The following is a 56,260-nucleotide window of genomic DNA, read 5'->3' on the forward strand; positions in this document are numbered from 1 at the left end:
ATCCAGACTTGGACCGATGCTGGGCTTGAAAAGCTTCACTTCCGCTACCACGACAATACAAGGCATTGAGCTCATGCATCGCATTCGCAAAGGGCAGTTCGACCTACGAGGTCTGGGAACTCAGGGGCAAACTTCGTCCGAAATCTGGGCAGCTGTTCTGGCTGCGTGAACTCAGCCGGCGCACCGGCAGGTTGGCGTGCCTTTGTCCATAATTTGCACCAGAGCCCGCGACAACATCATCCAGGTCGTGAAATCCGACCGGGAGAACAAAGCGCTCACGCCCTCGCTCATGACGGTGGCGGCGCCCTGCGCCGAGAAGTGCGCGTTCACGGTCACGCCCGCAACCGAACACGTCCAGCTCAAGGCGGGCAGGATCTCCGCCACCGTGTCCCTGAAAGACGGGCAGGTCCAGTTCTTCGACGCCGCCGGCAAGCGCTTCCTGGCCCAGGCTGCCGAGTCGATGCGGCCGGTCGACGTCGGCGGCAAACCGTTTTTGGCGATCGAGCAGGGCTTCAACCACGGCACCAAAGACGCCTATTACGGCCTGGGCCAGCACCAGAACAACGAGATGAACTACAACGGCGAAGACGTGCTGCTGGCCCAGCACAATATGATCGCCGCCGTGCCCTTCGTGGTGTCGGACAAGGGCTATGGCCTGCTGTGGGACAACAACGGGATCTCGCGCTTCGGCGACCCCACGCCCTACGACCACATGTCGCGCGACCTGGTCTTGCGCAGCCTCGACGGCAAGCAGGCCGGCCTGACGGCGCGCTACTACGTCGACGGCAAGCTGGCGCTGACGCGCCAGGAAAAGGACATCGACTACCAGTACCTGAAGGACGTGGAAGAAAACTGGCCCAGGGGGCTCAAGCCCGCCAAGGACCTCAAGAACGTGCGCGTGGTATGGGAAGGCACGATGACGAGCGACAAGCCGGGCCTGCACAAGATGCAGCTCTATTCGTCGGACTACGCCAGGCTGACGGTGGACGGCAAGGAAGTGATGGACGTGTGGCGGATGGGCTGGAACCCGTGGTACCACAACTTCGAGGTGCGTTTCGAGAAGAACCGGCCGGTGAAGCTGCACCTCGAGTGGAACCCGTCGGGCGGCATGGTGGCGATCACCCACAACAACCCGCTGCCGGATGCGCAGCGCCATTCGCTGACCATGTCGTCCGAGATCGCCGAGGCGATCAACTACCACGTGATCAGCGCCGACAGCATGGACGGCGCGATCGCCGGCTACCGGCACCTGACCGGCCAGGCGCCGATGATGCCGAAATGGGCCTATGGCTTCTGGCAGTCGCGCCAGCGCTACGAAACCCAGCAGCAGCTGCTCGACGCCCTGGGCGAATACCGCAAGCGCGGCTGGCCGCTCGACAATATCGTGCAGGACTGGTTCTACTGGCCCGAGGATGGCTGGGGCTCGCACGACTTCGACAAGACGCGCTTTCCCGATCCGAAGGGCATGGTCGACGCGGTCCACAAGCAGAATGCGCGCATCATGCTGTCGGTGTGGGGCAAGTTCTACGCCAATACCGACAACTACAAGGAGCTCGCGGCCAAGGGCCATATGTGGACCAGGAACGTCGAGAACGGCTCGAAGGACTGGGTCGGCAAGGGTTACCTCAACAGCCACTACGACCCGTACACCCGGGAAGCGCGCGAGATCTATTACCGCCAGCTCAAACCGAAGCTGGTCGACCTGGGCTTCGACGCCTGGTGGATGGACAATACCGAACCCGACGTGCTGTCGAACAGCCGCCTGGAGGACTTCAAGCAGCTGATCGGGCCGACCGTGTATGGCGCCGGGGAGATCACCTTCAATCCCTACAGCCTGGTGAGCACGGGGGCCATGATCGACGGCCTCAGGCGCGACCAGCCCGACAAGCGCCAGTTCATCCTGTCGCGCTCGGGTTTCGCCGGCATCCAGCGGAATGCGGTGGCGGTGTGGAGCGGCGACACTGTCGGGCGCTGGAACAACCTGTACGACCAGATCGCGGCGGGCGCCAATATGTCGATGTCGGGCATTCCAAACTGGACCCACGACATCGGCGGCTATGCCCAGGAAGTGCGGTTCCAGAGCGGCGACGTCGGCTCGGCCCAGGAAAACCGCGCCACCAGCCGCGCCAGGGCCAATCCGGAAGACATGCAAGAGTGGCGCGAGCTGAACCAGCGATGGTTCCAGTTCGGCGCCTTCACGCCGCTGTTCCGTTCGCACGGCGAGGTGGTCAAGCGCGAGATCTATAACATCGCCGCCGGTGACGACGCGATGCGCGACAATATGGTGTGGTGGCTGAAGCTGCGCTACCGCCTGATGCCGTACATTTACACGATCGCGGCCGACACCCACTACCGCTCGGGCACCATGATGCGCGGCCTGGCGATGGACTTCCCGCACGACGCCCAGGCCAGGAACGTCAAGGACCAGTACCTGTTCGGCCCCGCGTTCCTGGTGGCGCCGGTGTATGAATACAAAGCGCGTCAGCGCCGGGTCTACTTGCCAAGCGGCGCCGACTGGTACGACTTCCATACCGGCGAGCGCCACCAGGGCGGCTCCACCCGCACCATCGAGGCGCCGCGCGAGCGCATGCCGCTGTTCGTCAGGGCCGGCTCGGTGATCACGACCGGCCCGGTGACCCAGTACGTCGACGAGAAGCCGGATGCGCCGATCACCGTGCACGTGTACGCCGGGGCGAACGGCGCCGCGACCCTGTACGAGGACGATGGCGTCTCGAACGCCTATCAGCGCGGCGAAGCCAGCCGCATTCCGATCAGCTACGACGACAAGGCCGGTGTGGTGCACATCGGCGCGCGCGCCGGCCGCTACCAGGGCATGGTGGAAAAACGCGAGTTCCGCGTGCGCGTCATCAAGCCAGGCGTGTCGACCGCGGCCGACATGGATGCGTCCGACAAGTCGGTGGTGTATGACGGCAAGCCTGTCAGCATCAAGCTGTAAGTAGTCGCCGGACGCGTGCGCGCGTCCGGCATTTTTGGGGTGGAATCGATGAATATTGTGCTCCATGCGGCGAGCCTGCTTCTTGCCGGGCTGCTTGCTTTTGCGCCGGCCCACGCGGCCGACACGGTGGCGCCGGACCACCAGCACCTGCAGTACACGGGGCGGATCGACTTCAGCGACGGCCGCGCGCCGGTGCTGAGCTGGCCGGGCACGTCCGTGGCCGCCACCTTCACCGGCACGTCGCTCGCGATCGTCCTCGACGACCAGCACGGCAAGAACTACTACAACGTCTTTCTCGACGGCGACTCCGCACGGCCGATCATCCTCCATCTCGACAAGGGCAAGAAGACGTATCTGGTGGCCAACGGGCTCGCGCCCGGCGCGCATCGGGTCCTGCTGACCAAGCGCACCGAGGGCGAGGAGGGCGCCACCGTCTTCCTCGGCCTGGAACTGGACGACCGGGCCGCGTTGCAGGCGCCGCCGCCCAGGCTTGAACGGCGGATCGAGTTCTTCGGCGACTCGATCACCAGCGGCATGGGCAATGAAGCGCCGGTCGAGGGCGACGATCATCACGGCAAGGACAAGAACAACTACCGCTCCTACGCCGCGATCGCCGCCCGCCAGCTCGGCGCCGAAGCGCATTTCACCTCGCAGGGCGGCATCGGCGTCATGATCAGCTGGTTCCCGTTCACGATGCCTGACTTCTACGACCAGCTGAATGCGGTCGGCGACAATGACAGCCGCTGGGACTTCGCGCGCTGGACGCCGGACGTGGTGGTGGTGAACCTGATGCAGAACGACAGCTGGCTGATCGGGCGCGACCACAAGCTGCAGCCCGAGCCCGACGATGCGCAGCGGATCGCTCGCGCGCATCCGGTCGTTGTACCCGAAGGCCTATATCGTGTGCGCGCTGGGCAGCATGGATGCGACCAGGGCTGGCTCGCCCTGGCCGGGGTATGTCGCGGCCGCCGTGCACAACCTGCGCACCGCAGGCGACGCGCGCATCGACACGCTGTTCTTTCCGTTCACGGGCTTCGGCAAGCACCCGCGCGTGGCGCAGCACCAGGCGAATGCGGACATCCTGACCGCGTTCGTGCGCAAGCGAATGGGTTGGTAGTGCGGCGGCAGGGGGGGTGATATCATCCCGCCCTTAATGAAGAAAGCCGCACATGCTCATCATCACCATCAAGCAGGGCAAGGAATCATCGATTCTTGCCGGCGACCCCTGGATCTACCAGTCCGCCATCGAGAAAGTCGACGGCAAGCCGTACGAGCGCAACAAGATCGGCGTCACCGCGCTCGTGCAGTCGTCGGCGCGCGTTTTCCTGGCGCGCGCCGCCTACAACGGCAAGTCGCAGATCGCGGCCCGCGTCTGGACCTTGCGCGAGGATGAAGCGGTCGACCATGCGCTCGTCAAGCGCCGCGTGCGCGCCGCCATCGAGCGCCGTTTCGATACCTGGCGCGCGGTTGGACCGGAAGCGCTGGTGCAATTGATCGATGGGGAAAAGGACGGCTTGCCCGGCCTGGTCGTAGAGGGCTACGGCGGCCCGGGCGGCTACCTGGTCTGCCAGTTCAACGCCGGGGGCGTCGACCTGTGGAAGGTGCCGGTGGTGCAGGCGCTGCTGGCCGCCACCGGTTGCCCAAACGTCTACGAGCGCTGCGATGCGCTGGTGCGCAAGGCCGAGGGATTGCCGTTCACGCCGGGCGCCCTGGCCGGCGAGGCGCCGCCGCAGCGCCTGATGGTGCGCACGCGCGAGAGGCTGGCGCCGATGGATATCCGCACCGGCTTCACCTATCCGCGCTGAGCGGGATCAGGCCAGCGCTTCCTTCGCCACTGCTTCTGGCGTGAGTCCATCGTAGAACTGGTCGGTGAACCAGTCGATCTCTTCCTCGATATGGTCCTGGGCTTGCCGGACGGTGGCGCCGCCGGCGACCAGGAAACCTTCCACTTCGATGCACCACGCGATGAACGCTAATGTTTCTTCGTCCAGTTCTTCTTCCTTCTTTGCCATGACTATTCCCAAATTGTTGCGTGACCAATAAAACGCTGGATCGTTGCGATCAGCGTTGCACGATTCTAACGTAGCCGCATGTCGAGGCGAATGCTCACCGCGACGACAGGCCGACCGGCGCGCGGCTTGTTATAGATATAAAAAGCCGCCCGTGGTGGGCGTCATCATACTCCCTCTATCGACACAGATTCAGGGAGGTCGCGATGAAATTGCTCTTGGCGCGTGCAGCGATCGCCGGCTCGATTCTCGGGCTGACAGGTTGCGCAGCATTCGATTGGTGGCCGCAGTCAACGGCCAATGCGGGCGGGAAGCCGCTACAGCAGTCCTCGGACACGACTGCCGGCGGTCCGGGGGCATCCCCGCGCACGACCGATGGCGGGGCTGGCCCGACAGGCTTCCCGGAGCAAGCTCCTGGTGGCAGCGCCGCAGAGGGCTCGTCCACGGCGAGCGCCGGGCCGACCGACACTTCCGCTTCCGCCCCCGCCATGGCTGCGACTGCGGCCGCAGCGCCGGCCGGCGCCGCCGGGCTCGACAGCGCGACCATCGTCGAGTTGCTCGGCATGGCCTGGCAAGGCCTCCAGCGGCCGCAGCCGATCGACCCGGCCATCGGAAAATACCTCGGCGGATTCGGCGTCGTGGTCGACATGCTGCAGCGAGGCTTCGATGTCCGGGCCGCGCGCGAGGCGCATGCCGGCGTCGTGCGGCTGCGCGACGCGATGGGGCCGGGCGAGACCAAGATCATCCATATCCGGCAAGGGACGGACGGCCGGGTCCAGGTCTACGAAGTGCCGGGCCGCTTCGCGCCGATCGCGAAAAAGCCGGGCGAAAAGGTCATCGAGTCAGAGATCGTCACGCCCGAGGTCGTCATCCAGCGTGACGGCAGTGTGCTGCAGATATTCACCTCCCGAAGCGCGCTCACGCAAAAGGCGAGGGCGAGCTATGACCAGGAATGGCCGGCGTTCTATAAACGCTCAGACGCGGCGATTGCCGCCATCCTGGCGCGAGGCTGACGCATCATTGGCCGCCGGCGAAGGCGGGACGAGCGCCGCAGCCAGCCAGGCCCGCCAGGAGCGCCAGAGCGGCCCCGGCGAGCGGCGGTTGCGGCGTCTCCGTACGCGTCGGGTCCGGCTCGTCAGCGCGCTCCGGCCGCGAACTCGCGCTCCGGCAGGCGCACGGTCACGGTCTGGACCGGGGCGTCGGCCGCCGTCGCGAGCATCACGCGGTAGTCGCCGGCGGCGATCTTCCAGCGGTTCGACCCGGCGTCGAACACCGCCAGCGTGCGCGGGTCGAGCGTGACCTTGCTGGCGCCGCGCTCGCCGGCGTTCAGGGCCAGCTTGTCCCAGCCGCCCAGCCGCTTCGGCGCTTCCCAGCCGGCGCCGACCTTCGACACGTAGACTTGCGGCACCGCCTTGCCGGCGCGCGCGCCGCTGTTGAGGGTGTCGAAGCTGACCTGGATGCCGCCGTCCACCGCCTCGGCCTTGAGATTGGTATAGGTGAAGCTGGTGTACGACAGGCCGTGGCCGAAGGCGAACAGCGGCTTGTGGCCCTTCAGGTCGAACCATTTGTAGCCGACCGCCGCGCCTTCGATGTCGTAGTCGACGTCGAAGCGGCTGTCCTTGGGCAGGTCCAGGCCGTCGAGTTTCGGGCGCGGCAACTGGTTCTCGGACAGCGGGAAGGTCTGCGGCAGGCGTCCCGAGGCGTCGACCTCGCCGCTGAGCACGCGCGCGATCGCTTCGCCGCCATGCGTGCCCGGATACCAGGCCTGGACCACCCCGGCCACGGCGTCCACCCACGGCATCGTCACCGGGGTGCCGGTCTGCAGCACCACCACCGTGCGCGGATTGGCCCTGGCCACGGCGGCGATCAGCGCGTCCTGGGCATTCGGCAGCGACAGGTTCGGCACGTCGTTCGACTCCGAGGTCCACTGGGTCGCGAACACCAGCACCACGTCGGCGCCGGCGGCGACCTTCGCGGCGGCCGCGGCGTCCCTGCCGTCATGCCAGTCGAGCCTGGCCTTGCTGCGGCGGGCCAGGGCCTGCATTGGCGAGCTCGGCAGAAATACCATCGGGCCCGGCCAGGCCTTCGGCCCCTCGTTGGGCACCGCCATGCCGCCGCGCGGATACACCTGGGCCGAACCGCCGCCGGACAGCACGCCCTTGTTGGCGTGGCCGCCGATGATGGCGATGCGCTTCAAGCCCGGCGCCAGCGGCAGCACGTTGCCCGCGTTCTTGAGCAGGACGATGCCTTCCTCGGCGCCCTCCTGCGAGATGCGCGCGTGGGCGGCGTAGTCGATTTCCTTGTCGCGCACCTTGACCGGATGGTCGAGCACGCCATGCGCGCCCATCGCCCACAGGATGCGCGCCACCATGTCGTCCAGGCGTTGCTCCGGCACGTGGCCGTTCTGCACCGCCTCTTTCAGGGCGCCGTCGAAGTAGGGCGATTTGTCGAACGGGTAGCCGGACTGCTGGTCCAGGCCCGCCAGCGCCGCGGGAATCGTCGAATGCACGGCGCCCCAGTCGGACATCACATAGCCTTTGTAGCCCCAGTCGCGCTTGAGCACCTTGTTCAGCAGGTGGTCGTTCTCGCAGCCGTACACGCCGCCGATGCGGTTGTACGCGCACATGACGGCCCCCGGGTTGCCGCGTTCGATGGCGATCTGGAAGGCCAGCAGGTCGGACATGCGGCCGGCCGCGTCCTGGATCTTGACGTTCAGGTGGTTGCGCCCCGTTTCCTGGTCGTTGTAGGCGTAGTGCTTGACGGTCGAGATGACGTGGTTCGACTGCACGCCGCGAATCTGCTCGCCGGCCATGATCCCGGCCAGCAGCGGGTCTTCGCCGGTGTATTCGAAGTTGCGGCCGTTGCGCGGCTCGCGCGCCAGGTTGACGCTTCCGCCGAGCATCACGTTGAAGCCCGACAGGCGGGCCTCCTTGCCGATCATGGCCGCGCCCTTGAAGGCCAGCGCCGGGTTCCAGGTGGCGGCGGTGGCGATCCCCGCCGGCAGCGACGTGCGCTCGCGCGCGTGCTTGCCCGGCTGCGAGGCGACGCCGATGCCGGCGTCGGTCAGCCATTGCGGCGTGATGCCCAGGCGCTCGACGCCCTTGACGTAGCCGGCCGACTGCGCCAGCGATCCGGGCGGCGGCTGCCTGCCCTGGTGTTCGGCGCCGAACTGGCCGAACACCAGGCTGATCTTCTCGTCGATGGTCATCTGGCTCACCAGCTTCGCCGCGCGCTGCTGGGCGGCGTCGGGGGCGGCGTGCGCGCACTGGACCGCGCAGGCGGCGCCGAAGGCAATGGCCCAGCGGGCGCTAGGCAAAACATGCTGCATACTGTTGTCTCCTTTTGCTCTTGTTGGATGACCGCGCCGCCGATGAAGGACGGCGCGGCCGGGTCACGAACCACGCGCGTCCCTGGTAGCCGACGTGGTGGGTCATGGTTTGCTCGACCTTCGCGTCGATCAGGTTCCGGGCCTGGAAGTCGATGCGGTCGTTGTCGTTGAACTTGTCGCTGACGGCGCCATCGGACTGGCCACCGTCCACCAGCGTGGCGATCGTGAAATCGATTACACGACCAGCCGAGCCAATCAGCTGGAAGAAGCCGCTCTGATGGATGATGATGTCGCGCCAGTCGTGATCGCCGTTCTGACAGGGCGCGCGGCCGGCGAAGGGGGCGATGACGGGCGCGGGCAGGCCGGTGGTGGCGCCGGGGGGAAGGTCGAAGGTTGCGTCGTAGACCGTGCAACCGCAGGACCAGGCATCGGTCTTGACGCAGCGAACGCCGATACGATCGGCGCTCGCCGCCGACGCAGCGCGCTGCGCGAAGGCCGCGGACAGCCCGCACCGCTGTGTGGCGCCCACGGCAATGACCGGCTTGTTCAACTTCCTCATCGTGTGTCTCCGTCTGTGTTTGCAGAACCCGTCTGTGGGGTCCTTTTTCTGGCGCTGCCAGCGCGACGCCGGCAGGCGATGGCGACGGCGCGATCTGCTAATAAATATAACACTTAATGTTGCGCGCAATCATCCGATCGATGAGCTCCTCGCAAATATTCATTGATACCGTTGCGCTTTTGATGAAATCGTTATCATGACGCCCCACCCGCTGGTCAGCGCCGGGCCGGGCGTGGAACTGTGCGCCGCACCAACTGCCTAAAAGCGACAGGCAGGCGTTTTCCGGTGCCTGACACGTCATCCATGGGCGAATGCCTGCCGCGATTGTCGAACCGGACGAGGGAGAACATCATGCCTATGAAGAACATCGCCATCGCCTGCCAGGGCGGGGGCAGTCACGCGGCCTATGCCGCCGGCGCCTTGCCGGTGCTGCTGCCGCAGTTTCGCAATGTCGAGCTGGCGTCGCGCCAGGGGCGGGCGCCGCGGGCCGATGCGCGGGCCGATGCGCTGGCCGATGCAGGGGCCGACGCGCCGGCCGACGGGGCCGCCGACATCCTGCAGCTGACCGGCATCAGCGGCACCTCGGGCGGCGCCATCAGCGCATTGCTGGCCTGGTACGGTTACCTGGTGGGCGGCCCGGAGGCGGCCAGGGCCGGTCTCGCGCGCTTCTGGGATGCGAACTGCGCCAGCGCGCCCGGTGAGCGCCTGCTCAACGACATCGGCCAATGGGCCGGCAGCCTGGTCCAGGTCGACCTCAAGCTGAGTCCCTACCTGTCGCCGCTGCGCGAGATCGAGTACTTCGCCACCGCGACCTGGCCGATGCTCACCGCCCTGTGGCCGCCGCTGGACGGCTGGATCCGCGGCACTTATTTCCAGCTGCGCGAGTCGATCGCGCCGCACGTCGACTTCGACCTGGTCGGCGCCATCGGCGACTTCTGCAGCATTCCGCAAGAAATCAAGCGCTGGCAGGCGCTCGCCCTCGAGGCGCGCATGGCGGCTGCGCCGCGCGAGCGCGCACGGCTGCAGGCGCGTCAGGCCGCGCTCGAGGTTGATTTGCGGGCCCGGCTGGCGTCCGGCGACTGGATCGCGGCCTGGTCGCGGGCGCACGCCCTGGCGCCGGACTCGCTGCTGCGGACCATCTTCGACGACCTCGAGCTGCCCGCGCTGCGCTTCGAGTCGGACGCCCTGGACCGCCTGGCGCATGCCGTGCGCGGCGCCGCCCGCGCGCTGCCGCAATTGCTGATCGGCGCGGTCGACGTCGACAGCGGCGCCTTCGTCGCCTTCAGCTCGGACCGGTCACCGATCGATGCCGGCATCACGCTCGACGCGGTGGTGGCCTCGGCCTCGCTGCCGTGGGTCTTCATGGCGCAATCGATCCAGGCGCTCGACCCCGAGACCCATGAGCCGCGCCGCATGGCGTGCTGGGACGGCCTGTTCTCGCAAAATCCGCCGATCAAGAATTTCGTGTCGTCCGGCGTCGACCCGGCCAAGAAGCCGGACGGGCTCTGGATCCTGCAGATCAACCAGGACCGCTACGACTTCAGCGGCAAGGTCGCCGCTCCGGGCAACGCCCAGTCGGGCGATGAACTGTGGCATCGCCGCGACACCCTGTCCGGCAACCTGTCCCTGAACCAGGAGGTGGCATTCATCGAAGCCGTCAATGCCCGGCTCGACGATCCCGGCCAGCGCTTCCGTCCCCACGACAAGCCGATCGAGGTGGTGCGCGTCGTGCTCGACGGCGCGGCGGTCGGCGCCGCGGTGCGCAGGGAGCTGGGTCTGTTTTCCAAGTTCGACCGCGACCCGCGACTGGCCCAGGCCTTGCTCGCGCATGGTCGCGAGCAGGCCCGGCGCTATCTGGCGCTGCGCGCGCAATCGGGCGCGTTGTGGCAGGCGCTGGCGCATCAGGTAGGCATGATGGGCGCCCGGCCCAGCGACCGGCTGGCGCGCGCCATGCCTTATCTGCCGGGGCAGGCGCGCATGGCCGGCGGCCTGGTGGCGCCGGACGTGATCACGATCGAGGGCGCCGGCCATGCCAGCCTGCGCTGGCATGCGGCCGAAGCCGAAGTGGAGGGGCGCCTGCTGCGACTGAAAGGCAGCACGCTGCTGCGTGACGGTGACGGTGGCGAGGGCGACGGGGGCTGGCGCCTGGGCGAAACGCGGCTGGTCGACGTCGAGGAAAAGGCGGCGGCGGCGCTGCGCCAGGGCGAGCCGGAGGCGGCCGGGTGGCACCCGGCGCGGCGCGGTGGCGGCGACGTTTCGCTGCATTAGCGGCAAGAGTTCGAGCCTAGCATGACAATCGCGGTTCAATTCTCACCCAATGTCACGCAGAGAATGCATATATTGCGTAAAATACTTATTTGTAGCGTTCATAAATTCATATATATTCCACCCATATCTCACGGTCAACGGATATTGCAATGCAACATACCTCATATAGCACTGAACCACGCAAGAATCGCACCCTGCTGAGCATCGGCATGTTGGCCGCCGTGCTCGCCTTGTCCGCCTGCGACAAGAAGGCGGAGGTCGAAGCTTCGCCGGCCCCGACCGATCCGGCGTCGCCCGCCGCAGTCGCCACCCAGAATCCCGATCCGCACGCCGCCATCGTGCCCGAGCGCGCCACCGCCCCGGGCGTGGTTGCCGGCACCGGTCCGGGCGAAGGCGGCACCGCGATCGGCGGCGTGGTCGCCGGCCAGGATGCAGGCAAGCCCCGCGACAGCGGCGCTTCCGAACCAACCGGTGGCGATGGCGCCACCCAGGCAACGACGCCGCCGGCCAGGTAACCCCACCGGCGACGTAGCAACGCGCGCACGCCGCCTGACGGCGGCATCGTCGCGATTGGCGAAAATGCCGGGGCCGAGACCCCGGCAGCGGCAATTGCGGCGTGCGCAATCCATTACTAGTAGGAGAACCTAGATGGGCATGAATCGTAGGCAGTTCCTCCGCGTAAGCGGGGCGGGACTTGCCGCGTCCACCATCGTCGCGCTCGGCTTTTCGCCGCTGCCGGCAATGGCCGAGACCCGGCACTATAAACTGGCAAAGGCCAAGGAGACGCGCAACACGTGTCCGTACTGCTCGGTGGGCTGCGGCCTGCTGATGTACAGCATCGGCGACGGGGCAAAGAACGTCACTTCGGACATCATTCATATCGAAGGCGACCCGGACCATCCGGTGAACCGCGGCACCCTGTGCCCGAAAGGCGCCGGCCTGCTCGACTTCGTGCATTCGCCGAACCGCCTGAAATACCCGGAAGTACGCGAGCCGGGCAGCAAGGAATGGAAGCGCGTGTCCTGGGACGACGCGATGACCCGCATCGCCAAGTTCATGAAGGAAGATCGCGACGCCAATTTCATCGCGACCAACGCCGAAGGCAAACTCGTCAACCGCTGGACCAGCACCGGTATGCTGTGTGCGTCCGCGGCGAGCAACGAAACGGGCTACATCACGCACAAAGCGATGCGTTCGATGGGCATGCTCGTTTTCGATAACCAGGCTCGCGTTTGACACGGACCTACGGTGGCCGGTCTGGCCCCGACGTTCGGACGTGGCGCGATGACCAACCATTGGGTTGACATCAAGAATGCCGATGTAGTACTGATTATGGGCGGCAATGCCGCCGAGGCGCACCCCTGCGGTTTCAAGTGGGTGATCGAAGCCAAGCATCACAACAAAGCCAAGCTGGTCGTGGTCGACCCGCGCTTCACGCGTTCGGCCGCCATGAGCGACTATTACGCGCCGATCCGCGCTGGCTCCGACATCGCCTTCCTGGGCGGCGTCATCAACTATCTGCTGAGTAACGACAAGATCCAGACCGAATACGTCCGGAGCTACACCAATGCGTCGTTCATCGTCGGTCCGGACTTCACGTTCGAGGACGGCCTGTTCTCGGGCTACGATGAAAGCAAGCGCCGCTACGACAACAAGTCGTGGGGCTACGCCATGGGCGAAGACGGTTACGCCAAGGTCGATCCGACCATGCAAGACCCGAATTGCGTCCTGCAGGTGATGAAGCGCCATTACTCGCGCTACACCCCGGAGCAAGTCAGCAAGATCACCGGCACCCCGGTCAAGCAGTTCCTGAAAGTGTGCGAATACATCGCGTCGACCTCCGTGCCGGGCCGCGCCATGACCATTCTGTACGCGCTGGGCTGGACCCAGCACAGCCAGGGCAGCCAGATCATCCGTACCGGCGCCATCATGCAGCTGCTGCTGGGTAACGTCGGCGTCGCCGGCGGTGGCCTGAACGCGCTGCGCGGCCACTCCAACATCCAGGGTCTGACCGACCTGGGCCTGCTGTCGAACTCGCTGCCGGGCTACCTGTCCCTGGCGACCGACAACGAGCAGGACCTGGAAACCTACTACAAGCCGCGCGCCCTCAAGCCGCTGCGTCCGAACCAGACGAGCTACTGGCAGAACTATCCCAAGTTCTTCGTCAGCCTGCAAAAAGCCTGGTGGGGCGATGCCGCGACCGCCGAGAACAACTGGGCGTTCGACTACCTGCCGAAGATCGACAAGCTGTACGACGTGCTGCAGGCGTTCGAGCTGATGGGTCAGGGCAAGTTGAACGGCTACATCTGCCAGGGCTTCAATCCTGTTGGTTCGTTCCCCAACAAGAAGAAGATCATCGCCGGCCTGTCGAAACTGAAGTTCCTGGTGACGATGGATCCGCTGAACACCGAGACCTCGGAATTCTGGCAGAACTTCGGCGAGTCGAACGACGTCGATCCGACCCAGATCCAGACCACCGTGTTCCGCCTGCCGACCACCTGCTTCGCCGAGGAAGACGGTTCGCTGTCGAACTCGTCGCGCTGGCTGCAGTGGCACTGGAAGGGCGCCGCGGCGCCATACGAAGCCAAGCCGGACATCGAGATCATCGCCGACCTGTTCACGCGCATGAAGAACGCCTACATCCAGGAGGGCGGCGCCTTCCCGGATGCGATGGTGAACCTGTCGTGGCCGTACAAGATCCCGCACAGCCCGTCGGCCGAAGAGCTGGCCAAGGAGTTCAACGGCAAGGCGCTGGCAGACCTGTACGATCCGAAGGACCCGTCCAAGCTGCTGCTCAAGAAGGGCCAGCAGGTGCCGGGCTTCGGCGTGCTGCGCGACGATGGCTCGACCGCCAGCGGCTGCTGGATCTATGCCGGCGCCTGGACCGAGGCCGGCAACCAGATGGCCAACCGCGACAATGCCGATCCGTATGGCATCGGCAATACGCTGGGCTGGGCCTGGGCATGGCCGGCGAACCGCCGCGTCCTGTACAACGCCGCCTCGGCCGATCCGAAGACCGGCAAGCCGTGGAACCCGCATCGCAACCTGATCGCCTGGAACGGCACCAGCTGGACCGGTTCGGACATCCCCGACATCCGTCCGGACGCCAATCCGAGCGACGAGGACCGCGTGCAGCCGTTCATCATGACGGCCGAAGGCGTGTCGCGCCTGTTCGCGCCGACCGGCATGGCCGAAGGCCCGCTGCCTGAGCACTACGAGCCGTTCGAGTCGCCGTTCCCGGTCAACCCGATGCATCCGAAGAACCCGAAAGCCCGTGCCAACCCTGCGGCGCGCGTGTTCAAGGGCGACATGGAAGCGTTCGGCACCGCGAAGGACTTCCCGTACGTGGCGACCAGCTACCGCCTGACCGAGCACTTCCACTACTGGACCAAGAACGTCCAGAGCAACGCGATCATCCAGCCAGAGCAGTTCGTGGAGATCGGCGAAGAGCTGGCCAAGGCCAAGGGCATCGCCAATGGCGACATGGTCAAGGTGTCGTCGATGCGCGGCTACATCAAGGCCAAGTGCGTCGTCACCAAGCGGATTCCGCAGCTCGATTGCGATGGCATGAAGGTGGATACGGTGGGCTTGCCGAACCACTGGGGCTTCGTCGGTTTGACCAAGCCGGGCTTCCTGGTGAACACGCTGACCCCGTTCGTGGGCGATGCGAATACCCAGACGCCTGAGTTCAAGTCGTTCCTGGTCAATATCGAAAGGGCTTAATACCATGTCTTCGCTTCAATCTCTCGATATCGCCCTGCGGTCGGCGACGACCGCGACGACGCCGATGGCGCGTACCCACAAGGCCGAGGTCGCAAAGCTGATCGACGTTTCCAGCTGCATCGGCTGCAAGGCCTGCCAGGTGGCGTGCATGCAGTGGAACGACCTGCGCGACGACATCGGCGACACCAACGGCACGTACGACAACCCGCGCGACCTGACGCCGCAGTCGTGGACGGTCATGAAGTATTCGGAAGTCGTCACCCAGACGCCTGACGAAGGTGACCGCCTCGAGTGGCTGATCCGCAAGGACGGCTGCATGCACTGCGACGAACCGGGCTGCCTGAAGGCCTGCCCGGCGCCGGGCGCGATCGTCAAGTACACCAACGGCATCGTCGACTTCATCAGCGAGAACTGCATCGGCTGCGGCTACTGCGTCGCCGGTTGCCCGTTCGACGTGCCGCGCATCAGCAAGGTGGACTCGAAGGCCTACAAGTGCTCGCTGTGCGCGGACCGCGTGGCAGTGAACATGGAGCCGGCCTGCGTCAAGATCTGTCCTACCGGCGCGATCCGCTTCGGTACCAAAGAGGACATGATCCACTACGCGTCCGACCGTGTGGTCGACCTGAAGGAGCGCGGTTACCAGAACGCGGGTCTGTACAATCCGGCCGGCGTCGGCGGCACGCACGTGATGTACGTGCTGCAGCACGCCGACAAGCCGAACCTGTACTCGGGCCTGCCGGAAAACCCGACCATCAGCCCGACCGTGGCGCTGTGGAAGGGCGTGGCCAAGCCGCTGGGCGTGGCCGCGATGATCGGCGCCGCCGTGGCCGGCTTCTTCCACTACATGAAAGTGGGTCCGATCGAGACCCACGTGGACGAACCGCCGGTGCAGCCGACGCCCGACGCAGACCAGCGCGAAGATACGCGCGTTTAAGGAGAAGAACATGTATATCACTCGCTATCGCGACCGCACGCGGATGAACCACTGGGCCGTGGCCCTGCTGTTCATCTGCGCCGGTCTGACCGGGCTGGCATTGTTCCATCCTTCGATGTACTTCTTCAGCGTCTTCTTCGGCGGCGGCCAGTGGACCCGCATCCTGCACCCGTTCTTCGGGCTGTTCATGGTGCTGGGTTTCGTGTTCCTGTTCTTCGCCGTGGTGCGCGACAACTTCTGGACCAAGCTCGATACCGAGTGGGTCAAGAAGGCGCCGAACATGGTCAAGACCGGCGACGAGCACGGCATGCCGCCGGTGCACAAGTACAACGCCGGCCAGAAGTTCGTGTTCTGGATCTTCGCCATCAGCCTGGTGCTGCTGTTGATCACCGGCTTCATGTTCTGGCAGCCATGGTTCGCGGACTTCTTCCCGATTCCGCTGCGCCGTTTCGCCATGCTGCTGCATGCGGTGGCGGCCCTGGCGCTGGTCATGAGCGTGATCATCCACGTGTACGCCGCCATCTGGGTCAAGGGCTCGTTCCGCGCCATGACCCGCGGCACCGTGCACGAGGACTGGGCGAAGTCGCACCATCCGCTGTGGTATAAGGAAGTCGCGCAATCCACGCAAGACAACGCAACGCGCAAGAAACATTAAGGACTTCACTGCTCTATGAGTGTTACCAAAGCAACACCGCTGCTCAGCCCGGAAGAAATCGCGGTCCGGTCCGGGCAGCAGATGCCCTACCTGCACCTCCCGGTGCGGGCAGAGCTCTTCGCCACCCGTGAAACCCGCCTGCGCCAGCTGGCGGCCGGGCATGCGATGCGCGACTTCATGCTGTTCGCCGCCGAACTGGCGCACGTGCAGCATGAAGTCCTGCAGGACTATCCCGGCGTCGCGCTGCCCAGCAACGACGACTTGCTGTCCGCCGGCCGCGCCGCCCAGGCGCCGCTGCCTGCGGCGCTGTGGCCGCGTGACCCGGCCTGGCGTGCGGCCTTGCGCCGCATGCTGGAGCTCCTGGTCCCGCGTCTCGCGGACAGCCCGGCCCAGGCGGCCGTGCAGGCCTTGCTGGCGCAGGACGACGCCCACCTCGAGGGCCAGGCCGAACTGCTGCTGCAAGGCGCAGCCGGCCTGGACATGAGCGCGGCGCCGCTGGTGGCGGCCGGCCTGCAGGTCTACTGGACCCATATGGTGCTGGCGACCCAGCAGGCCCACGGCGCGGCGCGCCAGGAACCGTTCGGGCGCACGCTCGACGTGACCTTGTGCCCGTGCTGCGGCAGCCTGCCGACCTCGTCGATCACCAGGCTGGACCCCGGTGGCAGCAACTTCCGCTACCTGAACTGCGCGCTGTGCTCGACGCAGTGGCATATGGTGCGCGTCAAGTGCAGCCACTGCCAGTCCACCAAGGGCATCCACTACCATTCGCTGCAGGCGATGGCCACCGATGGCGCGCAGGAAGACACGGCGCAGGCATCGGTCCAGGCCGAAACCTGCGACGAGTGCGGCCACTACCTCAAGATCGTGCGCATGGAGAGAGATCTCCACGTCGATCCGGTGGCCGACGACGTGGCCACCCTGACGCTGGACATCCTGGTGTCGGAAGCGGGCTTCCAGCCGCATGGCGTCAACCTGCTGCTGCTCACGGGCGGCGAAGAAGCGCCGTCGGATGACGACGGCCCATCCAGTCAATCCAGGAGTAATTGATCATGTCGCTCGGCGAGTCCGTGGTCCACGGCTCGAAGGCGACAGTCAAGGATCTGCCTTCGATCGATAAACTGCTGCGCCTGCCATCCGTGCAGGCGCTGGTTTCCAGTCACGGCCATACCCTGGTCGCGCTGGAAGCGCGCGCGCAAGTGGACAGCCTGCGCGCGCAGGCCCTGGCGGGCGTGCTCCCTGCGAGCGCGCTGCTGCCTGAGGCGCTCGGCCAGATGCTGGCCGGGCGCATCGCCGAACGCCTGGCGCCGCGCATGCGTCGGGTGATCAACCTGACCGGCACGGTCATCCATACCAATCTCGGACGCGCCGTCCTGCCGCAAGCGGCGATCGACCACCTGGTGGCGATGATGGCCGGCCCGAACAATCTCGAATACGAACTCGCCAGGGGCAGCCGGGGCGACCGCGACAGCATCGTCGAAGGCCTGCTGTGCGAGATCACGGGCGCCGAAGCCGCGACCGTGGTCAACAACAACGCCGCCGCCGTGCTGCTGTCGCTGGCCGCCCTGGGCGGCGGACGCGAGGCGATCGTCTCGCGCGGCGAACTGGTGGAAATCGGCGGCGCCTTCCGCATGCCCGACGTGATGGCCAGCGCCGGCGCCCACATGGTCGAAGTCGGCACCACCAACCGCACCCACCTGGCCGACTATGAACGCGCCATCAACGAACGCACGGCGCTCTTGATGAAGGTTCACACCAGCAATTATGCGGTGCAGGGCTTCACCAGCGCGGTGTCCGAAGCCGAACTCGCGCCGCTGGCGAAGGCGCGCGGCGTGATCCTGGTCAGCGACCTGGGCAGCGGTTCCCTGATCGACATGGGCAAATACGGCCTGCCGCAGGAACCGACGCCGCAGCAGATGCTCGCCGCCGGCTGCGACGTGGTCACCTTTTCGGGCGACAAGCTGCTGGGCGGGCCGCAGGCCGGCCTGATCGTCGGCTCGAAGGAATCCGTCACCCGCATCCGCAAGTTCCCGATGAAGCGCGCGCTGCGCCTGTCGAAACTGCCGCTGGCGGCGCTGGAGGCGACCCTGCGGTTGTACCTGCAGCCCGAGCTGCTGGTGCGCGAACTGCCGACCCTGCGCTGGCTCACGCGCAGCCAGGAGCAGGTGGGTGCGACCGCGAACGCGCTCCTGGCGCCGCTGCGCGAAGCGCTGGCGCCGCGCTATACGGTGACGCTGGAGACGATGCTGAGCCAGATCGGCTCGGGCTCGCTGCCGGTCGACCGCCTGCCGTCCTGCGGGCTGGCCATCGCGCCGAACCTGTCGGGCAAGCGCGGCATGGGCACGGCGCTCGACGCCCTGGCCGAAGCGCTGCGCGGCTTGCCGCTGCCGGTGATCGGCCGCATTGCCGACGACCGCCTGTTGCTCGACTGCCGCTGCGTCGACGACCCGGCCGAGCTGCTGGGGCAACTGGGCGCGTTGCGCGCGGCGCTCGTCGACGAATAAGACGAAGAATTAGTCCAAGAATCAGAACCTGAAGGATTTCGCATGATCGTCGGCACCGCCGGACACATTGACCACGGCAAGACCGCGCTGGTGCGCGCGCTGACCGGCATCGACGCCGACCGCCTGCCCGAAGAAAAAAAGCGCGGCATTACCATCGAACTGGGCTATGCCTGGATGCCGCTCGATGACGGCGGACGGATCGGCTTCGTCGACGTGCCGGGTCACGAAAAGCTGGTGCGCACCATGGTGGCCGGCGCCAGCGGCATCGACTTCGGCCTGCTCCTGATCGCGGCCGACGACGGTCCCATGCCGCAGACGATCGAGCACGCGACCATCCTGTCGCTGCTGGGCGTGCGGCGCGGCGCCGCCGTGATCACCAAGGTCGACCGGGTCGATGCCGAGCGCCTGCGCGACACCGAGGCGGCGGTCGCCGGCCTCCTGGCCAGCGCCGGCCTCGCGGATTACCCGGTGCTGCAGGTGTCGAGCATCCGCGGCGACGGCATCGACGCCTTGCGCGCGCTGCTGGTGCGGGCCCTGCAGGCGGCGCCGGTCGATGACGCGCCCGGCGCGGGCTTTCGCATGGGCCTGGACCGCGCCTTCACGCTCGACGGCGTGGGCACCGTGGTCGCGGGCAGCGTCTCGCGCGGCGCCGTCGCCATCGGCGATGGTCTCGCGCTGGCCGCCGCGCCGAACAGGGAGTACCGCGTGCGCAGCCTGCAGGTGCACAGCCGCGCCGCGCAAGAGGCCCACGCCGGCCAGCGCTGCGCCGTGGGCCTGGCCGGCCTGGAACGCAGCGACGAGTTGCGCGGCCAGGTGCTGTGCGATCCGGCGATCGCGCTCACCACGCAGCGCATCGACGTCTGGCTGCAGGTGGCGGCCACCGAGGAGCGCGCGCTGCGTTCGGGCACCCTGGTGCACCTGCACGCCGCGACCCAGGATTGCCTGGCCACCGTGGCCGTACTTGGGCAGCCGTCGATCGCGCCGGGCGCCGCGGCCCCGGCGCAACTGGTGCTGCACAAGCCGGCCAACGTCTGGCACGGCGACCGTTTCATCCTGCGTGACGCCTCGGCGATCCGCACCGTGGCCGGCGGCGCGGTGCTCGATCCCCTGGGCCCCGTGCGCTACCGCCAGACGCCGGAGCGCCTGGCCTACCTGGAGACCCAGCGCGCCGCCGACCCCCTGACGCGCCTGCTGGGCGCGCTGGCCCAGGCGCCGTACGGCGTCAACGGCGCGATCTGGTTGAGGAGCGCGGGCCTGGCGCGTTGGCCGTTCGATCTTGCGAACGTACCTGACATCGTGGTCGGCGCCGGCGGCGAATGGCTGATCGCGCGCGCACGGCTGCAGGAGAACGAGGCCGGCCTGCTGCGCGCGCTGGGCGACTTCCATGCCAAATACCCGGACGAGATCGGCCCCGACCTGCTGCGGGCGCGGCGCCTGGCTGCGCCGCGCATGCCCGAGGCGCTGTGGCTGCAGCTGACCGGGCACATGATCGCCGCCGGCAGCGTCAACCGCCGCAACGGCTTCCTGCACCTGCCGGAGCACGGCGTGGCGCTGCGCGCGGCCGAGCAGGTGGTGGCCGAACACGCGCTGCCGAAGCTGCTGGACGGGCGGTTCGATCCGCCCTGGGTGCGCGACATCGCCCAGACCGCGCGCCTGCCCGAAGTCCAGGTGCGCCAGGTGCTGGGCCGCATGGCGCGCGGCGGCGACGTCTACCAGGTGGTCAAGGACCTGTTCTACCACCCGGCCGTGATGCAGGAAGCCGCCGACCTGGTGCGGCGCCTGGCGCGCGAGGACGCCGGGGGCCAGGTCACGGCGGCGCGCTTTCGCGACGAGACTGGCCTGGGCCGCAAGCGCGCGATCCAGATCCTGGAGTTCTTCGACCGCATCGGTTTCTTGCGCCGGGTCGGCGACGCGCACCTGCTACGGCCGGGAACCTTGCTGTTCCCGCCACAGGACTAGCCGGCCGCCGGCGCGCCGCCACCATCAGGGCCGGCGCGCCGGGGCGCCACCCCTGTCGCAAGGCACGCCGCTCCGGTATCATGGCGGGATGAATCAGAACCCTTCGCAACCCTTCGTTCCCTTCGTGATTGGCGTGGCCGGCGGCAGCGGCAGCGGCAAGTCGACGGTGACGCAGCAAGTGCTGTCGTCGTTCGGCGCCGATCTCGTGTCCGTCGTCATGCAGGACGACTACTATCGCGACCAGACCCATCTCACGCTGGAAGAGCGGCGCGAGCAGAACTACGATCACCCGCAAGCCTTCGACTGGCCGCTGCTGGTCGAGCACGTGCGCGCCCTGCGCAACGGCGAAGCGATCGCGATGCCGATCTACGACTTCACGGTATCCAACCGTACCGACCGCACCATTCCGGTCAAGCCGGCCCCGGTGATCGTGATCGAGGGCTTGTTCGCCCTGTACGACGCCGACCTGCGCGACATGATGTCGCTGAAGATCTTCGTCGACACCGCGCCGGACGTGCGCTTCATCCGCCGCCTGCAGCGCGACGTCGCCGAGCGCGGCCGTTCGCTCGACAGCATCATCGGCCAGTACCTCGATACGGTACGTCCGATGCACAAGCAATTCATCGAGCCGACCCGGCGCAAGGCCGACGTGATCCTGCCGCACGGCGCGAACGGCCCGGCGATCGACGTCATCACGACCAAAGTGGCGAGCGTCCTGGGTCAGTTGCAGCTGCTGAACCGTCGTTCCAACCCGGCACTGGATGGAATCGCCCGCACGCGGTAGAATGCGGGCTGATCGGAAGGAAATCGTCCCTGGTGGGGCGGCTGGGCTTCAAACCCAGTTGGTGGCGCCATGCGTCGCCGGGTGGGTTCGACTCCCGCATCCTTCCGCCAGCCGTTCATCGCTTTTCGTTTCCCTCAAATCCCCTTTACACCAAGACCATGCTCATCCTCGGCTTCGACTATCCAGACGACTGCTACTTCGATCTCGATAACGATATGTGGTGCCGCGACCTGGGCGACGGTCGCATGCAGGTCGGCGTCAGCGCCTTCGGCGTCAAGATCAGCGGCAGCTATTTCTACATGTGCCGCCCGAAATCGGTCGGCACCGTGCTCGAGCAGGGCAAGACCATGGGCGTCGTCGAGCTGAGCAAGACGGTGGTGACGATCAAGACGCCGGTCGGAGGCACTGTGGTCGAGATCAACGAGCTGCTCGAAGACAGGCCCGAGCTCATCCACGAGGACCCGTACGGCAAGGGCTGGATCACGGTGGTCCAGGCCAGCGACTGGGAACGGGATCGCGCGCGGCTGGCGCATGGCGCCACGCTGGCCGAACAGGCGGAGCGCCGCATGCGCCTCGAGCCGATCGACGACTGGATCAAGCCGTGAGCCAGGAGCAGCGCGGGCTGGCCATCCTGGTCTGGTCGTGCGACCTGACACGGCCCGAGCTGCTCGCGACGCCTTTCATGACCGCGCAAGCCGCGGCGGCGCTCGACATGCGCGTCAAGATGCTGTTCTCAAACCAGTCGGTGGAGTGGCTGCTGGCTGACAATGCGGCGCGTGTGACCGGCTTCGGCGCAGAGCAGTGGCCGGTTTCACGTCACTTGGAGGCGAGCTTTGATCTGGGCGTGGAGATCCGCGCCTGCACCCAGGCGCTGCACGCCAGCGGCGCCGAGCGCGCCATGCTGGCCCCGCAGTGCGCCGGCGTCGAAGGCATGGTGTCCTTCGTCGAGCAGGGCAGCGCGCCGGGCTGGCGCATGCTTGTTTTCTAGGCGGCGACCATCCTGGATGGGGATCGTTGCCCGGCTCGTTGTGCTTGCCCGTGGTGAAGTTGGTGTGCACCACGAGGCGTCCTTCGACGTAGCGCTGCCTGATCGGCCGTGAGGGTAACTTCCCTCAATGAGCAAGGTTTAACTTCCGCGATGCAACTTAACGCAGCTTTGCGTTGACGGATGTGGAAGTCATCACCAATAATCGCAGGTCATGCACATCCTGCGCACATCGTCGATGCTGGTCCGATTGGTCCTGGCCTGGTTCGTCCTCACCCTGGGCGTCGCCAGCGCCGCGCCCATGGTGCAGCCGGTCGCGATGGCGCTGGTCTGTTCCGAGGGCGGCGTCAAGGTCGTGCTCGTCGACCGCGACGGCGCCGCCGTGCACCCCAGGGGACATACCCTCGACTGTCCGCTGTGCCTGCCCGCCGCCGCGCCGCCGCCCCCGGCGGCAGCGCCATGCCTTGCGCCGTCCCGGCCGCCGGCCGCGGTGGCGCAGGCGCCTACCGCCTTCCATGTCGCCGCCGCGGTCGGCGCACCGCTGCCGCCACGTGGGCCGCCCGCGCACTCCTGACCTTGTTCCGCCGGCAGACAGGCCGGCGCAGTCTTCATGCGCGCGGCGCGGCGCGGCCGATATGGGTCCCGCGCCCGCGCCTTGCGCGCGCATTACGCGTAGTTTCGAGTAGTCACGAGTAGTGACGTAGTCAGGAGCAGCAACATGCATCAACGAGTTTCACGTAGCAACCCGCGCCGCGCCTTCATGCTGTCGGGCGCGGCCCTCGCGCTTGGCGCACTGGCCGGCTGCAGCCTCGGCGGGTCGGTCAGTTTCAACGGCACCGACATCACCGGCGCCGATTTCGGCCGCGATTTCCGCCTCAAGGATCCGAGCGGGCAGGAGCGCACGCTGGCCGACTTCAAGGACAAGGTCGTGCTGGTGTTCTTCGGCTTTACCCAGTGCCCCGACGTGTGTCCGACCGCGCTGGCGCGCGCGGCCGAGGTCAAGGCCCTGCTGGGACCGGATGGCGACCGCCTGCAGGTGCTGTTCGTCAGCGTCGACCCGGAGCGCGATACGCCCGAAGTCCTGAACGCCTACACGGCCGCCTTCGACCCGACCTTCCTCGCCCTGTACGGCGACCAGGAACGCCTGGCCGAGACGGCGAAGGAATTCAAGGTGATCGTCCAGAAGGTGCCAACCGGCGACTCCTACACCATCGACCATACCTCGGTCACCTACGCCTATGACACCAACGGCAAGCTGCGCCTGAAGCTTTCGCACAGCCAGTCGGCGATCGAATACGCAGCCGACGTGCGCAAGCTGCTGCATGCCGCCTGAACCCTGCCAATCCAGACCATCCAAGGAGAACACCATGCAACACTTCATTCGCACCATCGCCGCCGCCGCCATGCTCGTCGCCGCCGCAGGTTCGGCTCAGGCCCAGGCCAACGCCAATGTCAACGCCAATGTCAACGTCAGCGTCAAGGACGCCTGGGTGCGTGCCACCGTTCCGGGCCAGAAGGCGACCGGCGCCTTCATGCAGCTGCAGGCCGCCAGGGACAGCAAGTTCGTCTCGGTCAGCTCACCGCTGACCCAGACGGTCGAGGTGCACGAGATGGCGATGCAGGGCGACGTCATGCGCATGCGCCAGGTGCAGTCGGTCGACTTGCCCGCAGGAAAAACGGTGGAACTCAAGCCGGGCGGCCATCACATCATGATGACGAACCTGAAAGCCCAGGTGAAGGAGGGCGATACCGTGCCGCTGACGCTGGTGTTCGAGGGCAAGGACGGCAAGCGCGAGCAGGTCGAGATCCAGGCGCCCGTGAAAGCGCTGAACAGCGGCGCCAGGCCGGCCCACGCCGGACACTGAGCGCGGCAGCGTGACGGTTGACGCGAAAACAACAACCGGCGGTTGGAGTTTCATCTAGACCAAACGTGCGCATGATGCCGCTTCGTACAATCGCGTGATTGCCGACCGGTTTCCCGACACGGGAACGGCGGCCTCATGCGAACGGAGCGCAGATGCGACGACGTCCTCCATGGTTGCCGGCCGGACGCGGCGAGTGGACGCTGCTGGCGGCGCTGGCCGCCTGCTATCCGGCCAGCCTGGCGCTGCCCGCGTCCTGGGCGCGCGAGGGCGGCCTGCTGGAAAGCCTGCAGGTGCTGGTGCTCTGCGCCGGCTGCGTGCTGGCGCTGCGGATGGTTGCGCGCGCCTGGCCGGCGCGCGTCGCCATGCTGGCGCTGTGGGTCGCGCCGGTCTGGCTGCTGCTGGCGGGGCGTGAGCTCAGCTGGGGCAGGGCGTGGCTGCCGGAGCACGCCAGCGAGGCCATGGCCGCGACGGCGCTCTGGGTCGAGCCGCTGGTCCGGCCCGGCGCCGCCGTGCTGCTGGCCTGGCTGCTGTTCAGCGCCGTGTACTACCGGATCGACCGGCCGCTGCGGGCCGCCTTCGCCGAGCGCGTACCCTGGGTCGTCCTGGCGGTCCTGCTGGCGGTCGCCATGGGGTCGACCTGCGCCGAGGGCCATATGGCCTGTCATCTCGACCAGGTGTTGCCAGGCGCTCAGGTGTTCGAGGAATTGTGCGAGCTGCTGGCCTACGTGGCGCTCTGCATGGTCCAGCATAGGGTGTTCATGCATCAGACGCGCGCGGCGCGCTTGCCCGACGCCGTGCATGCGCCCGCTGCGGCGCCCAAGGAAACGGCGCAGGAAGCCGGTTAGCCCGCCCTGATTTCATGGCATGGACGGCAACTGGGACATTTTGCCCGTTTGTCTGCAGTGCGATTTCCTCTACGATGTCGGGTTTTGGTAAGGGACCGCCGACGTCGCAGCGCGGTCGAGCGATCATGTCGAACGTTAAAGTTGTAGATCCGGACACGCCGGAGCTGGGCGCCGGCGCCGCTGCCGGCCCGGCCCGCGACTGGCTGCCGTCCCCGGTCCGGTATTGGTCCCGGTATGTGTCCCAGTACTGGACGCTGACCAAGCCGCGCGTCACGCTGCTGACCGTCTTCTGCGCCGTCATCGGCAGCCTGCTGGCCAGCGACGGCTTTCCCGGCTGGGGCGTGCTGCTGTTCGGCGGCGCCGGCATCTGGCTGCTTGCCGGCGCCGCTTTCGCGGTCAATTGCCTGCTCGAGGCGCGGATCGACGCCCGCATGGCGCGCACGGCGCGCCGCGCGACCGCCAACGGCAGCCTGAGCCCGCTGCAAACCGTCGCGTTCTCGCTGGCGCTGGGCGGCGCCGGCGCTGCGCTGTTGTACACCAGGGTCAATCCGCTGACGATGTGGCTGACCCTGGCCACCTTCGTCGGCTATGCCTTTATCTACACGCTGCTGCTCAAGCCGGCCACCCCGCAAAACATCGTGATCGGCGGCTTCGCCGGCGCGATGCCGCCGGCGCTGGGCTGGGCCGCGGTCGCCAATGCGGTGCCGATGGAGGCCTGGCTGCTGGTCCTGATCATTTTCTTGTGGACGCCACCGCACTTCTGGGCGCTGGCGATGGCGCGCCGCGACGAGTATGCGCGCTCCGGCCTGCCGATGTTGCCCGTCACGCACGGCATGGCCCATACCGGCCGGCAGGTGTGGCGCTACAGCCTGGCGCTGGCGGCCGGCACCGCGCTGCCATGGGTGGTGGGCATGAGCGGGCCGGTCTATCTGGTGGCCGCCTGTGCGCTGAACGCGGTGTTCCTGCGCTACGGCTGGCTGATCCACAAGCGCTACAGCGACCGGATCGCCCGCAAGGCGTTCGCCTGGTCGATCGCGTACCTGGCGCTGCTGTTCGCGGCACTGCTGCTGGACCATTACGTTGTAGCCTGATACGTTGTACTTTGATACCTGCGCCACTGAAAGTGGTAGTTGGGAAATTGTAAATTTGAGTACGCTGGCGCACGGTGGGGCGGAACGTTAAGATATTAAGCTGTTTGCATGACAGCGAGATACCACAACCATCCGACTACACGGATGCGCGGCAATCCTGCGCATCTACCGACCCATCTTCCGGACGGGCTGCCCGCCGATCGCCGCGACGTTCGCAGGCATCAAGTGCCGGCCAGCCTGCTCACTCCGGGCGACGTGCGCGACGGCGCCGACCTGGCCCGCCTGCTCGAGCAGCTGGGCTGCGGCGACGACCTGATCGTCGTCTCGAACCGGGCCCCTTGCATCCACTCCCATACGCCTGACGGCATCAAGGCCCAGCGCCCGGCCGGCGGCCTGGTCACGGCGCTCGAAGCGGTGCTGGCCAAGGAAGGCGGGTGCTGGATTGCCCACGGCAGCGGCGACGCCGACCGCGCCACCTGCGACGAGCACGACCGCGTGCGCAAGCACTACCTGAATGCTCCCTACCGCTTGCGCCGCCTGTGGCTGGACGCTGACGAAGTCGCCGGCTACTACGACGGCCTGTCCAACGAGGGCCTGTGGCCGCTGTGCCACCACACCGGGGTCGAGCCGACCTTCCGCGCCGCCGACTGGGACCATTATGTGAACGTCAACCGCCGTTTCGCCAACGCCGTGGTGGCCGAAGCCGCGAGCGCGCGTCCGGTGGTGCTGGTCCAGGATTACCACCTGGCGCTGGTGCCGCAGATGGTGCGCGAGCGCCTGCCGGAGGCGGTCATCGTGCTGTTCTGGCATATCCCGTTCCCGGCGCCGCAGCGCCTGGCGCGCCTGCCGTGGCGCGAGCGGGTGATCTCCAGCTTGCTGGCCAGCACCGTCGTCGGCCTGCAGACCCCGGGCGACCTGGCCAACTTCGAGCTGGCGCGCGCCGGCTGCGCCCAGGGCCCAGGTGCCGCCCACGTCGACGCCTACCCGATTTCGATCGCCTGGCCCGGCCGCCAGGAATTGCCCGCGCCGGGGCTGGGCGACGACGTCCGGCGCCGCTTCGGCATTGCGCCGGGGGTGCGCCTGCTGGTCGGCGTCGACCGCATGGATTACACCAAGGGCATACCGGAGCGGCTGCAGGCTTTCGAACTGCTGCTGGAACGGCGTCCCGAGCTGCTCGGACAGGTGACCCTGCTGCAGATCGGCGCGCCATGCCGCGGCGCGCTGCCGGCCTACCAGGAGGTCGCGCGCCAGGTGAAGGCGCTGACCGACCGGATCAATGCCCGGTTCAGTCCCCATGCGGGCGATGGCGCGTGGCAACCGGTGGTGCTGCACGCCGCCAGCGCCGATGCGGCCACCGTCGCCGACTGCTATCGCGCCAGCGACGTGTGCCTGGTCACCAGCCTGCACGACGGGATGAATCTGGTGGCCAAGGAATTCGTGGCGTCGCGCAGTGACCTGCGCGGCGCGCTGGTGCTCAGCCGCCAGGCCGGCGCCGCGGCCGAACTGGAGCAGGCCCTGCTGGTCGAGCCGCGCGACATCGCCGGCGTCGCCCGCGCGATCGGGCGCGCGCTGGACATGCCGGCGCAGGAGCAGACCGCCCGCATGCGCGCCATGCGCGCCGTGGTAAGCCAGAACACGGTATTCGGCTGGGCGGCCCGCCTGCTCGCCGACGGCATGCGGATCGCGGCCGGCCGCGCGGGGCGTCGGGCACTGGCAGGTCTGGGACGGCGCGCCGGGGACTGAACGCCGGCCGGTTCATCCACCGTGGGTCGCGGGGTTCAGGGACTGCCGAGGCACGGGTGCAGGCACGCGCTCAGCGCTGCCAGCGTATCGCCGAAGCCGCCACGCGCGCGCGCATCCACGCGGGCGCTGGTGAACACCCGCGGCGCGGCGCTCCAGGCGAAGCGCGCGCCGATATGCTCGAGCGCGCGCACCAGCATCACGTCTTCGTGGCAGTCGACCGCGGCGAACCCGCCGGCCGCCATGTAGGCCTCTGCGCTCACCCCCAGGTTGGCCCCGTGGATGTGGCGATGACCGTCGCGATCCTGGTAGTCGCGCACGAACTGCTCGCGCAGCGCCGCGGCCATGCCGGCATGCGGCGACCAGTCGTCCACCGCGACAGAGCCGCAGACCACGTCGGCGTCCTGCGCGAGCTGGGCGGCGAGCCACCCGGGTCCGACCCGGGTATCGGCGTCGGTGAACGCCAGCCAGCGCGCGCCTTGCTCGAGCAGGCGCCGCGCTCCGAGCGCACGCGCGGCGCCGACCCGGCGCGCCGCGATCTCGACCCATTCCAGGACGCAGCCGGCGGCCGCGAAGCGCTGCTGGTGCTGCGCGACGATGGCGCGCGAGCCGTCGGCGCAGGCATCGAGCACCACGCACACGCAGACTGGTTCGCGCGCCAGCGCGGGGTGGCGCGCGGCGCGCAGCAGCGAACGCAGGCAGGCGTCGAGGCAGGCTTCTTCGTTGTGGGCGGGAATGGCGACGCCGATCACGGGTGGCCTCCGGCCCGCGTCCAGGCCTCGAGCAGGAAGTCCTGGTCCTGGTGGCGCAGCGTGGGCGCGAGGCCCGGGAGCGCGGCGACCGCCCGGTGCAGCGCCTCGGTGCCGCAGGCGCGGTCGTCGAAGTCGTGCAGGTAGTGGCACAGCACCAGCTCGCCGTCCGGCGCCAGGCAGGCGGCGGCCCGCGCCAGCAGCGCGCTGGCGGCGTCCAGTTCGAAATAATAGGCCAGCTCGCTCACGACGATGAGATCGAACGTCTGGCCATCGGGCCAGTCGGCCGGCAGCCGGCGCCGTTCGAAACGCACCGCGCCGCGCGCGGCCGGCGGCAGGGCGCGCCGCGCCGCCTCGAGCGCCGCGCCCGCGCCGTCGCAGGCCAGCAGGCGCTCGCAACGCGCCGCGAGCGCTGCGCTCATTGCGCCGTTGCCGCAGCCGGGCTCGAATGCGCTGCGGTAGACGGGTTTGCCCAGGCTGGCCAGGAGGATGGCGCGTTTGCGCTGCTCGTACCAGGCGCCGCGCACGTTCCAGGGATCGTCGCTGGCCGCGTACAGCGCTTCGAAGTGGCGCAGGTGGTCGTCAATCATGGTCGGCAAAGAACAGCTCGAAGGGATGCAGCACGCGCGCCATGGCGAAGGCCGGCAGGATCGGGGCGGCGCCGGTGCTGGCGTCGGCCTCGATCTGGCTGGTAAAGCAGGCCAGCGCGGCGCGCTTGCGCGCGAGCGCATGGGCGGGCAGGGCCAGCTTGCGGGCGTTCGCCCACGGCATCGCGCCATCGCCCGGCGCGCTCCAGTGCCAGCCCCACACCGGCGCCTGCAGCAGGCTGGCCGCGTGCGCGCGCGCCGCCGCCGCGCAGGCGCGCGCCGTGGCCTCGTGGTCCGGATGGCCGTCGTGGCGCCAGGTGGTGATCAACAGGTCGCCGGGCCGCAGCAGCGCGCCCAGCTTCTGTGCCAGCTGCGGCTCGGCCGCGGCGACGGCGCCGTCGGGAATGCCGAGCCGTTCGATGCGCGCATGGGCCAGGCCCAGGCAGGCGAGCGCCGCCACGGTCTCGCGTGCGCGCTGCGCGCGCAGACGCGCCGGCGGCCAGTCGGGCGAGCCGGGGTGGCTCGCTTCGCCATCGGTGACGGCGACCACCAGCGGCGCGTCGCCCCGCTGCGCAAGCAGAAACAGCAGCGCGCCGCAGGCAAGGATTTCGTCGTCCGGGTGCGGGGCGACCACCACCACGCGCTTGCCCGGCGGCGCCAGCCGATCGAGCGTGGTGGACGGCGCGGCGGCCAGTTCAGTGGCCTGGCGCCAGGCCGCGGCCGTGGTGCCGGCGCCGGCGATGTGGCGCGAGTGCGCTACAGCGTCCATGGCGCCGCTCCCGATTCACCGACCAGGCGCCCGAGCGCTTCCAGGTCGCGTTCGGCATGGCTCTGGCGCAGGAAGATCGGCAGGTCGGCATACAGCCGCGCCAGCGCCGCGTCCTTGCACAGAGGGCCCGCGCCCAGCGCGCGGCCGGCCACGGCGAGCACCGCGCCCGCACTGGCTTCGACCGAGAGGCGCACCGACAGCGCCTCGCCCATGGCGTTGGCCTGCGGCGTGCGGTCGATCCGCGCCGCCGCTTCGCGCATCAGCGCGGCGCTGGCCTGCAGGGCCACTGCCGCTTCGCCCAGTTGCGCGAAGCGGTGCGGGTCGCCGCGGCCGGCCAGGCGTTCGGCCAGGGCGTCGGCAAGACGGGTCGCGGCGCCGAACCAGCAGGCCGCGACACCGGCGCCGCCGTGCCAGAAACCGGCGCGCTCCACATAGAATCCCGGCCCGCCCAGCGCCCGGGCCTCGACGGCGTCGAAATGCACGTCGACGCTGCCGCTGGCGGCCATGCCGACGGCGTTCCAGCCGTCGCCGGTCACCGTGACGCCGGCCTGGCGCAGGTCGACCGCGGCCAGCATCGCGGCGCCGTCGCGCCGCCAGCAGCTCACCACGGCGTGGGTGACGTCGCGCGCACCCGAACACCAGGCCTTGCGCCCGTCCAGCCGCAATCCTCCATCCCGGCCGGGGGACAGTGCCAGGCGCGCATCCGGCGGCTCGGCGCACCAGGTGGCCCAGAGCGCGTCGTCGCCGCCGGCGGGGGCGCCCGCTTCATGGAGGATGGCCAGGGCGTCGGTATGGCCTTCGAACAGCTTGGCAAGCGCAAGGTCGTGGGCGCCGACGGCCGCCAGCGCGCGCCAGCGTTCGAGCGTGGCGCCGTGGCCCGGCAGCGGCAGGCGGTCCAGGCCAAGCGCGACCAGCCGCTTGAATGCGGCCGCTGGCGCGGCATCGCGCAGGGACGGGAGCGCCGTGCGCAGGAGCGGCGCCAGGGGCGCGCCGGTGGAGGGCAGTTCGGAAGGCATCGCAGCTGTATTGTAAAAATTGCATCGTACCACTTACGCATGAGTTCGCCTGTCCGGCAGGCAGCCAGGCGTGCGTGCTGCAATGACGCATGCCGTGCTGCTACACTAGCCGCATCCCCGTCATCAGGCCGACGCCACTTTCCCATGGACCTCCAGCTCAGCAATATCGGTGAAGCCATCCAGCTGGCGACCGCGCCGGTATTCCTGCTGGCCGGGGTGGGCACGATGCTGATCGTGCTGACCAACCGCCTGGGCCGCCTGATCGACCGCAGCCGGGTGCTGGAAGAGCGCCTGAAGATGCGTCAGGAAAGCGATGACGTCGGTGAACTGCTCAACCTCCATCACCGCGCCCGTCTCATCAACGTCGGCATCGCCGCCAGCACCGCCTGCGGCTTGCTGATCTGCGTCGTGATCGCAACGCTGTTCCTCGAAGGCACCACCGACCTGCCGCTCGACCAGTACATCGTCCTGTGCTTCGTGGGCGGCATGCTGGCGCTGATTGTCGGCTTCGTCTATTTGATGCGCGAGATCGTGGTCTGCTGCAGCTTCATGCGCGCGCAGCAGCTCGCGGCGTTGGCCGGCTGCGGGGCGACGGGGCGATAGCGGGCAAGGCCGGGCGCACACGAGGCCTGCCCGGCCAGCTTGCCGTATCTTGCTGTGCCATGGTGGCGCATAATACGCAATGTTAGAGGTGACGCTGGCCAAGGCGCCGACCTTGGCCAGGAGACCGCCACGTTCTCATTCAGGCGCATCCGCGCCGTCGGCGCGCCAGACGTAGGGGCCGATAATCGTGCCCGTGAAACCGCCCGCCTTGCTGGTCGACAGGAAGGTCCCGTCGACGTCGGCGCGCAGCGTGCGCCGCACGCCGCCGGCGGTATAGAAGAAGTCCATGCTGCCGGCATCGAAGCGGATCTCGAGGTCGATCGCGTCGCCGTCCACGGGAGCGCTGGCCAGCAGGCGGTCGGCGCCGGTGTCGTCCCTGGCGTCGGCCTTGTCGCGCACGATCAGCGCCAGCACGTCGCGCCGGCCCAGCCGGGTCACGCCGTAGAACAGGTGCGAAGCGTCGCTCTGGTAGGCCACGAGGCCGGCGCGGTCGCCTTCGCGGGCGGGCCGAAAGCGCAGGCTGGCGCCGACCGTGGCGATGTGATGCTGCTGGCGCCGCGCAAGGAAGGCCGGCGTTGCTTTCAGGTCGCCGAGCCGGCCGCGCGGCTCCAGCACTAGGCGCCCCGCCGCCAGGCGGTGGAATGGCGCGGCCGGGGTGCGCACGCCGATCCAGGCCTCGGACAGGCGCGCGCCGTCGAACTCGTCGACATAGGCGAAGTCGCCGGACAGCGGCGGGGCGGGGCGCGCCTGCGGCGCCAGCGCGGGCCGATCGGCGACGAAGGGAATCGCCTTGCCGTCCTCGAGCACCAGCGGCCAGTCGTCCTTCCAGGTGACGGGCAGCAGGAAGGTCTCGCGTCCGATGTTGTACATGCCGTCGCGGTAGGGCCGGGTGGCCAGGAAGGTTGCCCACCATTGCCCGTCCGGGGTCTGGACGAACTTGGCGTGGCCGGCCGAGGTCACCGGGTTCGGGCGCGCCGGATCGAGCTTGCGCTGGCTGAGGATTGGATTATGCGCATGAGGCGTGAACGGACCGCGCACGCTGGCCGAGCGGAACACCACTTGCGAATGGTTGTCGCCGGTGCCGCCTTCGGCTGCGATCAGGTAGTAATGGCTGCCCCGGCGGAAGATATGCGGCCCCTCGATCCAGCTCGGTTCGGCCGCGATGTCGACGCCGCCGTTGACGAGCAAGGTGCGATCGCCCTTGACCGCCAGCGCGGCGGGGTCGAATTCCTGGACCCAGATCGCGCGGTGGCCGTCGTAGCGCGGGTTCTCTGCCGGAGCGTCGTTGCCGACCAGGTAGACCTTGCCATCCGTATCCCAGAACAGCGAAGGGTCGATGCCGCCGAAGGCGAGCTTGACCGGCTCGGACCACGGGCCCTCCGGTCTGGTGGCGGTCATGACCATATTGCCGCCGCAATCGACGCAGGTGGTCACCACGTAGAACACGCCTTTGTGGAAAGAGATGTCGGGGGCGAAAATGCCGCGTGATGAACTCAGGCCCTGGAAGTTCGCTTGCGAAGGCCGGCTGATCACGTTGGCGATCTGGGTCCAGGTGCTCAGGTCGCGCGAATGGAACAGGGGCAGGCCGGGGAAGTTCGTGAACGACGAATTGATCAGGTAATAGTCGTCGTCCACGCGCAGCACGGAGGGGTCGGGGTAATAGCCGGACAGGATCGGATTGCGGTATTGCGTGGCGGTGGGCGTTACCGTCTCCTGCGACCGGCCTTGATAGCTGAAGCGCTCGAAGAGGGCGGCTCGGGCCGATGCGCCATCGGTGGCGGATTGGCTGCCCGGAGTGGAGCAGGCCGCCAATCCGGCAATGGATGCGATGCCTGCCAGGGTGCGTAGGGAAATCATGATGACCTTGAAAAATTAACCGCCGCTTTGGATGCGTCAGGCGGTTGGGATCGTAAGGGGAACGTCACGAATGATTGCGCAATCATTGTCGTTCAATAAATACTAGCCCGCAATACAAAGTTGAGTCCGGAAGATATATCGGGGACTGGCACAGTCTAGGTCTTTGCATCAAAACGTAACTAACCAACAAAGTTACAACGCCAAACAAGTATCTTCACAGCCGCTGACTACGAAAGCGCTAACACATCAGACGAAAGCCACCAGGAAACAGGATGAACGTTCGGCAAGGCCAGGGGAGGGCATGGCAAGGAACATGCGGATTCCTGCTATCGCGATAGGGATCTTGATTCCGATACTTTCGGAGTTGCGGTATCCTTGCGGCAGGAGGATATCGATGAGAGCTGATTTTCGGCTGGCGCGCATGCTGCACGCGCTGGTGCATATACACGGCCGCAAGGGCACGACGAGTTCGGAAGAGCTGGCTGTCATGCTGGACACCAATCCCGTCCTGGTCCGCCGCATGATGGGCGGCTTGCGCGAGGCGGGTTACGTGCGCTCGACCGCGGGCCGCAATGGCGGCTGGGTGATGGCGGTGGACCCGGACGCCATTACGGTGCTGGACGTCTACGAGGCGCTCGAAGAGCCGGTGATCTTCGCCATCGGGGCGCATGTCGATCATCCTGGCTGTCTTCAAGAGCAGGCGATCAACGGCGCACTCGAGGTGGCGATGGCGCAGGCGGCGGGCGCCTTGCTGCGCGAGTTCAGCCAGGTGAAACTGTCGGCATTCATCCCGGCCCCGACCGTCAGGCCGGAGTGATGTAGCGGGGCTCTGGCTCTGGGAAAACCGCCACTGCAGGAGTGCCGATTTAATGGATATCGTATTTCGTCGAGTGGCAATATAAGCACATCACCGCTCAAGCTGCGCAACCGGATGGTGGCGCTCGCGCAGCGCCGTCGTGCAGCGAATCCGGCACTCCACGAGTGACGGTTATCACGCCGTACGAAGCGTGTCGCATGCATGCACACGCCGGAAAAGCGACTCGTCGGTAGTGACGTCAATCGAATTACCGCTTGCGATCGGGCGGGCGCGTATCTAACCTGTTTCGCTTCTGCCGCGGACCACCGATGCCCAGGCGGCCGGCAGAGGGTCCCGCGGGCGCCTTTCGCGGGTATCGCCAACCACTGCCGGAACGCATTGCCGCGTCCTGTCTCCGTCTCGCCGCAGGCCCTTCTCCGGCAGCTCAAGGAGTAGATCATGAAAGCTGTTGTCTACCGAGGTCCCAACCAGGTTGCGGTCGAAAACGTGCCAGATCCCAAGATCGAACGCCCGACGGATGCGATCGTCAAGATCACCAGCACCAACATCTGTGGCTCCGACCTGCACATGTACGAGGGGCGGACCGATTTCGAGCAGGGCCGCGTCTTTGGCCACGAGAACCTGGGCGTGGTCCTGGAAGTCGGTCCCGCGGTCGAGCGGCTCAAGCCCGGCGATTGGGTCTGCATGCCCTTCAACGTCAGCTGCGGGCATTGCAAGAACTGCGAACGCGGGCTGACCGCCTACTGCCTCAGGGCGAACGTGCCCGGCATCGTCGGCGCCGCCTTCGGCTTTGCCTCCATGGGGCCATGGCAGGGCGGGCAAGCCGAATTCCTGCGCGTGCCCTGGGCCGACTTCATCTGCCTGAAGCTGCCGCCGGACGCGGAGCAAAAACAGTCCGACTACGTGATGTGCGCGGACATCTTCCCGACCGGCTGGCACGCGACCGAGCTGGCCCGCATGAAGCCCGGCGATGCGGTGGTAATTTACGGCGCCGGGCCGGTCGGCCTGATGGCCGCGCACTCGGCGATGATCAAGGGAGCGTGCAGCGTGATGGTGGTGGATTGCCATTCGGACCGGCTCAAGCTGGCCGAGTCGATCGGCGCGGTGGCCATCGATTTTTCCAAGGAAGACCCGGTGCAGCGGGTGATGGACCTGACCCACGGGCGCGGCGCGGACGTGGGCTGCGAATGCGTGGGCTACCAGTGCCACGATCACCACCATCACCGGCAGGAACGGCCCGAACTCACGATGAACAACCTGGTCGCCTCGGTCAAGCCCACCGGCGGGATCGGCGTGGTGGGGGTGTTCATTCCGCAGGACCCGAACGCCCCGGACGCGCTCGAGAAAGAAGGCAAGATCGCGCTCGATTGGGGCGCGCTCTGGTTCAAGGGCCAGCTCGTCGCCACCGGCCAGTGCAACGTCAAGGCCTATAACCGGCAATTACGCGACCTGATCCACGCCGGCCGCGCCAAGCCGTCATTCATCGTGTCGCACGAGCTCAAGCTCGACCAGGCGCCGGACGCCTACCAGCACTTCGACCAGCGCGAGCACGGCTGGACCAAGGTGATCCTGCACCCGGGTTCCTAGGGGCGCAGGGCGCGCGGCGGCAGGAAGAAGCGTCGCGCGCCCATGACGAACGTGCCACCGGCGCCGGTGTCCAACCTTCTCCCTGGGGCACAGCCACCTGTCCAATGTGCTCGGGAATATGGGAATCCGCTCTAAGCTGCGCGACAACCCGGCTTGGTGCGCAAGGGCCCCAGCGCCACCGCGGCGGTGGGCGCAACAGCGCAAACAGTGTTCTCCCAGCGGTCGCCATGTACTTTCACCATTGTTTTCACCCGGAGGCAAGCAATGAACCCGCAACAGAACCAATCCACGGGGCCGGCCGCCCAGCTTGCCCATCCAGGCGTGCATGGCGCGATGGCCGGCGCCGCCCATGACCAGGAAGTGCCGGAAGTTGACCTGCTCAGTCCGCTAACGCTGCGCAGCCTGACTTTGCGCAACCGCATCGCCATGGCGCCGATGTGCCAGTATTCGGCCGTGGAGGGCATGGCCAACGACTGGCATCTGGTGCACCTGGGCAGCCGCGCGGTGGGCGGCGCCGGGCTCGTGATCGTCGAGGCGACTGGTGTCACGCCGGACGGCCGCATCACCCCGGGCGACCTGGGGCTCTGGAGCGACGATCAGATCGAACCCCTGGCGCGCATCGCCCGCTTCCTGGAAGGCCAGGGCGCGTGCGCGGGCATCCAGCTCGCGCACGCGGGACGCAAGGCGAGTACGGCGGCACCGTGGACGGGCGGCGCTACCCTGACGACGCCCGAGGAGGGCGGTTGGCCCGTGGTCGCGCCCAGTCCGATCCCGTTCCATCCGAACGATCCAACGCCCATCGCGCTCGACGAAGCCGGCATCGACGGCATCGTCGACGCCTTCGAGGCGGCTGCGCGGCGCTCACTTGCCGCCGGGTTCAAGGTGTTGGAAATCCACGCCGCGCATGGCTACCTGCTGCATGAATTCCTGTCGCCGCACAGTAATCAGCGCACTGACGGGTACGGCGGCAGCCTCGAGAACCGGATGCGCTTCTTGCTGCGCGTCGCCGAACGCATGCGCGCCACCGTTCCCGCCGAGCTGCCGCTGTTCGTGCGCATCTCCGCCACCGACTGGGTCGCCGGCGGCTGGGACATCGAGCAGTCGGTCGAACTGACGCAGCGCCTCAAGGACCTGGGCGTCGATCTCATCGACGTGTCGACGGGCGGCAATCTGCCGACCGCACGCATTCCCGTCGCCAAGCGCTACCAGGTGCCATGCAGCCGCCGCATCCGCGACGACGCCGGCATCCTTACCGGCACGGTCGGGCTGATCACGGATCCGAAGGAGGCGGACGACATCGTGACCGGGGGCGACGCCGACCTGGTGCTGGTCGGGCGCGAATTGCTGCGCGAGCCGTACTGGAGCCTGAAGGCCCAGCATGCGTTCGAGGAGGAGCCGGATTGGCCGGTGCAATATGGCTATGCCGTGAAACGCCGCGCGAAATGACCAGGCTGCGATCCCGGCGATCGACGCGTCGAGCGCCGGCGCAAACGGCGAAGTGAGTTCCGGGCGCCGGTGTTTGCGGACAACGCTATTGCGCGCCGCGACCTGGCGCTCAGATCGCCTCCTTGCGCATCGGCGTGCCGGACCCAGCCAGCAGCTCCATCGGCAGCGGAAAGACGATGGTGGTCGATTTGTCGCCTGCGATCGAACCGAGCGTCTGCATGTAGCGCAGCTGCATCGCGCCAGGCTGCTGCGCCAGCACGTAAGCCGCCTGCTGCAGTTTTTCCGAGGCCTGCAGCTCGCCTTCCGCGTGGATCACCTTGGCGCGCCGCTCTCGCTCGGCCTCGGCCTGGCGCGCGATGGCGCGCACCATCGATTCGTCCAGGTCGACGTGCTTGATCTCGACGTTCGCGACCTTGATGCCCCAGGCGTCGGTCTGGGCGTCGAGAACCTGCTGGATGTCCATGTTCAGCCGTTCGCGTTCGGCCAGCATCTCGTCAAGCTCGTGCTTGCCGAGCACGGCGCGCAGCGTGGTCTGGGCCAGCTGGCTGGTCGCTTCCATGAAGTTCGCGACCTGGATGATGGCGCGTTCCGGATCGACCACCCGAAAATAGATCACGGCATTGACCTTGACCGAGACGTTGTCGCGAGAGATCACGTCCTGGGTCGGCACGTCGTGCACGATGGTGCGCAGGTCAACCCGGACCATTTGCTGCAATACCGGGATGATGATGATCAGCCCCGGACCCTTCACGCCCCAGAAACGGCCCAACTGGAACACGACGCCGCGCTCGTACTCGCGCAGTATCCGGATTGCCGCTGCCAGCAGCACCAGCACCAAAAACAAGACGGCGCCAAGGCCGATGCCGAATCCGGGAATCGCGATCATGGTGAAGCTCTCCTAGTTTTTCTCGACAGGGGAGACGTCCAGGGTCAGGCCTCGTCTGCCGATGATCCGGACGACTTGCGAAGGAAACAGGGGAAAACCGCCTGCGACGTGCCAGAGCTCGCCATCCACGCGGGTCCAGCCCTGGCGCGCGTCGTTGTCGGCCACCTTCTCGACCGTGCACAGTGTGCCGATGAGGCCTTCGACGCCGCTCGTTACCTTGCGCCGGCGCGTCTTCATGGCCAGGCGCATCGTCCCGAACAGCAGCAGCGCGCTGGCCACGGCAAGCGTGCCCACCAGGCCGGGGGGGATGCCATAGCCCGGCAGTTCGGTATCGATGAGCATGAGTGCGCCGGCGACGAAGGCGGCGATCCCACCGAGTCCGAGAATGCCGAAGCTGGGCAGGAAGGCCTCGGCGCACATGAAGACCAGACCGAGCACGATCAGGGCCAGTCCGACGTAATTTACCGGCAATAGCTGCAGGGCATACAGACCCAGGAGCAGGCAGATCCCTCCGATCACGCCCGGCGCGACCGAACCCGGGTTCATGAACTCGAATACCAGGCCGTAGATCCCGAGGGTCATCAACAACAGGGCAACGCTTGGATTGGTGATCGCCACGAGCAGCCTTGTGCGCCAGTCGGGCGCGTACTCGACGATGATCGCGCCCTTGGTCGCCAGGCGGCGCTGCTGGCCAAGCACCGCGACGGACTGGCCCTCCAGCTGGCCGAGCAGGGCCGGCACGTCCGCCGCCAGATACCCGATGACGTTCTGCTGCAGGGCTTCCTCGGCCGTGAGGCTGATCGATTCTCGCACGGCGCGTTCCGCCCATTCGGCGTTGCGCCCGCGCAGCTGCGCCAGGCCGCGCAGGTAGGCCGCGGCGTCGTTGAGCTGCTTGGCGCTCATGCGCGAGGCCACGTCCTCGCCGCCTTGCCCGTCCTTTTGCTTGCCGTCCCGCTCGCCGGATGCCGGCGGCTGCGGCGCGAGGCCGATCTCGACCGGGGTGGCCGCGCCGACATTGGTGCCGGGCGCCATGGCGGCAATGTGGCTCGCATACAGCAGATAGGTGCCGGCGCTGGCCGCGCGCGCGCCGCTTGGCGCCACGTAGGCCGCCACCGGCACCGGCGAACCGAGGATCGCCTTGATCACGGTGCGCATCGCGGTATCGAGGCCGCCCGGCGTGTCCATTTTGAGGATCAGCAGCTGGTGGCCTTGCGCGGCGGAGCGCTCGATGCCGCGAACGACATGGTCGGCGTTTGCCGGGCCGAGCGCGCCGTCGATCGTCAAGAGGCCCACGCCCGGTGCGGCGCAGGCCGGGGCGGGCAACAGCGCGAGCAGGGCCAGCAGGATAAGCAGGCAGGCGGCCCGGAGCGACGCGATCCTTTTCGCCAGCCGGCTCGCGCGCGGATCGGGGCGGGGGACAGTAGCTTGCCGGGTAGCGCTCATGGAGAATTTTTCCTGTTCCCTTACTTGACGAGCGTGACCGGCACGCGCGCCAGGCCGAGCCCCGGCGCGCGAGCGCACCAGAGAGCAGGCTGGCGATGAGGCCTGGGCCATGCGTCCCCTTGACGATGCAGGCATGGCCGTGCTCGCGCACCTGGGCGGCTATCTCGTCGGCCGCCTGCCCGACACGGCAGGACCCACGCGACACAACGCCGGCATCATGCAGAAGTGCCGAAGGTACGCAGGCGCCACAGGCGGCAGCCGGCTGCCACCAGTGTTTCTGGCGTTGGACAGGTGCAGCCCCCTCCGAAGTTCCGTTTTACCGCTGCGCACCTTCGTCGACATGAACGATGATTGATGCGACCCACCAGCGCCAGCGTCGGCGTACGCGGATGGTCGGGTATCATTTCGCTATCCGGCGGCAAAGGCGGCGTAGGCTCAGTGAGATGGATGAGCGCGACGACAATGCGTCAGCGCTTGCGTCGTTCGACCAAGGTCGGTTCGCGCGCATCCGGCGCGCATGATGGCGCCCCCTGCCGTCAGATGCCGGAAGGGCCGCTCTTTTTAGATGAGGTTTGTGTTGCCAAAAGAATTCAGTAGCGCCGACATCGACGCCGTCTACAGCGTCATCGCCAACCGCCGCGATGTGCGCCACTTCATACCGGGGGAGGTCAGCGAGGAGGTTCTGCTGCGCCTGCTGACTGCGGCGCACCAGGCGCCCAGTGTTGGGCTGATGCAACCCTGGCGTTTCATCCGCATCAAGGATGGTGCCGTGCGCGAACAGATCTGCCAGATCGTAGACGACGAACGCCAAGCGACCGCGGCTGCACTGGGCGATCGCGGCGACGCCTTCATGCGGCTGAAGGTCGAAGGCATTCGGGAGTGTGGTGAAGTGCTGGTGGCGGCGTTGATGGACCGGCGTGAACGCCATGTGTTCGGCCGCCGCACCCTGCCCGAGATGGATCTCGCATCGGTGGCCTGCGCAATCCAGAACATGTGGCTGGCTTCGCGCGCCGAGGGGCTTGGCATGGGCTGGGTGTCGCTGTTCGATCCCGCCAGGCTGGCTGGGCTACTTGGCATCCCGGATGGCGCCAAGCCGGTTGCCATCCTCTGCCTGGGTCACGTGACCGCATTCTATACGAAACCCATGCTCGAACTGGAGGGCTGGGCTCGGCCCGCTTCCCTGGACGCGCTGCTGTCGACCGACCGCTGGCGGCCTGACCCGCAGCCATGTTAAGCGGCATGCTTTTGCACGGCCTTTGGACCATCGCTGATGGTTAACCCGGTTCAGTGCACCCATCTGTTGTAGTTAGAGAAACTAGTGAGGCTGGTTGAGGCGGTGAGGGCGGGGGCGCCGCGCCGGTTGTGTACTGTGCCGATGATGGCTCTGGGCGCGTAGCACGGCTTCGTGTCGATGCCGATTGCCAACGGCCGGGGCCGAGGTGTAGTTGCCTTTGCCCACCGTCGCCGTCGGATGGCTGTTCTCGGCGACGCTGCTGACGCTGTTCATGCTGCCTTCGCTTATGCGTGGTTGAGACGTCCGAAGCCCAACGAGCCTGCGTAGTGAACATGGCGTGCTGGCGATAGACTTGGGATGTAAATAACTGCGCCATGGATCTTCGCCGCTCATCGCCATGGGACTGGATCGATCGACTATCCCCGATACGTTGCGCAGGCGGTAGCGCTTGGCCGTCAGTCGTTTCTGCGTTGGACGAGTGCATCCCTCTTCAAAGTTCCTTCCGACCACCCCGTCTCCAAACCACATCAGATGGATCCGTAAGCAATAGGGACGGATGCGCAACCGGGCCGGAAAAGAAGCGATTTCATCGCGAAACAGCCCCAAACGTGGCAAAAAGGCTGCAATTCGACGTGAATTATGGATCTGTCGCCTATATAGTCCAAAGCTGGTGCTATACTTGTTGCCTTACGGAAACTACATTTCCCTCCCTTCTATTGTGTCCGCTGTCAGGCGTGTTCGACGGCGCGCGCATTCTTGCAGAGTCAATCATGAAATTCACAGATTTGAAAATTGGGGTCCGCCTCGGCCTCGGTTTTTCCGTTCTCCTTCTTTTGCTCGCGGCCGTGGCCGGCATTGGCATGACACGCCTGCAAGACGTTGGCCTGACCAACCGTGCAATGGTCGAGGAAGACCTTGCTTCCGCACGCATTGTCCGGGAATGGGTGGGTCTCGCCGAGGTGACCGGCGTACGCAGCCTGGCGGCGCTCGAGGCCGGCAATGAGCAGGCAACCAAATTTTTCCTCGACACCATCGCCACGACAACCAAGCGCGGCGTCGAGTTGCAGCGCCAGCTGCAGGAACGCCTGGCCGATGATCCCTTGGGCAAGGAGCTGTTTGCCGAGGCCCAGGCGATCAGGAAGCCATATCGCGCAGCGCTCGATTCCGCGTTCAAGGCCAAGGCAAATGGCGACATGGTTGAGGCTAACCGCCTGATGGAGGTCGATGTCAGGCCGCGTCTGGCCGCACTCGGCGCCGCTCAGGGCAAGCTGGCGCAGCATCTGCAAGGCAAACTGGATGCACGCAGCCTCCTGGTGGAGGAAGCCTTCCTGAGCGGCCGCGTGCAACTGCTGTCGCTCAGCATCGCGGCTTTCCTCGCCGGTGTGGTCATCATGGTCTTGATTGCACGCTCGATCACGCGCCCGCTGGAGCGGGCGGTCGGCATCGCCGAGGCGGTTGCCGGCGGCGACCTGAGTATCGAGGCCGTGGCGACGGGACGCGACGAGATCGGCCAGTTGCTGCGCGCCCTGCAGGACATGACCAAACGCTTGGCCGGCATCGTGGCCGAAGTGCGTATCGGCACCGATAGTATTGCGACCGCATCCGAACAAATTGCGTCGGGCAACCTCGATCTGTCGGCCCGCACCGAGCAGCAAGCCAGTGCGCTCGAGGAAACCGCCTCTTCGATGGAAGAGCTGACGGGCACCGTGCGCCAGAATGCCGATAACGCGCATCAAGCAAAGCAGATGGCGATCTCGGCTTCCGAAGTGGCCACCCGCGGCGGCGCCGTGGTGGCGGAAGTGGTCGACACGATGGGGGCGATTAACGAATCCGCCCGCAAGATGGCCGAGATCATCGGTGTGATCGACGGCATCGCCTTCCAGACCAATATCCTCGCGCTGAACGCGGCGGTGGAGGCGGCCCGCGCCGGTGAACAGGGGCGTGGCTTTGCCGTTGTCGCGGCGGAAGTACGTAACCTGGCCCAGCGCAGCGCCGCAGCCGCCAAGGAAATCAAAGGCCTGATCGATAGCTCGTCCGAGAAAGTCGGCATCGGCAGCGAACTGGTCGGCCGCGCAGGGCAGACCATGAGCGAGGTGGTCGCCAGCGTGCGTCGCGTCAGCGACGTGATCGCGGAAATCACCTCTGCCAGCCAGGAGCAGCGCGCCGGCATCGAGCAGGTCAACGGTGCGATCGTCCAAATGGACCAGGTCACCCAGCAGAATGCGGCCCTGGTCGAGGAGGCGGCGGCGGCAGCCGGCGCCATGCAGGACCAGGCCGCCGATCTGGCGCGCTCGGTCAGCGTATTCCGGCTTCCCGCCGCCCCCGTACCAGCGCTCGGACGCCACGCCGAACCGGCCCTGCTGACCCGTGCCAGCTAATCAATGTTATCCAAGGAATTGCAATGAAATCCAATAAGTTTCTGGCGGCGGCGCTTGCCGCCGTCCTGTTCGGCCTGGGCGGCCAGGCGCAGGCCGGCAAGGGCAGCGGCGAGGTCACGCTGATCCACATGGGTGACCTGCACGGCCACCTGGTGCCGCACCCCAGCGTGCGCAGCGATTCTCTCGGCAAGACCGAAGGCGGCGTCGCACGGATCTACACGCTGGTCGAACAGATCCGCCGCGCCCAGCCCGGCAAGACCCTGCTGGTCAACACCGGCGACACCCTGCACGGCGGCGCCGAGGCGATGTTCACCCAGGGCGAGGCGATGATCGAGGTGCTCAACGCCTTCGGTTTCGATGCCTATGCGCCAGGCAACTGGGATTATGTGTATGGCGCCGACAAGTTCCTGTCCTACTTTACCGGCCCGAAGCCGCGCGCGCCGTGGAACCTGGTCGTGGCCAACCTGTACTACGATAATTATCCAGGGCTCGAAGCCCGAAACGGCCAGACCGTTGCACCAGCCTACATCGTCAAGGAAGTCGGCGGCCTGCGTGTCGGCATCATCGGGTTCACCTCGGACCGCGGTCCGCAGGCCGGCGACCCGAAGATCACGGCAGGGCTGCGCTTCACCGATGGCCGGGCCGAGTACGAGCGCTACGTGAAGGAAGTGCGCGGCCAGGACGTCGACCTGCTGGTCGTCATCTCGGAACTCGGCCTGCATGGCAACCTGACGCTGGCCGATGCGATTCCCGGCGTGGACGTGATTCTCTCGTCCGACAAGCATGAGCTCACGTCCAAGCCGGTGGTCTCGCGCAATGGCACCCTGATCGTCGAGCAGGGCATGGATGGGCAGGTCGTGGGCGAACTGCGCGTGCGTGTCGAGAAAGGCGCAGTGACGGACAAGCGCTACGTGTCGCACCGGATCACCGAGCTCCTGGCGGAAGACAAGCGCATTGCCGCCCTGGTCGCCAAGGTGCGCGCGCCGCTGGTGAGCGGGCCGGGGTTCAAGACCGGCGCCATCGTCAATCCGTTCAGCGGCGCGCCGCTGCGCCGCCCGATCGACACCGTGGTCGGACGGACCGAGGTGCCGCTGTACCGCAGCAACTTCGGGGACGAGCGCATGCCGGCGGTGATCGAGGGCTCGTCGCACGATTTCCTGACCGACGCCTTCCGCCAGCAGGGCGACGCCCAGCTGGGCATCATCACGGGCTTCCGCTACGGCACCGTGGTCGCTCCCGGCCCGATCACGCTCGAAGACCTGTACCACTTCATGCCGGTGGGCGCGCAGATCGCGCGCGGCCAGCTGAGCGGCAAACAGGTCCGGAACGCGCTCGAGGGCAGGCCGCAGAACACCCCGGCGCGTGCCGGCGAGTGGGTGAACGGCTGGACTGCCGGCATCAGCGGCCTGGTCGCCGAATTCGATCCGCTGGCGCCACAGGGGTCGCGCGTGCGACACCTGCGCATCGGCGCCGCACCGGTGCAAATGGACGCCAGCTACAGCGTGGCCGGCTTCTGGTACCAGCAAATTCCGACCATGATCAACCGCCTGCCCGCGACCGATGTGGTGGTGGTGAAGGACAAGGACGGCGCCACGCTCGACGCGACCGACGTCGTGGCGCGCTATCTCGAATCGCTGCCGGGCAAGACGGTGACACGCGAAGGCCTGCAGCTGGAGCGCATCCGTCTGGTCAATCCGCTGCCGGCGTCGGCGCACGGCGTGCGCGAGATGCAGCCGCTGGGCGCGGTCGCGCGCTGACGCGCGGCCTGCGTTCAGGGCAGATTCCGCCCTGATCCAGTGCGCCTGCCAATGCGCACTGGATCAGGTCTGGCCGTCTGGCAGGATGAGAAATAAGCGTTGCGATCACTCTGAGCTGAAACCCAAAAGTTGGACGTCAACTTTTGGGTTTTTTTTATGACGTGATCAGGGCGAGGTCGTGCGTGGGGGCGCCGGCCTTGAGCATTTCCGCCCCCAACCATGCCGGCCTGGTAAAGGCTGCCTCATGGTATCTCCAGGGTGGTTTTACCATCTGACCAACTCTTCTTGCTGGCGTAAGCCAGGCACGACGGCGCCAGCACGCGGCCATGCAGGACGCTGCCCGTGAGTGCGGCGCGAGCCCTCACCGGTAGGAATCACAATCTACTTGAATATATATCGATAAAAGATATACTATAAAAGTGTATGTTGATTGGTACGTGCGATGTCAATGAATCATGAAGAAGGGAGCCGACGGCCTGCCGACGGCATCGATATCGCATCGATGCGCCGTGCTGCCGAGCAGGCTTGCGGCCTGTTGAAGGCGCTGGGCAATCCCGACCGCCTGCTGCTGCTTTGCCAGATGACACAGGGGGAGTTCTGTGTCGGCGAACTGGAAGCCTTGACTGGCATTCGCCAGCCCACGCTGTCGCAACAGCTGGCGGTGCTGCGCGACGAGAAGCTGGTCGATACCCGCCGCGAAGGCAAGCAGATCCATTACAGCATAGCGAGCAGGGAAGCGATGGCCGTGATGGAAGTGTTGTACGCGCTGTACTGTAAACGATGAAAGGGAGTCATTCATGACCATCAACTGGAGCGAGTTCACGCCGTGGGCGTCGCTGTTCGGCGGCCTGCTGATCGGGCTGTCGGCGGCGCTGTTTGTGCTGTTCAACGGCCGGATCGCGGGCATTAGCGGCGTGCTCGGCGGCTTGCTGCGTCCGCTGCGCGGCGACATCGCCTGGCGTATCGCATTTCTGACGGGACTGATCGGTGCGCCGTTGGTGGTCGGGATGTTTGCCATCTTGCCCGAGGCCCGCATCGATGCCGGCGCCGGGACCCTGGTTGTCGCCGGCTTGCTGGTCGGACTGGGCACGCGCTATGGGGCCGGCTGCACCAGCGGTCACGGCGTCTGTGGACTGTCGCGGCGCTCGCCCCGTTCCCTGGTCGCCACGGCGAGCTTCATGCTGGCCGGCTTCGTCACCGTGTATGTCGTACGCCACCTGATGGCGTAAAGAGGGGAATATTCATGCAGATCGTCATGGCACTGATCGTCGGGCTGATCTTCGGTATCGGGCTGCTCGTCTCCGGAATGGCAGACCCAGCGAAAGTCCTGAATTTTCTCGACCTGGCCGGCAACTGGGATCCGTCGCTGGCATTCGTCATGGGTGGCGCGATCGCAGTCGGCTTGATTGCCTTCCATGTTGCCGCCGGGCGCAACAAGTCGCTGCTCGGCGACGCCATGCGCTTGCCGTCCGCCACGCAGATCGACCGGCGACTGGTGTTCGGTAGTCTGGCCTTCGGGGTGGGCTGGGGCCTGGCGGGGTACTGTCCAGGGCCGGCGCTGGTGTCGCTGATCGTCGGCGGCGAGAAACCGCTCATTTTTACTGGCGCAATGCTGGCCGGGATGGCGATCTTCGAACTACTGGAACGCCTGCCCGATGCGCCGGGCGAGCAGCGTGCGTAAGCGCAGGGTATCGGGGTGGACGCGCGCGCCCGAGATCTCATCGGCGTCTATACTGCGCCATCCAGGGGCACGTACGCCTGATTGTCAGTAGGAGAATCCGCATGATCTTCCGCCAATTGTTTGAGCCCTTGTCCAGCACCTACACCTACCTGATCGGCTGTCCGGAAACCGGTCAAGCGGTATTGATCGATCCCGTGATCGTGACCGTCGAGCGTGACCTGGAGGAGCTTCGACGCCTGGGGCTGACACTTGCATACAGCGTCGACACCCATGTCCACGCCGACCACATCACGGCGGCGCTGGAACTGAAGAACAAGGTGGGGAGCAAGATTGCAGCGCCAGCAGCGGAACGCGTTGACTGTGCGGACGTTCAGCTGGAAGAGGGGACGCCTTTCACGGTAGGCTCCATACAATTCCAGCCACTGCATACGCCGGGCCATACGTCTGGCCATTTCGCCTATGTGCTGGGCAGCCGCGTCTTCACGGGCGACGCGCTGTTGATCGACGCGTGCGGGCGCACCGATTTCCAGCAGGGCGATGCGGATGCGCTCTATCACAGCGTGCGGGGAAAGCTGTTCGCATTGCCTGATGAAACGCTCGTCTACCCGGCGCACGATTATCAGAACCGGTGGGTGTCTTCCGTCATGCAGGAAAAGCAGCGCAATCCTCGCCTTGGCGCAGACCGCTCGATCGAGGAGTTCCGGCAGATCATGGCGGGGCTCAACCTGCCATACCCGAAATTTATCGATTATGCGGTTCCCGGCAACAAGCAGTGCGGCGTGTGTCCGACTGATCTGCCGGACAATCTCGGCAAGTACTGCCAGCAGATGACTGATAGTCCGCAAGGATAGTCCGCAAGGATAGTCCGTCGAGCAGGAAATAGAGGGCGGGCTTCAGGCCCGCCCTGTCGCTTCACCAGCGCATCATTTCGCTTTGCGCGACGACCAGTGTACATGCACGATTTTCCAGTCCTCTCCCTTCTTTTCAAGGACCGCGGTCTCGGTGCCGAAGACATGCACCGGTTTGCCGCGCGACGACCCGACGGTTTCCGTCTCTTCCCAGACAATGGCGGTGTTGCCGTCGATACGCTCGGACTGCTTGAGGGTCTTGCGCGTGACATTCTTGGCAAATGCCATGTCGCCACCCAGGTGATGGCCCGCGTACTCGTCGCGCGAGCGTTCGACGAACCCGGATTCGTAGATGGCGACTTCAGGAGACAGTAGCGATAGTGCCTTTTCCTTGTCCCCGCTGGTCAGCGCTTGATGGAATGCGGCGACTGTTTCCTTGGGCGATGCGGCCAGGGCAGAGGCATGCACGCCAGCGAACGCAGCGGTAACGATGATGGCGGCCAGGGTTTTCTTAAACATTTTTTCTTTCCAGGTGAACTTGCTCAGGATGACATTGGGGGAGAGGTCGACGTCAGGACAGCCGCCGCTACCAGCACGGCAATCAGGACGATGGCTTCAATATGCAGGATCCGTGCGAAGCGCTTGCTGGCGTCCGGCGCACGTTGACTGGACTGTGTCAGTGATGCGAGCACGGCTGGCATCACGATAAAGCGGTTGAAGCCGCCCAGCGCCGCGGCGAAGAACACGAGGCCGAGCTTGATGATGAGGACATCGCCATACGGATTGCCGAACAGGTTTTCCGGGCGCTCCAGCACGCGCCAGGCACTGATTGCGCCGGTGGCGAAAATACCCACCAGCGCGACTGTCGCGCTGCACGAGAGCGCCTCGACGTAGGCGACGCAGTCCGATCGGCTGCCCGGAGCGCTGTCGGGTGCATGTCGCAGCGTGATCAAGCCTGCCACGATCACTTCGCCGACCCAGATACTGGTCAATACCAGGTGTAGCCAGTCGACTGCCACGGCCCACGTGAAATCGCCCGCCGCGCCGGCATGGCTGACCATGCTGCGGCTATACAGCAGCACGCCGATCGCCAGCACGCGCAGCGCCGATACGGCCGGCGTGGTTTGCAGCCGCAGCGGCGCAGCCGATGCCGCGCCTGCAACCACGAGCGCGACAGCGCCGATCATCCACGCCAATCCGAAATGGGTCGCACTGATGACCGACTTCACTGCGGGCAGCGCTTCGGCGAGTGGCACTTCGGCCATCGACGCCGCCTCGATCCACAGGATGGCGATATAGGTAGCGATCGCCGCGCCGGATCCCGCAAGCAGCGCTCTTTGCAGGCGCACCAGCAGGGCGCCAGCCCAGGGCGATTGGCGGGTGCGCAGCCAGAGCAGCGCTGCGCTCGCACCAACAAGCACGGCGAGCGACAGGTTGAGGAGGGCGGTGATGGCGCGCTGGACCGACGCGAGGTCGGATTCCACTTATTGCACCCGGAAGGAGAATTCGCCCTTGACCTTGTGGCCATCGCGCGCGACCGTGGTCCACTGCACACGCCAAACGCCGGCATGCAGCCCGGGCGTGGTCGCGACCAGCGCCCTGGGATCGGCAGGGTCCGCGGCGACCCTGGATGCATCGACGACGCCCCCTTTTTCGTCAACGAGCTTGACCTTGCTGAAGGGCAGTTCGAGCGGTTCGTTGAACTGCAGGCGGACCTGGGCCGGCGCCGGGCTGACGACGCTGTTCGCAGCAGGGGTCGACGCCTCCAGCCTGGCATGAGCGAGCGCGGACGGCGCCGCCACGGTGATGATGGCCGCGGCAGCGGCGGCAAGCAGGTTTTTCATTGTCATCTGTGGTTTCTCCTCTCAATCCCGCGCCACGCCGGCGCGGAAAGACACGGGGCATGGGCGCGCCTCGACTACTGGGCTTTTTCCAGCTGAACGATGGTGATGGCGCCTTCGATGCGATCGGCGGCAAATTTTACCTTGTCGCCGACCTGGACCAGCCCGAGCATGGCTGGATCCTTGACGCGCAGGACCATCGTCATTGCGGCCATGTTGAGGTTCTTGATTTCACCGTGGCGCAGCGTGATCTTGCCGGCCTCCTGGTCGATCTTCCTGACTTCACCATCGACGAGCCCGGACGCCGCCGGCGCTTCGTGGCCGGCATGGGACTCATGGCCTTCGTGTCCGGCGTGGGCGGTTTCCTGTGCCAGGGTGAGCGAGCTTGCGACGGCCATCACGATCGCCAGGGCCGGTTTCGAGAATGCGTTCATCGTTGTTCCTTTCGAGACGGATCAGTTGTAGCGTTTAAAAACGGTGGTCTTGCCATTGGGCTGCACGAGCAGGACGTCGTACGGGTCCTTGCGTGGCCCCTCCATGCCGGGCGAGCCGAGGGGCATCCCGGGCACGGCCAACCCTTTGGCCATCGGTTTTTGCGCGAGCAGCCGCTTGATGTCGGCCGCCGGGACGTGGCCTTCGATCGCATAGCCCTGGATCATCGCCGTGTGGCACGAGCCAAGTTCGTGCGGGATGCCGCCCCGTTCGCGGTATTCCGCCGGATTGGCGACGTTTGTCACGCGGGGTGTAAAGCCATTGGCCTCGAGGTGCTCGACCCAGGCTCCGCAGCAGCCGCAGGATTCGGTCTTGTAGACGTCGATGACCGGGCCCGCGGCGATCGCCAGCACCGGAATGGACAGGACGGCGGCCATGGCCGCACGTGAAATAAGTCGCTTGATCATGGGGTAGGTCTCCTTTTGCGGGTTAGTGATGGCCCTGGTGGTTCTGGGGTTTACGGACAGTTACTTCAACTTCCGGCCTGTTGGCCGTGGGCATTGCCTGGCCGCCCGCGTCCTGGCTACGGACGGCCGCGGGCGGTTCGCCTTTCCACTCGTAGGCGACAGTCCCTGGCGGGTGCTGGTACCAGCCTGGATTGCTGTAGTCGCCACGCTTCTGATCCTTGCGCACCTTCAGGATCGTGAACATGCCGCCCATTTCAACGCCCCCGAACGGCCCCTGGCCGGTCATCATCGGAAGCGTGTTGTCAGGTAGCGGCATCTCCATGTCGCCCATCGAGCCGCCTTTTTCGCCCATGACCATGTAGTCGGGAACCAGCTTCGTGATCTTCTCGGCCACGCCGCGGTGGTCGACGCCGATCAGGGTCGGCACGTCATGCCCCATCGCATTCATCGTGTGGTGCGACTTGTGGCAGTGAAAGGCCCAGTCGCCGGGCTCGTCGGCAATGAATTCGATCGCCCGCATCTGACCCACCGCGATGTCGGTCGTCACCTCCGGCCAGCGCGACTCGGGCCGGGTCCAGCCGCCGTCGGTGCCGGTGACTTCGAACTCGTGTCCGTGCAGGTGGATTGGATGGTTGGTCATCGTCAGGTTACCGGCGCGGATGCGCACGCGGTCGCCCTGGCGCACGTTCATGGTATCGATGCCGGGGAATGCACGGCTGTTGAAGGTCCATAGATTAAAGTCCAGCATCTCGTTCACGCGCGGCGTGTAGCTGCCTGGTTCGATGGCGTAGGCATTGAGCAGGAACACGAAATCGCGGTCTACCCGGTGGTGGGCCGGATTTTTCGGGTGCGTGACCCAGAAGCCCATCATGCCCATCGCCATTTGCACCATTTCGTCGGCATGCGGGTGGTACATGAAGGTACCCGGGCGGCGGGCGACGAACTCGTACACGAAGGTCTTGCCCGGCTGGATACCGGGCTGGTTCAGGCCGGTCACGCCATCCATGCCATTGGGCAGGCGCTGGCCATGCCAGTGGATGCTGGTGTGCTCGGGCAGCTTGTTGGTGACGAAAATGCGCACCCGGTCGCCTTCCACCACTTCAATGGTCGGCCCGGGGCTCTGGCCGTTATAGCCCCACAGGTTCGCCTTCATTCCCGGCGCAATCTCGCGCACCACGGGTTCGGCGATCAGGTGGAACTCCTTGACGCCATTGTTCATGCGCCAGGGCAGCGACCAGCCGTTGAGCGTCACGACGGGGTTGAAAGGGCGGCCATTCGGTGGTGGCGGCGGCGGTTGGGTGACGGCGCTGTCCATGATGGGCGCCTCGGGCAGCGTGGCCGCGCCGGCCCGGCTCACCAGGCCGGCGCCGACGAGCGCCGCGGCGCCGGTAAAGAAGTCTCGACGAGAGCTCATTGTTTTTAATCCTTGTTTCAATGTCCGGCAGCGGCCGACTCGGTCGCCACGGAACTGGAAAGGCTGGTGGTTGCGCCGCCTGCGCCATGGATGGCAGCTTGCAGGTCGGTGTCGGCAATCCAGAAGTCGCGCTGCGCCTCGATGGCGGCATTGACGCCGTTGATCTGGGCGCGGGCGTCCGCAAGGAGCTCGAACACGCTCATGAGCATGCCGTTGTAACGCAGCAGGGTCTCTTCCGAAATCTTCTTGCGAAGTGGGACGATCTCGTCACGGTAGTGCCGCGCCAGGTCGTAGCTCGTCCGGTAGGCCGAATAGGCTTCGCGTACCTGGGAGCGCGCCGTGATGGCGGTATTGGCCGTGCGATGAACCGCCTGCATGTACAGCGCCTCGGCTTTTGCCGTGCGGGCCCCACCCCAGTCGAACAGGGGCAGGGCAAGCTCGATCTCATAACCGTTCTCGCGCGGCTCGCCGGAGGTGCTCGAGTTGGCATAGCCGGCGTGGAGCACGTTGACGAAGCTGGTCGCCTTCGTCAGGCCCAGCGCGCGGGCCGTCGCTTGCGTGTTCAGTTTGGCGAGCTGGACGTCCAGGCGCTGCTGCATGGCGAGCGACTCGATGTTCGATGGTTCACGTGGCGTGCCCGGCATGTCGGGAAGCCGCTCGGGCAGCTGGAAGGCGGTGCTCGTTCCCCACACGCCCATCAGGCGGGTGAGTTGCTCCCGCGCTGCGGTGGCGTGATGGCGCGCGCGGGCCAACTGGGCAGTCGCTTCGGCGGAGAACGCCTGCTCGCGTGCCTGGTCCAGTGCACTCAGGTTACCGACCTTGGCCATCCGGGAAGCCAACTCGGCGCTTGCCTGCGCCGCCTCGCGTACCTGCTCGGCGTACTGCGCTGACTGCGCGGCCGCTACGGCATTGAAATAGGCCTTGCGCGTGTCGGCAGCCAGACGCACCGCATCGGTGGCAGCAATGAGCTTGGCGCCTTCGAACCGGCGCGATTCGATGTCGCGGCGCAGCGGAATGGTCAGCAGGCCGACCAGGTCAAACATGACGCTGCGTTCGATTTCGGTTTCGCCGCCGCCGGACATGCGGCCAAAGCCCACCGATGGGTTGGCCATGCGGCCGGCCTGCACCAGGTCAGCCTCGGCCACACCGAGCTCCTGGAGGGAGGCACGCAATCCCTGGTTGTTGAGCAGTGCGACCCGCACGGCACTGTCGGCAGACAGCGGTTGCTTGAGCAGCTCGTTCAGTTCGGCCTGCGTGGCAGGATCAGTCCCGGCCGGGCGCTTGAGCTGGATGTCCTGGCCGATGCGATCGGTCGTCATTGCCGAGACGGCGTCCAGACCACCGTCACTGGAAAACGTCGCGCATCCGCCCAGTGTCAGGGCGACGACCGCGGTCGCGACCGCGCGCAGAGACGGTGCCATTCGTGTTGTTGTCATAGCCTGGCCTCGCCTCAGTGATGCTTGTGGTGATCTTCAGATGCGTCGGCCGGCGCGTTACCGGGCGGCCTCTGAACGGGGGCAGCATCATGACCAGGTTGGCCAGTGTGATCCCCATGATCGGCGTGGCCAGCGTGAGCCCCGTGACCGGCATGGCCAGCGTGAGTCCCATGACTGGCGTGGCCAGCGTGGGCGGACGGATCTGCGACGGCGGCGTTGGCGGCGCGCCAGTTCTTGTCAGGTGACACGCCACCTTTCACGGTCGGCGAATGATTGGTCATCGCCGAGACGTACCCGGTTGGTGGCACGACGACGGATGCGTCGGCCGGATCGGGAGTACGGGAACTTTGCTGGGCCTGTGCTCCAAGCGCAGCAGCGAGCAGGGTGCCAAAGGCAGCCCACAGCTTGAGTTTCATTGTCAATCCTCGAAATCGGTAAACAGGGGCGCGCGGGGGCGCCGAAGTTCAGGACAGGCGGCGGCAACTAGAGGCCGAGGCGATGTCCAGGTCGATCAGGCGGATTTATTGCCGAGGAGGGCGTCTGAGGCCGTCAGGAATGAAACCAGCCACGAAGTCGGCAGGCGAGGCGCTAGCCGCGCTGGAGCCGTCAAAGACAGGCAAGGAGAGGGAGAAGGATGGAGGCGCCACGGCGCCGGCGCAAAATATCGAACAGGCACTGCACGACGAGTGCGTCGACTTTTCAACGTTGGCATGGGAACCGTCATCGCCGAAGGCGGCGTCCGCTTCGGTCATGGCGTGGTCGCCGTGATGCGCATGCATGTCGCTGGAAGCGGCGTGCGCCATATGCTGGTCTGCGAGCGGCACGGCGACTTGCGGCAAAACCGGCGCGCACGACATATTGATGGAACCGGCAACCGCATGGAGCGGGAGCATGCCCATCAGGAGCCAGACCAGCAATGTCGAGAGCAGACGGTTCATAGGTCGAATCAGTATAGCACGGCTGTCGCGGCGCGGAAGCTAGGCGAAAGTCTTCTTGAGTTAGCGTAAAAACGTCGTCCCCAAGAAGGTGGGGAACCAATCTTGCAAGCGTTTCGACGCCGTTTGCAGCACTTGGCCCCCCGCCTGCGCGGGGACGACGTATTTGACGGCTAGCTCAGCAGCTTAACTTAACGATATTAGCGCCGTGACTCGGTATTAATCGGTTTTATGCATTGGGATATTAGTTGCGCAATCGAGAACACAAATTGCTTTCGATGCGGCAGTCCGGGGCCAAATGTGGCGGCGATCGCCACGTCCTGATTCTCCGCGCCGGGTGGCGGGCGTTTCACAACCGCGGGCAGTCGAGCAGGTCGGCTACTTCGATGAAGCTGTCGGCCACGATGTCCCAGTCGTGCTCCGGCTCCAGGTCGGTCGATTGCGCCGGACCATGTTCATGGGGCCGGCGCACGAAGATCGTCCTGAGGCCGCAGGCCCGGGCAGCCTGGAGATCGCCGTTGTGGGCTGCGACCAGGGCGAATTCATGCGGAGGCAGTCCGACGGCGTCGGCCGACTTCAGGTAGGTCTGTGGCTGGGGTTTGTAGCTCCTGGCGATCTCGGCGCCGAGGATGGTGTCCCATGGCAGGCCACCATAGCGAGCCAGTCGCAGCATACCGGCGATGTGACTGTTCGACAGCGGTCCGATCGGGAACCGGCGTTTCAGCCGTGCGAGGCCTTCCAGCACGTCCGGCCAGGGGTCAAGGCGCTCCCATGCCCGGTTCAGCTCTGCCAGTTCCGCGCCAGGCATGGCGCCGAAGTCGGCGCCATGCCTGGCCAGGAGGGTTTCCAGGTTTTCGCGCTGCAGGAGCTCCAGGCGAACCCAGGGGCGCTCACCAGACCGGACCGACTGCATGGCAGGTTGGTACAGCGAACGCCATTCGTCGGCGAACGCAAATGGATCGACATCGATGCGGTGCCGTTCCAGAAACGGCTGCGCTGCCCGTGCAATGCCGGAGCGCCAGTCGACGACGGTGCCGAAAACGTCGAACCCGAGAAAGCCGACGGTGTGAAGCGATGTGCGCATAGTTAGCTTGAGGATGAAACGTGGCGCCGTATCAGTTTGTGGCTCGCCCGCGGCGTATCCAGGCAATGGTATCGTGGTGGACAGACTATAGCAGGTGCCCAGGCTGCGCATGATTGAGGCTGGCTGACCTTATGGAAGAGCCGTATTCATCAGCGCGTACCTCACCAACAGCCTTGCTCGGTGCTGTCATACCCGGAGCCGGGGACACCGAGCTCTCGGAAGTAATTTTGTAAGATCGGTATCATCGCTCGCCATAGCAGCACATGGCCTTTCGAAAGCTCTGATCTGACGGTTTTACTTCCTGTTTTTGTAAGTAAAACTAGCACTTCGCTGACAAGGGTACTAATTTGGTCAGAGAAGTGTGAATTCAGACTACCTGGAGAGGCGGCAATGGCCGCCGCTACACTCTGAGATCGACGCTACGCACGCGGATATTTGACACCTATCGCAGACGTGCCTGCCAGAACAGCTACCTCTGGCTTGGGCATAGCGTCAAGCAGAATTAAGATCTCATTCTTCATTCGGATTGAATCGCCACGACTATCGTAGACACTCCTGAGCCATAATATCGGGCACAAGGAGAAGATATGAGCGGTAAGCGGTACACAGAGGAATTCAAGATTGCAGCGGCCAAGCAGGTGGCGCAGGGCGGTCACCCAGCAAGCGAAGTAGCGGCCCGACTTGGGGTAAGCATCCTGGCCTTCCCCCACCAGCTCGGACACTTTCGATAGGTATGATGTCCCTATCGGAGGAATTACATGGCACGTGAAAGACGGTTGTTTTCAGAAGAG

The 56,260-nt window shown here is 66.3% G+C and carries 52 protein-coding genes, 1 tRNA gene and 2 pseudogenes; 36 read left to right on the plus strand and 19 right to left on the minus strand.

The window, feature by feature from the left end; translation table 11 throughout:
* The 4 genes and pseudogenes from ACZ9AQ_RS21620 to ACZ9AQ_RS21635 all read left to right on the plus strand — a co-directional run.
* Positions 1–169, plus strand: a pseudogene (locus ACZ9AQ_RS21620) (IS6 family transposase); the annotation flags it as partial.
* Positions 170–247: 78 nt separating this feature from the next.
* Positions 248–2,956 (plus strand): glycoside hydrolase family 31 protein, encoded by a 2,709-nt coding sequence (locus tag ACZ9AQ_RS21625; protein WP_476108382.1) that lies wholly within the window; start codon positions 248–250, stop codon positions 2,954–2,956.
* 48 nt (positions 2,957–3,004) lie between these two features.
* Entirely contained in the window at positions 3,005–4,093 is a 1,089-nt protein-coding gene (locus ACZ9AQ_RS21630; protein ID WP_429206783.1) for an SGNH/GDSL hydrolase family protein, read from the plus strand.
* Between the two features lie 32 nt (positions 4,094–4,125).
* On the plus strand, positions 4,126–4,761 hold the full coding sequence (locus ACZ9AQ_RS21635) for a class I SAM-dependent rRNA methyltransferase (RefSeq protein ID WP_429206782.1): 636 nt from the start codon (positions 4,126–4,128) through the stop codon (positions 4,759–4,761).
* A 6-nt stretch (positions 4,762–4,767) separates the two neighbouring features.
* Here ACZ9AQ_RS21635 and ACZ9AQ_RS21640 read toward each other — a convergent pair whose 3' ends face one another.
* Positions 4,768–4,968: a hypothetical protein gene (locus ACZ9AQ_RS21640; RefSeq protein ID WP_429206781.1), complete on the minus strand. Its 201-nt coding sequence runs from the start codon at positions 4,966–4,968 to the stop codon at positions 4,768–4,770.
* 203 nt (positions 4,969–5,171) lie between these two features.
* Between ACZ9AQ_RS21640 and ACZ9AQ_RS21645 the strand changes: the two genes are divergently transcribed.
* On the plus strand, positions 5,172–5,978 hold the full coding sequence (locus tag ACZ9AQ_RS21645; RefSeq protein ID WP_429206780.1) for a hypothetical protein: 807 nt from the start codon (positions 5,172–5,174) through the stop codon (positions 5,976–5,978).
* Between the two features lie 122 nt (positions 5,979–6,100).
* Here ACZ9AQ_RS21645 and ACZ9AQ_RS21650 read toward each other — a convergent pair whose 3' ends face one another.
* Both ACZ9AQ_RS21650 and ACZ9AQ_RS21655 read right to left on the minus strand, forming a co-directional pair.
* On the minus strand, positions 6,101–8,293 hold the full coding sequence (locus tag ACZ9AQ_RS21650) for a beta-glucosidase family protein (RefSeq protein WP_429206779.1): 2,193 nt from the start codon (positions 8,291–8,293) through the stop codon (positions 6,101–6,103).
* Positions 8,274–8,852, minus strand: coding sequence for a hypothetical protein (locus ACZ9AQ_RS21655; protein WP_429206778.1), 579 nt, complete (start codon positions 8,850–8,852; stop codon positions 8,274–8,276). The genes ACZ9AQ_RS21650 and ACZ9AQ_RS21655 overlap by 20 nt, the downstream gene beginning before the upstream one ends.
* Positions 8,853–9,203: 351 nt before the next feature.
* On the opposite strand from ACZ9AQ_RS21655, the gene ACZ9AQ_RS21660 reads away from it, so the two are divergent.
* The 18 genes from ACZ9AQ_RS21660 (at position 9,204) to ACZ9AQ_RS21745 (ending at position 28,205) form a co-directional block, all read left to right on the plus strand.
* Entirely contained in the window at positions 9,204–11,120 is a 1,917-nt protein-coding gene (locus ACZ9AQ_RS21660) for a patatin-like phospholipase family protein (RefSeq protein WP_429206777.1), read from the plus strand.
* Positions 11,121–11,269: 149 nt separating this feature from the next.
* A complete protein-coding gene (locus ACZ9AQ_RS21665) occupies positions 11,270–11,635 on the plus strand; it encodes a hypothetical protein (protein WP_429206776.1) in 366 nt (121 codons plus the stop codon).
* A 133-nt stretch (positions 11,636–11,768) separates the two neighbouring features.
* Positions 11,769–14,843: a formate dehydrogenase-N subunit alpha gene (fdnG, locus tag ACZ9AQ_RS21670; protein WP_429206775.1), complete on the plus strand. Its 3,075-nt coding sequence runs from the start codon at positions 11,769–11,771 to the stop codon at positions 14,841–14,843.
* 4 nt (positions 14,844–14,847) lie between these two features.
* Positions 14,848–15,777 carry a formate dehydrogenase subunit beta gene (fdxH, locus tag ACZ9AQ_RS21675; protein ID WP_429206774.1) on the plus strand — a complete coding sequence of 310 codons (930 nt, stop codon included), beginning with the start codon at positions 14,848–14,850 and terminating at the stop codon, positions 15,775–15,777.
* A gap of 10 nt (positions 15,778–15,787) precedes the next feature.
* Complete coding sequence (locus tag ACZ9AQ_RS21680; protein ID WP_429206773.1) at positions 15,788–16,432, plus strand: formate dehydrogenase subunit gamma; 645 nt, start codon at positions 15,788–15,790, stop codon at positions 16,430–16,432.
* A gap of 15 nt (positions 16,433–16,447) precedes the next feature.
* Positions 16,448–17,479: a formate dehydrogenase accessory protein FdhE gene (fdhE, locus tag ACZ9AQ_RS21685; protein ID WP_429206772.1), complete on the plus strand. Its 1,032-nt coding sequence runs from the start codon at positions 16,448–16,450 to the stop codon at positions 17,477–17,479.
* 2 nt (positions 17,480–17,481) lie between these two features.
* A complete protein-coding gene (gene selA, locus ACZ9AQ_RS21690; RefSeq protein ID WP_429206771.1) occupies positions 17,482–18,933 on the plus strand; it encodes an L-seryl-tRNA(Sec) selenium transferase in 1,452 nt (483 codons plus the stop codon).
* Between the two features lie 42 nt (positions 18,934–18,975).
* Positions 18,976–20,892, plus strand: a complete 1,917-nt coding sequence (selB, locus tag ACZ9AQ_RS21695) for a selenocysteine-specific translation elongation factor (protein ID WP_429206770.1) — start codon at positions 18,976–18,978, stop codon at positions 20,890–20,892.
* Between the two features lie 88 nt (positions 20,893–20,980).
* On the plus strand, positions 20,981–21,676 hold the full coding sequence (gene udk, locus ACZ9AQ_RS21700) for a uridine kinase (protein ID WP_429206769.1): 696 nt from the start codon (positions 20,981–20,983) through the stop codon (positions 21,674–21,676).
* A 14-nt stretch (positions 21,677–21,690) separates the two neighbouring features.
* Positions 21,691–21,786, plus strand: a tRNA-Sec gene (locus ACZ9AQ_RS21705).
* Between the two features lie 48 nt (positions 21,787–21,834).
* A complete protein-coding gene (locus tag ACZ9AQ_RS21710) occupies positions 21,835–22,281 on the plus strand; it encodes a glycine cleavage system protein H (protein WP_429206768.1) in 447 nt (148 codons plus the stop codon).
* Complete coding sequence (locus ACZ9AQ_RS21715; RefSeq protein ID WP_429206767.1) at positions 22,278–22,664, plus strand: DsrE family protein; 387 nt, start codon at positions 22,278–22,280, stop codon at positions 22,662–22,664. Before ACZ9AQ_RS21710 ends, ACZ9AQ_RS21715 begins: the two co-directional genes overlap by 4 nt.
* Positions 22,665–22,875: 211 nt before the next feature.
* Complete coding sequence (locus tag ACZ9AQ_RS21720; protein WP_429206766.1) at positions 22,876–23,235, plus strand: DUF2946 domain-containing protein; 360 nt, start codon at positions 22,876–22,878, stop codon at positions 23,233–23,235.
* Between the two features lie 144 nt (positions 23,236–23,379).
* Positions 23,380–23,994, plus strand: coding sequence for an SCO family protein (locus ACZ9AQ_RS21725; RefSeq protein WP_429206765.1), 615 nt, complete (start codon positions 23,380–23,382; stop codon positions 23,992–23,994).
* A 34-nt stretch (positions 23,995–24,028) separates the two neighbouring features.
* Positions 24,029–24,526, plus strand: coding sequence for a copper chaperone PCu(A)C (locus ACZ9AQ_RS21730; RefSeq protein ID WP_429206764.1), 498 nt, complete (start codon positions 24,029–24,031; stop codon positions 24,524–24,526).
* Positions 24,527–24,678: 152 nt separating this feature from the next.
* Positions 24,679–25,371 carry a hypothetical protein gene (locus ACZ9AQ_RS21735; RefSeq protein WP_429206763.1) on the plus strand — a complete coding sequence of 231 codons (693 nt, stop codon included), beginning with the start codon at positions 24,679–24,681 and terminating at the stop codon, positions 25,369–25,371.
* Positions 25,372–25,496: 125 nt separating this feature from the next.
* The gene (cyoE, locus tag ACZ9AQ_RS21740) at positions 25,497–26,462 is read left to right on the plus strand and encodes a heme o synthase (RefSeq protein WP_429206762.1); all 966 of its coding nucleotides are present in this window, start codon (positions 25,497–25,499) and stop codon (positions 26,460–26,462) included.
* Positions 26,463–26,687: 225 nt separating this feature from the next.
* Positions 26,688–28,205 (plus strand): alpha,alpha-trehalose-phosphate synthase (UDP-forming), encoded by a 1,518-nt coding sequence (locus tag ACZ9AQ_RS21745; protein WP_429206761.1) that lies wholly within the window; start codon positions 26,688–26,690, stop codon positions 28,203–28,205.
* Between the two features lie 35 nt (positions 28,206–28,240).
* On the opposite strand, the gene ACZ9AQ_RS21750 is transcribed toward ACZ9AQ_RS21745, so the two are convergent.
* The 4 genes from ACZ9AQ_RS21750 to ACZ9AQ_RS21765 are packed head-to-tail and all read right to left on the minus strand — an operon-like array spanning position 28,241 to position 31,323.
* Positions 28,241–28,954, minus strand: coding sequence for a glycosyltransferase family 2 protein (locus ACZ9AQ_RS21750; protein ID WP_429206760.1), 714 nt, complete (start codon positions 28,952–28,954; stop codon positions 28,241–28,243).
* Positions 28,951–29,541 carry a methyltransferase domain-containing protein gene (locus ACZ9AQ_RS21755; RefSeq protein ID WP_429206786.1) on the minus strand — a complete coding sequence of 197 codons (591 nt, stop codon included), beginning with the start codon at positions 29,539–29,541 and terminating at the stop codon, positions 28,951–28,953. The genes ACZ9AQ_RS21750 and ACZ9AQ_RS21755 overlap by 4 nt, the downstream gene beginning before the upstream one ends.
* A complete protein-coding gene (locus ACZ9AQ_RS21760; RefSeq protein ID WP_429206759.1) occupies positions 29,534–30,307 on the minus strand; it encodes a PIG-L deacetylase family protein in 774 nt (257 codons plus the stop codon). The genes ACZ9AQ_RS21755 and ACZ9AQ_RS21760 overlap by 8 nt, the downstream gene beginning before the upstream one ends.
* Positions 30,295–31,323: an acyl-CoA dehydrogenase gene (locus ACZ9AQ_RS21765; RefSeq protein WP_429206758.1), complete on the minus strand. Its 1,029-nt coding sequence runs from the start codon at positions 31,321–31,323 to the stop codon at positions 30,295–30,297. Before ACZ9AQ_RS21765 ends, ACZ9AQ_RS21760 begins: the two co-directional genes overlap by 13 nt.
* Positions 31,324–31,467: 144 nt before the next feature.
* Here ACZ9AQ_RS21765 and ACZ9AQ_RS21770 point away from each other — a divergent pair, with 144 nt between their 5' ends.
* On the plus strand, positions 31,468–31,926 hold the full coding sequence (locus ACZ9AQ_RS21770) for a DUF2721 domain-containing protein (protein WP_429206757.1): 459 nt from the start codon (positions 31,468–31,470) through the stop codon (positions 31,924–31,926).
* A 135-nt stretch (positions 31,927–32,061) separates the two neighbouring features.
* Here ACZ9AQ_RS21770 and ACZ9AQ_RS21775 read toward each other — a convergent pair whose 3' ends face one another.
* Complete coding sequence (locus tag ACZ9AQ_RS21775) at positions 32,062–33,783, minus strand: glycoside hydrolase family 43 protein (protein ID WP_429206756.1); 1,722 nt, start codon at positions 33,781–33,783, stop codon at positions 32,062–32,064.
* Positions 33,784–34,177: 394 nt separating this feature from the next.
* On the opposite strand from ACZ9AQ_RS21775, the gene ACZ9AQ_RS21780 reads away from it, so the two are divergent.
* The 3 genes from ACZ9AQ_RS21780 (at position 34,178) to ACZ9AQ_RS21790 (ending at position 37,633) form a co-directional block, all read left to right on the plus strand.
* The gene (locus ACZ9AQ_RS21780) at positions 34,178–34,600 is read left to right on the plus strand and encodes an Rrf2 family transcriptional regulator (RefSeq protein WP_429206755.1); all 423 of its coding nucleotides are present in this window, start codon (positions 34,178–34,180) and stop codon (positions 34,598–34,600) included.
* A 438-nt stretch (positions 34,601–35,038) separates the two neighbouring features.
* Positions 35,039–36,187, plus strand: a complete 1,149-nt coding sequence (locus ACZ9AQ_RS21785) for a glutathione-independent formaldehyde dehydrogenase (RefSeq protein ID WP_429206754.1) — start codon at positions 35,039–35,041, stop codon at positions 36,185–36,187.
* A 264-nt stretch (positions 36,188–36,451) separates the two neighbouring features.
* Positions 36,452–37,633, plus strand: coding sequence for an NADH:flavin oxidoreductase/NADH oxidase (locus ACZ9AQ_RS21790; protein WP_429206753.1), 1,182 nt, complete (start codon positions 36,452–36,454; stop codon positions 37,631–37,633).
* A 109-nt stretch (positions 37,634–37,742) separates the two neighbouring features.
* On the opposite strand, the gene ACZ9AQ_RS21795 is transcribed toward ACZ9AQ_RS21790, so the two are convergent.
* Positions 37,743–38,519 carry a slipin family protein gene (locus tag ACZ9AQ_RS21795; RefSeq protein ID WP_429206752.1) on the minus strand — a complete coding sequence of 259 codons (777 nt, stop codon included), beginning with the start codon at positions 38,517–38,519 and terminating at the stop codon, positions 37,743–37,745.
* A gap of 12 nt (positions 38,520–38,531) precedes the next feature.
* Positions 38,532–39,962 (minus strand): NfeD family protein, encoded by a 1,431-nt coding sequence (locus ACZ9AQ_RS21800; RefSeq protein WP_429206751.1) that lies wholly within the window; start codon positions 39,960–39,962, stop codon positions 38,532–38,534.
* Positions 39,963–40,539: 577 nt separating this feature from the next.
* Between ACZ9AQ_RS21800 and bluB the strand changes: the two genes are divergently transcribed.
* From bluB to ACZ9AQ_RS21835, 7 genes are all read left to right on the plus strand, one after another.
* Entirely contained in the window at positions 40,540–41,196 is a 657-nt protein-coding gene (gene bluB / locus ACZ9AQ_RS21805; protein ID WP_429206750.1) for a 5,6-dimethylbenzimidazole synthase, read from the plus strand.
* A 770-nt stretch (positions 41,197–41,966) separates the two neighbouring features.
* On the plus strand, positions 41,967–43,574 hold the full coding sequence (locus ACZ9AQ_RS21810; protein ID WP_429206749.1) for a methyl-accepting chemotaxis protein: 1,608 nt from the start codon (positions 41,967–41,969) through the stop codon (positions 43,572–43,574).
* 23 nt (positions 43,575–43,597) lie between these two features.
* Positions 43,598–45,331, plus strand: coding sequence for a bifunctional metallophosphatase/5'-nucleotidase (locus ACZ9AQ_RS21815; RefSeq protein ID WP_429206748.1), 1,734 nt, complete (start codon positions 43,598–43,600; stop codon positions 45,329–45,331).
* 502 nt (positions 45,332–45,833) lie between these two features.
* Entirely contained in the window at positions 45,834–46,115 is a 282-nt protein-coding gene (locus ACZ9AQ_RS21820) for an ArsR/SmtB family transcription factor (RefSeq protein ID WP_429206785.1), read from the plus strand.
* Between the two features lie 13 nt (positions 46,116–46,128).
* On the plus strand, positions 46,129–46,560 hold the full coding sequence (locus ACZ9AQ_RS21825) for a YeeE/YedE family protein (RefSeq protein WP_429206747.1): 432 nt from the start codon (positions 46,129–46,131) through the stop codon (positions 46,558–46,560).
* A 14-nt stretch (positions 46,561–46,574) separates the two neighbouring features.
* On the plus strand, positions 46,575–47,012 hold the full coding sequence (locus ACZ9AQ_RS21830) for a YeeE/YedE family protein (RefSeq protein WP_429206746.1): 438 nt from the start codon (positions 46,575–46,577) through the stop codon (positions 47,010–47,012).
* Between the two features lie 101 nt (positions 47,013–47,113).
* On the plus strand, positions 47,114–47,863 hold the full coding sequence (locus ACZ9AQ_RS21835; protein ID WP_429206745.1) for an MBL fold metallo-hydrolase: 750 nt from the start codon (positions 47,114–47,116) through the stop codon (positions 47,861–47,863).
* A 72-nt stretch (positions 47,864–47,935) separates the two neighbouring features.
* Here ACZ9AQ_RS21835 and ACZ9AQ_RS21840 read toward each other — a convergent pair whose 3' ends face one another.
* From ACZ9AQ_RS21840 to ACZ9AQ_RS21870, 7 genes are all read right to left on the minus strand, one after another.
* Complete coding sequence (locus tag ACZ9AQ_RS21840) at positions 47,936–48,379, minus strand: YybH family protein (RefSeq protein WP_429206744.1); 444 nt, start codon at positions 48,377–48,379, stop codon at positions 47,936–47,938.
* Between the two features lie 23 nt (positions 48,380–48,402).
* A complete protein-coding gene (locus tag ACZ9AQ_RS21845) occupies positions 48,403–49,344 on the minus strand; it encodes a copper resistance D family protein (RefSeq protein ID WP_429206743.1) in 942 nt (313 codons plus the stop codon).
* Positions 49,345–49,710 carry a copper resistance CopC family protein gene (locus ACZ9AQ_RS21850; RefSeq protein ID WP_429206742.1) on the minus strand — a complete coding sequence of 122 codons (366 nt, stop codon included), beginning with the start codon at positions 49,708–49,710 and terminating at the stop codon, positions 49,345–49,347.
* A gap of 68 nt (positions 49,711–49,778) precedes the next feature.
* Positions 49,779–50,135, minus strand: coding sequence for a copper-binding protein (locus ACZ9AQ_RS21855; RefSeq protein ID WP_429206741.1), 357 nt, complete (start codon positions 50,133–50,135; stop codon positions 49,779–49,781).
* A 21-nt stretch (positions 50,136–50,156) separates the two neighbouring features.
* On the minus strand, positions 50,157–50,600 hold the full coding sequence (locus ACZ9AQ_RS21860; protein WP_429206740.1) for a DUF411 domain-containing protein: 444 nt from the start codon (positions 50,598–50,600) through the stop codon (positions 50,157–50,159).
* A gap of 22 nt (positions 50,601–50,622) precedes the next feature.
* Positions 50,623–52,014, minus strand: a complete 1,392-nt coding sequence (locus ACZ9AQ_RS21865) for a multicopper oxidase family protein (protein WP_429206739.1) — start codon at positions 52,012–52,014, stop codon at positions 50,623–50,625.
* Between the two features lie 17 nt (positions 52,015–52,031).
* The gene (locus tag ACZ9AQ_RS21870; RefSeq protein WP_429206738.1) at positions 52,032–53,435 is read right to left on the minus strand and encodes a TolC family protein; all 1,404 of its coding nucleotides are present in this window, start codon (positions 53,433–53,435) and stop codon (positions 52,032–52,034) included.
* A 104-nt stretch (positions 53,436–53,539) separates the two neighbouring features.
* Here ACZ9AQ_RS21870 and ACZ9AQ_RS21875 point away from each other — a divergent pair, with 104 nt between their 5' ends.
* Positions 53,540–53,695, plus strand: a complete 156-nt coding sequence (locus tag ACZ9AQ_RS21875) for a hypothetical protein (RefSeq protein ID WP_429206737.1) — start codon at positions 53,540–53,542, stop codon at positions 53,693–53,695.
* 276 nt (positions 53,696–53,971) lie between these two features.
* On the opposite strand, the gene ACZ9AQ_RS21880 is transcribed toward ACZ9AQ_RS21875, so the two are convergent.
* Both ACZ9AQ_RS21880 and ACZ9AQ_RS21885 read right to left on the minus strand, forming a co-directional pair.
* The gene (locus tag ACZ9AQ_RS21880) at positions 53,972–54,388 is read right to left on the minus strand and encodes a hypothetical protein (RefSeq protein WP_429206736.1); all 417 of its coding nucleotides are present in this window, start codon (positions 54,386–54,388) and stop codon (positions 53,972–53,974) included.
* A gap of 346 nt (positions 54,389–54,734) precedes the next feature.
* Positions 54,735–55,469, minus strand: coding sequence for a haloacid dehalogenase type II (locus tag ACZ9AQ_RS21885; RefSeq protein WP_429206735.1), 735 nt, complete (start codon positions 55,467–55,469; stop codon positions 54,735–54,737).
* A gap of 587 nt (positions 55,470–56,056) precedes the next feature.
* Between ACZ9AQ_RS21885 and ACZ9AQ_RS21890 the strand changes: the two are divergent.
* A pseudogene (locus ACZ9AQ_RS21890) lies at positions 56,057–56,161 on the plus strand (transposase); the annotation flags it as partial.
* Between the last annotated feature and the right edge of the window lie 99 nt (positions 56,162–56,260).

The organism is Massilia sp. UYP34, from assembly GCF_056279385.1.

Excerpts from the sequence above, each read along its gene's own strand:
- ACZ9AQ_RS21630 (WP_429206783.1), top strand. The coding sequence starts at position 3,005 with ATGAATATTGTGCTCCATGCGGCGAGCCTGCTTCTTGCCGGGCTGCTT.
- ACZ9AQ_RS21635 (WP_429206782.1), top strand. The coding sequence starts at position 4,126 with ATGCTCATCATCACCATCAAGCAGGGCAAGGAATCATCGATTCTTGCC.
- ACZ9AQ_RS21640 (WP_429206781.1), bottom strand. The coding sequence starts at position 4,968 with ATGGCAAAGAAGGAAGAAGAACTGGACGAAGAAACATTAGCGTTCATC.
- ACZ9AQ_RS21645 (WP_429206780.1), top strand. The coding sequence starts at position 5,172 with ATGAAATTGCTCTTGGCGCGTGCAGCGATCGCCGGCTCGATTCTCGGG.
- ACZ9AQ_RS21650 (WP_429206779.1), bottom strand. The coding sequence starts at position 8,293 with ATGCAGCATGTTTTGCCTAGCGCCCGCTGGGCCATTGCCTTCGGCGCC.
- ACZ9AQ_RS21655 (WP_429206778.1), bottom strand. The coding sequence starts at position 8,852 with ATGAGGAAGTTGAACAAGCCGGTCATTGCCGTGGGCGCCACACAGCGG.
- ACZ9AQ_RS21660 (WP_429206777.1), top strand. The coding sequence starts at position 9,204 with ATGCCTATGAAGAACATCGCCATCGCCTGCCAGGGCGGGGGCAGTCAC.
- ACZ9AQ_RS21665 (WP_429206776.1), top strand. The coding sequence starts at position 11,270 with ATGCAACATACCTCATATAGCACTGAACCACGCAAGAATCGCACCCTG.
- fdxH (WP_429206774.1), top strand. The coding sequence starts at position 14,848 with ATGTCTTCGCTTCAATCTCTCGATATCGCCCTGCGGTCGGCGACGACC.
- ACZ9AQ_RS21680 (WP_429206773.1), top strand. The coding sequence starts at position 15,788 with ATGTATATCACTCGCTATCGCGACCGCACGCGGATGAACCACTGGGCC.
- fdhE (WP_429206772.1), top strand. The coding sequence starts at position 16,448 with ATGAGTGTTACCAAAGCAACACCGCTGCTCAGCCCGGAAGAAATCGCG.
- selA (WP_429206771.1), top strand. The coding sequence starts at position 17,482 with ATGTCGCTCGGCGAGTCCGTGGTCCACGGCTCGAAGGCGACAGTCAAG.
- selB (WP_429206770.1), top strand. The coding sequence starts at position 18,976 with ATGATCGTCGGCACCGCCGGACACATTGACCACGGCAAGACCGCGCTG.
- udk (WP_429206769.1), top strand. The coding sequence starts at position 20,981 with ATGAATCAGAACCCTTCGCAACCCTTCGTTCCCTTCGTGATTGGCGTG.
- ACZ9AQ_RS21710 (WP_429206768.1), top strand. The coding sequence starts at position 21,835 with ATGCTCATCCTCGGCTTCGACTATCCAGACGACTGCTACTTCGATCTC.
- ACZ9AQ_RS21720 (WP_429206766.1), top strand. The coding sequence starts at position 22,876 with ATGCACATCCTGCGCACATCGTCGATGCTGGTCCGATTGGTCCTGGCC.
- ACZ9AQ_RS21725 (WP_429206765.1), top strand. The coding sequence starts at position 23,380 with ATGCATCAACGAGTTTCACGTAGCAACCCGCGCCGCGCCTTCATGCTG.
- ACZ9AQ_RS21730 (WP_429206764.1), top strand. The coding sequence starts at position 24,029 with ATGCAACACTTCATTCGCACCATCGCCGCCGCCGCCATGCTCGTCGCC.
- ACZ9AQ_RS21735 (WP_429206763.1), top strand. The coding sequence starts at position 24,679 with ATGCGACGACGTCCTCCATGGTTGCCGGCCGGACGCGGCGAGTGGACG.
- cyoE (WP_429206762.1), top strand. The coding sequence starts at position 25,497 with ATGTCGAACGTTAAAGTTGTAGATCCGGACACGCCGGAGCTGGGCGCC.
- ACZ9AQ_RS21755 (WP_429206786.1), bottom strand. The coding sequence starts at position 29,541 with ATGATTGACGACCACCTGCGCCACTTCGAAGCGCTGTACGCGGCCAGC.
- ACZ9AQ_RS21760 (WP_429206759.1), bottom strand. The coding sequence starts at position 30,307 with ATGGACGCTGTAGCGCACTCGCGCCACATCGCCGGCGCCGGCACCACG.
- ACZ9AQ_RS21765 (WP_429206758.1), bottom strand. The coding sequence starts at position 31,323 with ATGCCTTCCGAACTGCCCTCCACCGGCGCGCCCCTGGCGCCGCTCCTG.
- ACZ9AQ_RS21770 (WP_429206757.1), top strand. The coding sequence starts at position 31,468 with ATGGACCTCCAGCTCAGCAATATCGGTGAAGCCATCCAGCTGGCGACC.
- ACZ9AQ_RS21775 (WP_429206756.1), bottom strand. The coding sequence starts at position 33,783 with ATGATTTCCCTACGCACCCTGGCAGGCATCGCATCCATTGCCGGATTG.
- ACZ9AQ_RS21780 (WP_429206755.1), top strand. The coding sequence starts at position 34,178 with ATGAGAGCTGATTTTCGGCTGGCGCGCATGCTGCACGCGCTGGTGCAT.
- ACZ9AQ_RS21785 (WP_429206754.1), top strand. The coding sequence starts at position 35,039 with ATGAAAGCTGTTGTCTACCGAGGTCCCAACCAGGTTGCGGTCGAAAAC.
- ACZ9AQ_RS21790 (WP_429206753.1), top strand. The coding sequence starts at position 36,452 with ATGAACCCGCAACAGAACCAATCCACGGGGCCGGCCGCCCAGCTTGCC.
- ACZ9AQ_RS21795 (WP_429206752.1), bottom strand. The coding sequence starts at position 38,519 with ATGATCGCGATTCCCGGATTCGGCATCGGCCTTGGCGCCGTCTTGTTT.
- ACZ9AQ_RS21800 (WP_429206751.1), bottom strand. The coding sequence starts at position 39,962 with ATGAGCGCTACCCGGCAAGCTACTGTCCCCCGCCCCGATCCGCGCGCG.
- ACZ9AQ_RS21810 (WP_429206749.1), top strand. The coding sequence starts at position 41,967 with ATGAAATTCACAGATTTGAAAATTGGGGTCCGCCTCGGCCTCGGTTTT.
- ACZ9AQ_RS21815 (WP_429206748.1), top strand. The coding sequence starts at position 43,598 with ATGAAATCCAATAAGTTTCTGGCGGCGGCGCTTGCCGCCGTCCTGTTC.
- ACZ9AQ_RS21820 (WP_429206785.1), top strand. The coding sequence starts at position 45,834 with ATGCGCCGTGCTGCCGAGCAGGCTTGCGGCCTGTTGAAGGCGCTGGGC.
- ACZ9AQ_RS21825 (WP_429206747.1), top strand. The coding sequence starts at position 46,129 with ATGACCATCAACTGGAGCGAGTTCACGCCGTGGGCGTCGCTGTTCGGC.
- ACZ9AQ_RS21830 (WP_429206746.1), top strand. The coding sequence starts at position 46,575 with ATGCAGATCGTCATGGCACTGATCGTCGGGCTGATCTTCGGTATCGGG.
- ACZ9AQ_RS21835 (WP_429206745.1), top strand. The coding sequence starts at position 47,114 with ATGATCTTCCGCCAATTGTTTGAGCCCTTGTCCAGCACCTACACCTAC.
- ACZ9AQ_RS21840 (WP_429206744.1), bottom strand. The coding sequence starts at position 48,379 with ATGTTTAAGAAAACCCTGGCCGCCATCATCGTTACCGCTGCGTTCGCT.
- ACZ9AQ_RS21850 (WP_429206742.1), bottom strand. The coding sequence starts at position 49,710 with ATGACAATGAAAAACCTGCTTGCCGCCGCTGCCGCGGCCATCATCACC.
- ACZ9AQ_RS21855 (WP_429206741.1), bottom strand. The coding sequence starts at position 50,135 with ATGAACGCATTCTCGAAACCGGCCCTGGCGATCGTGATGGCCGTCGCA.
- ACZ9AQ_RS21860 (WP_429206740.1), bottom strand. The coding sequence starts at position 50,600 with ATGATCAAGCGACTTATTTCACGTGCGGCCATGGCCGCCGTCCTGTCC.
- ACZ9AQ_RS21865 (WP_429206739.1), bottom strand. The coding sequence starts at position 52,014 with ATGAGCTCTCGTCGAGACTTCTTTACCGGCGCCGCGGCGCTCGTCGGC.
- ACZ9AQ_RS21870 (WP_429206738.1), bottom strand. The coding sequence starts at position 53,435 with ATGGCACCGTCTCTGCGCGCGGTCGCGACCGCGGTCGTCGCCCTGACA.
- ACZ9AQ_RS21875 (WP_429206737.1), top strand. The coding sequence starts at position 53,540 with ATGACCAGGTTGGCCAGTGTGATCCCCATGATCGGCGTGGCCAGCGTG.
- ACZ9AQ_RS21880 (WP_429206736.1), bottom strand. The coding sequence starts at position 54,388 with ATGAACCGTCTGCTCTCGACATTGCTGGTCTGGCTCCTGATGGGCATG.
- ACZ9AQ_RS21885 (WP_429206735.1), bottom strand. The coding sequence starts at position 55,469 with ATGCGCACATCGCTTCACACCGTCGGCTTTCTCGGGTTCGACGTTTTC.